Raw genomic sequence first — 53,979 nt, forward strand, 5'->3', positions numbered from 1 at the left:
ACCAGTTACATCGAGCGTTTGAACAACACGTTGAGGCAGCGGGTGGCGCGACTGGTGAGAAAGACCCTGTCGTTCTCCAAGAAGCTCGAGAACCACATCGGGGCCATCTGGCTATTCATCCATGACTACAATCGCTGCATCAGAGAGAAGCTGGCCAAGCAAGGTCATCCGGTCTTTTCCTCTGGCCTGCACTAAAATGCACTACCTGAATTAGCTTGTTGCCAAAGGGCGAAAAGCTACGCTGTAATACTAGGGCTCGCCGGGGGGAGGAGGAATTAGTCATAGTACTGACGCTAAGAATTGATAACAGAACAGGCCCAAAATCAAAAGCTGGCTTTTATGCAATATGCCCTAACCCAACGGGTCGCAATCGCCGGTTACCTGATCCTCAGATAAATTTTTACAGCTCTCTGTTCCTGCCATTGGATGCTCAGACTCGAAATATTGTGCATTAATTGCAGCCCCAACACTGGGTACCAGCACCGGTCTATGACACTCCACAGAGCCTCGACCGGGGCTCTAGGAAGTAAGACCCCTGAGGCTTAAATCCTGAGGGTAACTGAGGGTATGGGTGTGTAATTGGTATCGCCTGTAGGCCTGAATGCTTACCCTGTCTAGTTTCGATAATACCCTTATCCTATCTATCTGCATCATGAGGCTAACAAATGCTGAACGGTAAGGGTATGGCTCACTCCCCTTGTAGGGTGCTGTTAGGTGTAGCCGTAACGTGCTGCCCCATAAGACTTTGATGCGTTACCCTGACGCTAACGCAGCCTATAAATAAATAGGGCATTCTACTGACTGGGGGCAGGCGGATGGGGAAATAGGCGATAGAATTGGGGCGGTGTAGGTAGGGCAAACCGAAGACAAAACCCCTACCGCTTAGGGTAAAGTTGGGCCATTGTCCCGATTGATTTGTTGAGTTTATGGAGTTGGTTACAGATCAGCATGGTTGACGAAATGCATCAAACTGAAGACTATCAGGCACCTTCTCCACAAGATGAGCAAGAGTTACGGGTAGAAGACGCAGATGTAGACATTGACTTTGATGGAGTCATCAATGATGTCGCGGCTGTCGCGACTGAGGAGGCTGGAGCAGAGGGTGCTGCTTCTGAGACATCAGCTGAACCAGGTGGCGAAAGTAGTGCCGCGATCGCCGACTTAGAGCGGCAGATAGCCGGGCTTAAGGCTCAACTTGAAGAACGGTCCAGCCAGTCCATGCGGATTGCGGCTGACTTTGAGAATTATCGCAAGCGCACCAGTAAAGAGAAGGAAGAGTTAGAGGGCCAGATTAAGGGCAATACGATTACTGAGCTCTTACCCGTTGTGGATAATTTCGAGCGAGCTCGCTCGCAGATTAAGCCCCAAACTGAAGCTGAGATGACTATTCACAAAAGTTATCAGAGCGTTTATAAGCAGCTGGTAGAAACCCTGAAGCGGCTGGGTGTATCGGCGATGCGGGCTGAAGGCCAGGAGTTTGACCCTAATCTCCATGAGGCGGTGATGCGCGAGCCGACCGCTGCTCACCCCGACGGCACCGTGATTGAGGAATTTGTGCGGGGGTACCAACTGGGAGAGCGGGTGTTGCGCCACGCCATGGTTAAGGTGGCGGCTCCTCCAGAAGATGGGGCTGAGGCCGCTGGCGCTGACCAGACGACGACGGCTGAATAAGGGAAAGGGCCATGGCGGCATAAGAGTAGGTGTCAAAGCATGGACATTGGTTAAGTTCAACCTAGTGCGTAACTTTACTGGGGTAAGCGGGCATCCTAACCCCATTGGCACTGCTAAGGCAGCACTATCAGCCAGTGGCTTTGACATCTACTACATGACTTTTTAGTTGAGCACCGTGGACTATGGGTAAAGTAATCGGCATCGACTTAGGGACCACCAATAGCTGTGTGGCCGTGCTTGAGGGTGGACAGCCCGTCGTGATTAGCAGCACCGAGGGCGGCCGCACTGTGCCCAGTATTGTTGGCTTTGGTAAAAATGGCGATCGCTTGGTTGGCCAACTGGCTAAACGGCAAGCTGTGACCAATGCTGAAAATACGGTGTATAGCATCAAGCGATTCATTGGTCGTCGTTGGGATGACACCGAGATCGAACGTAGCCGGGTCCCCTATATGTGCACTAGCGGCCGAGACAACACGGTAGATGTCCAGATCCGCGACAAGGTTTATACTCCCCAAGAAATCTCCGCCATGATCCTGCAGAAACTAAAGCAGGATGCGGAAGCTTACCTGGGCACCGACGTCACCCAAGCGGTGATCACCGTGCCGGCTTACTTTACAGATGCCCAACGGCAGGCAACCAAAGATGCGGGTACCATTGCTGGGCTAGATGTGTTGCGGATCATTAACGAGCCTACGGCAGCAGCTCTCTCCTATGGTCTAGACAAACAAGACCAAGACCAAATGGTGTTGGTGTTTGACCTGGGAGGTGGCACCTTTGACGTGTCTATTCTGCAGCTGGGAGATGGCGTTTTTGAGGTAAAAGCCACCGCTGGCAACAACCACTTGGGGGGAGACGATTTTGACAACGTCATCGTGGAGTGGATGACAGCTGAATTTCGCAACCAAGAGGGCATCGATCTTTCTGCCGATCGCATGGCCCTGCAACGGGTCCGCGAGGCCGCTGAAAAGGCCAAAATCGAGCTGTCTAATATGGCGTCAACATCTATTAACTTGCCTTTTATTACAGCCGATGAATCCGGTCCTAAACATTTAGAGATGACCCTTTCCCGCTCTCAGTTTGAGCAGCTGGCCGCCGACCTAGTAAAAGCCACCCTAGAACCGGTCAAACAAGCCTTGAAAGATGCTGGTGTGGGGCCTGATCAAATTGATCGAATTCTCCTAGTCGGTGGTTCTACCCGGATTCCAGCTGTGCAACAGGCGATTAGCACTTACTTTAATGGCAAGGCTCCCGATCGCTCTGTGAATCCAGACGAAGCAGTTGCCTTGGGGGCCTCCATTCAGGCTGGGGTTTTGGGGGGCGAAGTCAAAGATTTGCTGTTGCTAGACGTGACGCCTTTGTCCTTGGGGATTGAGACCCTAGGGGAAGTCTTTACTAAGGTGATAGAGCGCAATACGACGATTCCCACCAGCAAATCCCAGGTCTTTTCCACTGCCACCGACGGCCAAACCTCCGTGGAGATCCATGTACTCCAGGGGGAACGGGCCATGGCGAAGGATAATAAAAGCCTTGGTAAGTTTGAATTGACGGGTATTCCCCCTGCCCCCCGAGGGATTCCCCAAATTGAAGTGTCGTTCGAGATCGATGCCGACGGCATTCTCAAGGTTTCAGCGTTGGATAAAGGTACTGGACGGGCTCAGAGTATTTGTATTACCAGCACAGGTGGGCTCAGCGCCAGTGAAGTGGAGCGGATGCGCCAAGAAGCTGAGGTCTTTGCCGATGAAGATAACCGTCGCCGAGCCCTGGCTGAACTGGTGAATCGAGCTGATAACCTGTTCTATAGCTATGAGGCTACCCTGAGGGATCATGGGGCGTCCTTGGACGAAGCCGCTAAGGCTAGTTTGGAAGAGAAAGCCAGCCAATTGCGGGCCGCAACCCATGACCCTGATATCCAGCCCCAAGACTTTCAAGCCTGCATTGATGCCTTACAGTCGGCGTTGTTTGCCGTTGGCTCTGACCTGTATCGAGAGGCGGAAGCAGACGATGACCTGGATATGCAAATTCCGGCTTCAGCCTATGAAGACGATACAACCGCTGGCTATGAGGATGATGACTTAGGGCTTGATGCCACTGTTACAGCGGACTACGAGGCGATCGATTAATTTTGTAAGGCTGGATGTTTGGGATGGACGGGTATCCCACCTGGTCAGGGGGGGATGTTGTCTTTAATATGGTTGAGAGTTTGACTGTTGCTGGAGTTGTCTAGGTAGCCCCCTATGGCCCGTGATTACTATGACCTTCTTGGTATTTCGCGCAATGCTGACCAGGATGAGATTAAGCGTGCATACCGCCGCCTAGCCCGTAAATATCATCCTGATGTCAATAAGGAACCGGGTGCCGAGGATACATTTAAAGAAATTAACCGGGCCTATGAAGTGCTTTCAGAGCCGGAAATCCGAGCTCGTTACGATCGATTCGGGGAAGCGGGGGTTGGTGGTGCGGCTGCGGCTGGCTATCAAGACTTTGGAGATATGGGAGGCTTTGCTGATATCTTCGAAAGCTTCTTCAGTGGATTTTCTGGCGGTATGGGTCAAGGGGGACGGCGACGGGGTCCTACCCGTGGAGATGACCTCCGGCTTGACCTAAAGCTGGACTTTAAAGATGCGATTTTTGGTGGTGAAAAGGAAATCAAAATCAGCCACTTAGAAACCTGTGGTACTTGTAGTGGCAGTGGGGCTAAGCCTGGTACCCGCCCCACCACTTGCGGTACCTGTGGAGGGACGGGGCAGGTACGGCGAGCCACCCGTACGCCCTTTGGCAGTTTCACCCAGGTATCGGCTTGTCCCACCTGTGGCGGCACGGGCGAGGTGATTGAGGACCGCTGCGATGTCTGTGGCGGTAGTGGCCAAACCCAGGAAACCAAGAAGCTTAAGATTACGGTGCCGGCTGGGGTTGACAATGGCACTCGGTTGCGGGTGTCTGGGGAAGGGGATGCTGGCCAGCGGGGTGGGCCAGCGGGCGATTTGTACGTGTATTTATTTGTCAGCGAAGATGCCACCTTTAAGCGAGATGGCATCAACATCTTGTCGGAGCTCAAGATTAGCTATTTACAAGCGATTTTGGGTTGTAAGCTAACTATCAATACAGTCGATGGCCCGGTAGAGATGGATGTGCCTGCCGGTACCCAGCCTGGCACCGTGCTCACCCTAGACAATCGCGGTGTACCTAAGCTGGGTAACCCGGTCAGTCGGGGAGATCATTTAATCACAGTGCGGGTAGAGATTCCCACACGGATGAAGCCAGAGGAGCGGGAGCTGGTGGAAAAGCTAGCGGAAGTTCGAGGGGAGCAAGTGAACCGAGGGGGCATTGAAGGATTTTTAGGGGGGCTGTTTCGCGGATGAACCATGTAGACTCGACTGCAACCCTGAAACCGGATGCATCGTTGGATTTGCGGGGTACCCCCTGCCCGATTAATTTTGTGCGCACCAAGCTACAGCTAGAAAAAATGCCCGTAGGGGCTGTGTTAGAGGTGTGGCTGGACGGGGGCGAGCCGGTGGAGCAAGTACCTGACAGCTTGCGGATGGAAGGTCATGTGATTGAAAGCTTGCGAGATTGTGCTGGCTATTTTGCGCTGCAAGTGCGGCGGGCTAGCTAGTCTATGAAGACTTTTCTGCCCCACGGCTCACCAATGCCCCAACTTGGAGACGGGGTCTGGGGAGTAGTGGTGGCTGTGCAGGCGAATTTCTATCAGGTGCAGATTGAACCCCAGGTTAGCTCTGGTCAGCGATCGGGCTCGACTGAGGATGCCGGGGTAACTGGGCTGGAGGTATCTCGGCAATTGCTCTGCACCCGGCGATCGCGCCTTAAGAAAATTGGCCAACAGGTGATGGTGGGGGATCGGGTGCGGGTCGACGATCCGGATTGGGCGGGCGGACGCGGGGCGATCGCAGCGGTTTACCCCCGCCAGACGATGCTGGATCGACCACCGATGGCCAATGCGGACCAACTGTTGCTGATGTTTGCATTAGCGGAGCCAGAGCTGGATCCTCAGCAATTGAGTCGATTTTTGGTCAAAGCTGAGGCCACAGGGCTAGCAGTGAGATTGTGCCTGAATAAGCAAGATTTGGTCTCTCTAGCGGAGCGGCAGCGGTGGCAAGCGCGATTGGCCCAGTGGGGCTACGAAGTCATGGTGATGAGTGTGCAGGCAGGGGATGTCCTAGAGGTGTTAAAGCCTCAACTGCAAGGGCGAATTACGGTGGTCTCTGGTCCGTCGGGGGTAGGAAAATCTAGCCTGATTAATCAGCTGATTCCCGAAGCTACTCTGCGGACGGGGGCGGTATCAGGTAAGCTTGGGCGAGGTCGCCACACCACCCGCCATGTGGAACTGTTTGAGCTGCCAGGGGGAGGCTTTTTGGCGGACACCCCAGGCTTTAACCAGCCTGATTTAGCGTTGACCCCGGCGGAACTGGGGGCCTGTTTCCCTGAAATTCGTCAGCGATTGGCCCAAGCCCCCTGTCAATTTAATGACTGTCTGCATCGGGATGAACCCGGCTGTGCTGTGGGGGCTGATTGGGATCGCCACGATATCTATTTGACCCTGTTGGATGAGGTCTTGGCCGCGGAGCCAGAGGCTTACCATCGTCAAGAGAGGGATGCGACCTTGAAGGTGAAGATGGGGGATATGGGGCAGGTCCACCATGAACCTCGGCTGCCAGCTAAGACCTATCGGCGCGTGTCCCGCCGTCGTCAAAACCAGACCCTCGATGAGTTGTGCTATGACCTTTCCCAGTCGGTGGCGGGGTTGGATGACTGGGACGATTTAGCGGTCGATGACGATTTGGGGTAAGGGGGCGGCCCAGGAAGCGGTATGAATGGTGTACGCTCTACTGGGGAACTGTGAGGAACGCCATGGCCATGGAGATAGCCCTATGGGGGTTGGTGGGGAGCTTGGCGGCGGTGGCGATCGCAGAACTGGTTTTGCGGTTTATCTATGGGGTAGGGAACCCGCCGCTCTATGTGGCCGATACCCGGTCTGGGTATCGCCTGGCTCCAAATCAGGCGCTACGGCGTCGGGGAAACTACATGGCGGTTAACCAATATTCCATGCGGGGACCGGCTATTGCCCCCCAGCCAGACAGCCACACCCTGAGAGTACTGATGTTAGGGGATTCTGTTGTCAATGGTGGCTGGTGGACCGATCAGTCGCAGCTGCTATCAGTGAGGGTGCAAGCGGCTTTGTCAGAGCAGCTATCGACCCAGGGACAGGAGGTTGAGGTGTTGAATGCCTCCGCTAACTCTTGGGGGCCGCGCCATGAACTGGGTTATGTGCGGAAGTTTGGCACCTTTGGGGCCCAGATTGTGCTGATGGTGCTGAATACCGATGATCTATTTGCGATCGCGCCTAATGCCTATGATCTAGGGCGTCATCCGGCCTATCCTACCCGGCGCCCGCCCTTGGCCCTGGGGGAGCTAGTGGCTAAGATCAAGCCCTACCGTCCCAGCCCCAGGCTGCAAGCCCTCTATGACCAACCCGGCGATCGGGTGGGGGTTAACCTGGAGGCGATTCGCCAGCTGCAACAAACGGTTAAGGCGGTCCAAGGCCGGTTAGTATTAGCCATGACCCCCCTAAAACGAGAATTAGGCCAGGCGGGTCCGCAAGACTATGAAAAAGCTGCCCGACAGCGCTTAAAGAACCTGACCCAAGCCCAAGCCATCCCCTATTTAGATTTTTTGCCTCAGTTGCAGTCCCTAGAGGCGGATTCCTTGTATCGAGACCATATTCACCTCAGTCCCGCTGGTTATCACTGGGTGGGGCAGCAGTTGGCCCAGTTTATTGCCACTGCGGGCAGCCCTTCTACCCCAGAGCCCTCGATCAGAACAGAGCCAGCGGCAATGGAGGATGTGCTCGGAGATCTCTGGTGATGTTGAACTGGTGATGTTGAGCTGGTGACATGGATGTTCAGACCCCGAGGGTCTAAAGTGGGCCAGGGGGCTAGCGCATCGGTAAAGTCCGTCAAGATCCCAGGGGGCTTGGACTCATTGACCATGAGTTTCGGGGCATCCCAGGGCAGACCCCTGGGATCTGTACCGGCGTTCTAGGGTCTCGGCTACAGTGGGGAGAGTGGTTAACTGACGACACCAGAATGGCGAGGGCAACCCAGAAATCTAGAGGGTTAGGGGTCAGTGCTGGGCCCCAGGCCCCAGCACTCCAGAGACAGTCGGCCCAGCCAGCCACCGGGGTGCATTGGGGGAGGGTGCTGGTAGTCGCCATCTTGGTGGGTCTTGCCATGGTGCTGGTGGGTCAGCCGCCGTTGGCCCTAGGGGCTACCGTAGCCGTGGCGGCGATGGGCGGGGCCTTTAAATATCCCCGTCAGGGGATTGTGGCACTACTGATTTATCTACCGTTTAGCGGCACGGTTACCTATGCCCTGGGAGGTAGCCAACTGTTGCAACTGGCTAAAGATCTGATCTATCTTCCAGCGATAGTAGGGGTCTGGTGCTTTTGTCGGCGGACTCGGCAACCCCTAATTCTACCGCCCCTGCTCAAGCTGCCGTTGCTGGGGCTGGTGGCCCTTTGCCTATTGATATTGGTGGTGGTGAATGGCGGTCAACAACTGGTCTCTGTTGAGGGAGAGTCGCCGCTGTTAGTGGGGGTGGTGGGGCTCAAGGTGCTATTGGGCTATGTGCTGATTATTCCTTGGATATATTATGGGCTGCGCGATCGCGATCAGCTGTACCGTCTATTCCGGTTGCAGGTGGGGTTGATTTTAGTGTGCTGCGGCCTAGGGCTCATTCAGTTTTGGTTGCTCAGGACTGGGGTTTGCCAGGGGACGGTGGGGGAAGGAGAGGCCTTGTTTAGGGCATCCCTGGAGGCCCGTTGTTTTGTAGGGGGGGCCCTACTGTATGCCCCTGAGCAGGGGCAAATTCGACTACCAGGTACCTTTAATGCCCCCTGGCAGTGGGGCTGGTTTTTGATTTCTGGCAGTTTTTTTGCCTTTGCCACGGCGTTTTGCGATCGCAGTCCCCTGTGGCGCTGGATAGGGCTATTGACCCTGGGCACAGTGGGCATCATGGCGGTGGTGTCGGGTCAGCGCATCGCTATGGCCCTGGTGCCGTTGACCGTGATTGGGCTACTGCTGGTGACCGGGCAAGTGGTTAACCTGAAGCGGGTGATTCCGGTAGGGATAGGATTGGCTTTGGTAATCGGTACCTTTGTGGCCCAAAACCCGGCGATGGTCAGCGATCGCTGGGAGAGTTTCCAGGACCGCTGGGTGGCTGCTCCCCCTCAGACCTTTATGGCGCAACAGTGGCAATGGGCTTGGGCCGAGCAACGGGGCTTGCTGGGCCGTGGGGTCGGGCGGGCCACCAATGCAGCCCGCCTGTTTGGGGAGACTGAACTGGTGGAAACCTATCATCCCAAACTGCTGTATGAGCTAGGCCCCCTAGGGTTACTGGCGGTGGTAGTCCTTTATCTCACCCTGGCGATCGCGGTATGGCAGGCCTATGGTTCTCTGAATGATCCGAGTTTGTCTGGCTATGGGGCGGTGATGGCCATGTTTGTGCTGTTTATTAGCCTGTTTCCCTATTACTATCCCCTAGATGTGGATCCGGTTAACATCTATTACTGGTTGGCAGCTGGCATTGTGCTGAAGCTGCCGGTGATTGAACGGCGGGAACAGGGCGCTTGAGGCGACTGGAGAGTTGCTCGACCAGGCAAAAGAGAAATTACCAGCGGTACGGCGGTTAACGTCATGGTTATGCAGCCTGATTTGTTTCAAGCTATGGCCACGCATCGAAGGACACCCGACCATAACGACATCGCTGGAAATTTGCCGGTCACCTTGAAAGCAGCCCTACGGGGCAAACCCTATCGCACGTTTATAGTAGACCAACGGTTATGGATTCCGGCTCGTAATACCTACACCTTCCAGATATTATGGTGGTGCCTCAGCCGCTTCAGTTGCAAATGGGGCGCACCGATACGGTGACCAATCCTGGCTTTATCGCTGAAGTGCTGTCGAACTCGACCAAGAGCTACGATCGGGGGGACAAGTTTCTGACTTACCGCACAATTCCAACATTTCAGGAATATTTGTTGATAGACCAGTACAGGGTTCATGTAGAACATCATGTTAAAACGTCGCCGCATCAGTGGCTGCTCTCTGAGTATGCTTCACCAGATGTGAAACTCACGTTCAACACGTTTGAATGCAACGTAACCATTGCAGACCTCTACGAAAATATTGAGTTTGACTAGCTGTTGAAATAGTCAGCATATTACGTTTAGCTTTAGGCCACATTGAAGGGTTGCGCGGGGAATGAAAACGGCTGATTGAGGGTGCCGCTGTATAAGCGATCGGGCCGCTTGCCGCATAATTGAGTTTTCAGGAGGCCAATAAAGCCGTTACAGTTTCATCAGACATAAACTGACGAAAATCCAAAATTTCGACTGATGGGGTAAAGAACCCAGGGATCTCGACCTACTGTCCCGATGCTCTAGGGGCAAAACAGCTCGCCCTCAGCCAGCCCGGTATCGGCCCCTGAACCCTCCGCTAATAGCGAGGGCCAGGGCCACACCCGTACCAGGGTGGAGCCACTGACACTGCCGACTTGAGTACCATCAGCATTAAACCTGACCCGTTGCACCGGAGCCAGATGGGAAATGCAGCCCACTTCTTGGCCCACCATGTCCCAGATGCGTAGGGTCTGGTCGTCGCTACCGGTGAGGATGTGTTGCCCATCAGGGCTAAAGGTGAGGCTGCCAATGGGTCGGTTGTGCCGAATTTGGGGAGGTTGCCGCATTGGGGATTCCAGAATTTCGGCCAGATTCCACAAGCGCACAGTGCCATCTTCACTGGCTGTACCCAGCCAGCGGCCATCGGGGCTAAAGGCGGTATCGGTTAGCCCAGCGGTGTGCCCGGTCAGAGCCGCTACTTTGGTATAGTCATCGCCGTCGATGGCCCAGATATGCAAGACACTATCGCGGGTGGCCACGGTCAGCAGGGTTTCGTCGGGGCTAAAGCCCACATCGGCCACATCGGCCACAGTCCCCCAGGCTAAGGCTGTGCCCCGACTGGGAATATGCCATACTCGCAGGTCAAAGGTTTCGGTGATCGCTGCCACAAACTGCCGGGAGGGGCTAAAGGTAATTTGCCGTGGGTTTTCTTGCCCCAGCAGGCGAGCTAAGTCTGGGGGCAGGCTGGCTAAACCAAAGGCCAGACTGGTTTCGGTGGTGCCCATGCGAGCTTGTTGTTGACTCAGCAATTGGCTTTGGGTCAGGGTTTGGCCTTCGACCGCTAGCTGGTGGGCAAAAGCCAGTTTGCTCTGTTGCTCGGCCAGATTACTCTGCTGGATCGCCCGCTGCCGCTGTTGCCAGGCGATCGCAGCAGCCGCCAAGGCTAGGGCTGCTAGGATGGAAACACTGATGCCGAAACGCCGCAGCCGACGCCGTTGCTGCTGCTGTCGCCGGGTTTCTGCCTGACGACTGTGGTACACAAAGGACCGCTGCAGGGGGGTGGGGCTGGGGGATTTTTCACTTGCCTCGGCTAGCCAGGTTTCGGTGGTTTCTAGGTCTTGGCCCCGCAGCAGATAATCTTCGGTCTGATCGTGGGTTTGCCACTCCCGCGATCGCACCAATAGCCGAGTATGAAACTTGACGTAGTCTAGGTCAGTGTCTAACCCTTCCACGAGGGCCTTGAAGGCGGTATCAAAGTCATCGGTGTGACGAAAATAAAGCCAGTTGTGCCGCCGCAAAACCGCAGGCACCTGTTCCTGGGCAAATCCATCCCGGTGCACAATCGGCATCAGCCGCTTATGGTGGATCGCGGCGTAGTCCACCTCTTGCAAGCACACTTTTGAAACCAGCGAATCTGGGCTAATCACAAAAATAAACATGTGTGCGGCTTCGATGCCCGTCTGAATCTCTTGCCACCAATCGGCGGTGAGCGGGATATTGTCCCAATCCACCCAGGCGTCGTACTGGCTGGCCATCAACGCCTGATGTAGCACTTTCACAAAGTCTTGATCGGTGCGGGAGTAGGAGATGAAGACATCTGACATGGGACAGGTGTCCTAGGAAGGGGGGTTTTAAGGATAGATCGGGATGGGGAGGGTGGGGAGTGGGGGAGTGATGGAGTGGGGAGGTGTAGACGCGGAGCGGCTTCCTGCAGGGTAGGGTGGATGGGGAAGTGGAGGATATCGGATATCAGAACCCCCTTCTGGGAATGGTAGGGGTGGGTTATTCGGGTTGGCGATTTGTGGCTTTTCCGTACAACGTTCACCTTGCACCTCTCCTCTTCGTTCTTCCCTCTTCGTTCTTCCCTCTTACCCTTTACGCAGGGTGCCTTGAAATATGCGCTGATTGATGGGAGCGGTGGTGGTGGGTTCTAGCCGTAGGGGGCCTGAGTCGGCGGGGTTGGGGGTGAGGGGTTCGTAGGCAATGGTGACGGGAAAGTCGCGCTGCTCGAAGATGGCTAGGAGTTCTTGGCGGGGGCGATCGCTGGGGTCAATAAAGGCGGGGTCGTAATCAAAGAAGGCCTGGGTTTGGCCCTCTACTTGTATGTTTCTGACCCGCATTTGTTCGTCATAGGTCAGGGTGTAGTTGATCCAGTCGGGTTGTTGTTCCCCTAGCTGGATGTGGTCTTTGATCACGATGCGGTTGGTGACGCTAAGGGTGTAACGGCTATCGGCGGGGTTGTCGTCGGCAAAGTAGAGGCGTTTGCGATCGCCTTTGGCGGATAGGGCAACTCGCTGACCGGCGGGTAGGGTTAACCCGCTCAGGTCAAATCCTGAGCTTTTCGACACCTGCCGCTCTGTGCGCGAAAATCCAGTTTCTGGGGTAGACGAATCAAACTGATAGACCCGAGTGTCATCGCTCAGGTGAATGGACATCTGGGGAATGGCGGTGGTCCGATTCGCCACAAAGGTCAGCTCTGGGCCGGTGGTGGTGGGCACGACGTAGAGGCTGAGGGACTGATCAGCGGGCAGCCTGAGTCCAGCGAAACTGGCCGTATAACCGGGGCCTGTCAGGTGTAGGGTGGTGGGCTGCGGTTGAACGGTGGGAATGCCAGTCAGGGTGACTTGCAGGGGTTGGTTGAGGCTCTCGGCGGGCAGGTGGTAGCTGGCGGGCACATCTCGGTTGAGCCCGCCTTTAAAGGGCACCAGGTCAACCGGTGCTTTGACCGCCGGGTCTAGGCTGAGGTCATAGGGCATAACCGAGAGTTGCCCTTCACCGATTAAGGTGATGTCGATGGTTGGGGCTGGGGCTGTCTCGGGTTCAGGGTCGAGACCACAAAAGGGGCAGCTAAAGGCACCTTGCACAGTTGGGGCCGTATCCGTCTCTGCCGGTAGCTGCCGCCAGGAGAGTTGGGTTAAATCTAAGTTTTTGCTCTGGGTGTCCCCCTGGAAGGTGGGGCCATTGGCCGTGGGCTGGTAGGTCCAGGTGTCGGTGGTGGTGTCAAACTCGATGTGTAGGTCGGTGGGGCTAGTGGGTCGCCCCAGGGGATAGTTGCTGTCGTACACATAAACCCAGTATTTACCGTTCTCCCGCTCCTCTACCTGATAGGGGGTGAGAGCATGGCCTTCGGTCAACGCTCCCTGGATGGTACGATAAACCCCCATGGTGAAGGGATCGAGGGAGCCGGTGAGAAAGACGTTGAGGATGGATAGCAAAATCTGAGTGGGGGTGAAGGTATCGCGGATCACCTGGGTGGGTTGAAACACCTCGGTCACCCCCTGCATCAGAAACAGGTTGGCAATGAAAGCTTGCAGGTCAAATAGGGTACGGGCCAGGCCAAACACCGTACGCCCCAGCAAAAAATTAATCAGTTGCTGCCACCAGGGGAGTCGCGGTTGCGATCGCGGTTGCCATAGATCTAACACTGCGGCGGCCATGCCCTCAGATATGCCCTGATCCAGTCGGCCCAATTGGGTGTTCAGCCAGTCGTGGGCGGCGGCAGTCAGCAAACAGTTGCGCCCGTCCTGGGCAATACAGACTTGGGTGCCAAACAATCGCTGCATTTGGCCCGTCAGCACCTCTTCCCAGTCCTGGGCATGGCGATCCAGGTCGATGGCATCGATCAGCTCTTGGTTGGAAAACTGGAAGGTGTTAACCGTAGGGTAAAACTCAGCTAGGGACACGGTGCCCCCTGGGTGCTGGTGCAACTGAGCCAGCAGATCTATGGTCGGGATGACCACCTCGGCGCCAGGCCTGTTGCTTGAGGGGGTAGCTGCCCCCAGGGCTGCATAGGGCGACAGTTGGCCCAACACAAAGACCGCCAATAGTCCTAGGGCCAGCCAGCGTACTCGACGAAGAATTCGGTTCTGCCGCATCATCAGCTTTGCCACCGTTGTGTTTGGTGTTTGGTCCCGAGTGAGACGCTTATTGTCCTGGGTTTGCTCCCAGATATCACAGCGGTCTGGGACAGTTGGTACAGTGGGCTGTAAATCTGCATAGTTCGAGCGATCGCATCCTCAAGACCCGTGACTTTTGCCAATGATATTGCATTGTTACCGAGGTTGTTGATTGCCCTGGCGAGTGTCAGTCGACAATCCTTCAACTTATCTATCACTAAATCTTGATAACTAAACCGCCCCTGGTACTCTGTGCAGCAGGGGTTATTTAATGGGCAATAGGAACCAATGTTGTTGCTCAGGAAGTTGGAGGTCGCCGTCATGCCCACCCCCGATCCGTTGAACCGCCTAGTGGTCGTGCAGGGTGACATTACCCGTGAAACCGTTGATGCCATTGTCAATGCGGCCAATGAGTCACTCCTGGGGGGTGGCGGGGTAGATGGTGCCATTCATCGCGCCGCCGGGCCGGAACTTTTGGCGGAATGTCGCCAACTGGGGGGATGTCCTACCGGACAGGCAAAAATTACCCGGGGTTATGACCTACCCGCCCCATGGGTGATTCATACCGTGGGGCCGGTGTGGCAAGGGGGGCAACACCATGAGGATGAGTTGCTAAGCTGCTGTTATCGCAATAGTTTGACCCTTGCTGTGGAGCATGGCATTCGCACCCTGGCCTTTCCAGCCATTAGCGCAGGAGTTTACGGGTTCCCGCTGGAGCGAGCCGCTGAGATTGCGATCGCCACTGTAGCCGCCACCCTAGACCAGACCGCTGAAGACGATACCGCCCAGATTACCCAAGTGCGATTTGTCTGCTTTAGCGATCGGGCTTCCCAAATCTACCAGACGGCACTGGCGGAGGTACTGGACCCATAGGCAATGCCTGGGGCCAAGTTAGCGTGCCGGTACAGATCCCAGGGGTCTGCCCCAGCGCAGGGTCAAGTTTGAGATTTAGGATTGACAGATGTAGAGATTTTGCAGGGTCAAGGTACCGAAATCCCCTCCCAGGAGGGGAACACCCTGCCCTTTCCTGCGGAACGCTTTTCCTCGGAACGCTTCGCGAACGCGAACGGGCAGCCCTCCGTAGGAGGGAAAGAAATCAGAAATCCTTACTCTTCTTCTGCCAAAGCTGCGGTTGTTTCGTCCTCTGGCTCGATGTCCATAGCCACATCTCCTAAGCCACCAATCTCCAACTTGGCTTTCACCTGGGCTTCTACTTTCTGGGCAAACTCAGCATCCTCTAGCAACCGCTGAATCGTATTTTCGCGGCCCTGGCCGATGTTGTCTCCTTCATAGCTGTACCAAGCTCCCCTGCGGGTAATCACCCCATGTTGCTCGGCCAAGTCTACCAGACAGCCCATGGTGGAAATCCCCTGGCCGAACAAAATGTCGAATTCCCCAATCCGAAAAGGTGGAGCCACTTTATTCTTGGCCACTTTAACCTTGGCGCGAATGCCATATTCTTCGGTGCCCTTTTTGAGGGTCTGAATGCGCCGAATATCCAGACGCACAGAGGCATAAAACTTGAGGGCATTCCCCCCCGTGGTCACCTCTGGATTGCCATAGGAAATCCCGATCTTTTGCCGCAACTGGTTCAAGAAGATAACGGTGCACTGGGACTTGCCGATGCTGCCCGTAATTTTGCGTAAAGCCTGGCTCATCAGGCGAGCCTGTAACCCCACATGGGCATCCCCCATTTCCCCTTCAATTTCGGCCCGGGGCACCAGGGCGGCTACTGAATCCACGACCACTAAATCTACAGCGGAAGATCGCACCAGTTGGTCAACCACCTCTAGCCCCATTTCCCCGGTGTCCGGCTGAGACACCAATAGTTCTTCAATATTGACCCCCAGGGCTGAGGCATAGATTGGATCGAGGGCATGTTCAGCATCAACAAAGGCAGCCACGCCGCCCAGCCGCTGCACTTCCGCCAAGGCATGGAGGGCAACGGTAGTTTTACCAGAGCTTTCAGGACCATAGATTTCAATCACACGACCTTTGGGCAAACCACCCCCCAAGGCCAGATCCAAGGTCAACGCGCCAGTGGGGATAGTTTCCACCTTCATTCGGGCGGCATCCCCCAGGCGCATAATCGAGCCTTTGCCAAAGTTGCGCTCAATTTGATTGAGCACCATGGACAGGGCTTTTTCCTTTTCGCTTTGCTCTTTATTGCCTTTTCGTGCTGCCATAGTTGCCTCAGTGCTACGGGGCATCGGTTCTCACCCTCTGGGAAATATTGCCAGGCTTTCAGTATAGTACGCCTGCACTAAATTGCAAGCCCCATTTTGAGCCCTGCTACAGCCATTACGTCATTTGGCGGAGTGATGGCGAGTGGTTGGTTAGTCTTGGTCTTTAGTTTTGGCGTTAGACCTGGGCCAGCGAGCCCCCATTTCAGTGGTGGCGGACCACACCAGGTAGAGCACCAGTAGGGCAACACCGCCTAAAAATGGAATCAGATCATCGGGCATGGCTGCAAACCTCAGGAAAGCGTAGCGTCCACCAAGGGGCGATGGTGCTCGATGATTTGACGGCAGGTGGCAACTGGAGAGCGGTCTGCCATCGCTAACACCAGGGCGTCAAAGGCTTCGCGATGCTTCTCAATCAACGTTTTGGCTTGTAGGGTAGCCCAGCGGCGCTTAATCACGCCTTCTGCCGCAGGACGATTGAGGGTATTCCACAGCATGATCAGCGCTCGGGTGTCATCGTCACCCCCGATGGCGTTGCCGTAGACGAGCTGCTCGGCAGCGGTGCCAGCCATCCACACCTGACAATAGCGATCGATCCACTGGGGGGTGATTTGGCTGGGTTCCCCCTGGGAATCGAGGTGGTTGAGCCCAAAAATTACCCCTCCCTGCCCTGGCAGCCCCTGTTTCCAGGCTTCCCAGGTGGTGAGCGTGTAGGCCTCGACCGGGATGTCTAACAGGACAGCGGTTAAGAAGTGCCCAGCTTCGTGGTGCAGGACCCGCTGACGATGGTCTGGGGACATCCAGGCCAAAGCATCCATTAAAATGTTGCCGATTCGCCCTTGCAGGCCCAACTGATCCAGGGTGATCATACCGAGGCCCCCAGCGGCGACAGTGGCGACCACCAGTGGTGATAGGTTGACCAATGGCCCCAGCAGGCTGGCCATGGTCATGACGAAAATGATCACAGCAATGGTGTTGAGGGTGGTGTCGCGCATGCAATCAGTCAAGGTGAACAGTTACTTGGGTTGAGCCGTAGCCGATACTTGGCGCTGTGGTACTTAGCGCTGCATTATGCTCAATCATGGAGGCGCTTTAGCAGCATGTCCCTGCCTAGTCGCCCTATAAACAACGTTGTCTTATGGTAGCAGTATGCCAGCTGAGGGGCATGAACCCCAGGGTTTGGCCGGGGGGCAGGCTCAACTGTGGCCCCAGGGCCATGTCCCAGGGGGTGGGTAAAACCCTAATGGAATCATGACGAATCGCAGAGGATTTGGCTGAATATACTTCACTCGCTTGGTTTTATGCCAATCTAGGTAGCTGCATGGAGCACTTTCAGCGGTCGAATTGGGTCGGTACAATGGTGAAAAGACGGTTAGCGCAGTTGAATCATTGGCGTCGCGCTTGGGCGGTCGCCCACCACTGGATTAATAGTTCTGTCATGCTCGATTTCATCAAATACCGGGTGGGTCAATCTGCTTGGGCCAAGCTAATGGGCCGCACCTTTCTGAAATGGCAGCAGGATGACTGCCTAGAAATGGGGGCTGCCCTAGCTTACTATGCGATGTTTTCGTTGTTTCCGCTGATGTTGGTATCGTTGAGTATTGTTGGTCTGCTAATTGGGCCTAACACGGTGGCTTTCAATGCCATTTTGACCTTTGCCCACGAGGCACTGCCCCCCGATGCCTTCTCGATTGTAGAAACAACCTTGGTTCAGTTCCATACCCGCAGTTACCAGGCCAGCATTATTGGCTTTAGTATTTTGCTGTTTGCCTCCACTGGGTTCTTTGGAGCATTGAGTCGTTCCTTTGACAAAATTTGGCATGTACAACCCCGCCATCAGCATCTAAATCCTCTGGGGGCGCTGGCTCTGACGTTTCTGTGGCGACGCTTTTTAGCGTTTTTACTGGTGATTAGTTGCAGTGGTTTAGTGTTTGTCTCGCTGGTGTCTAACATTGCCATAGATACCTTTTTGCGATTGCTAGAGGAGTTCAACCGCTTTTTCACGGTGGTCACGATTGACCAAGTCCAGCTACTGCCTTGGCTGCGGTTGGGGGTATCGTTTGTGACCTTAACCTTAGTGGTCATGGTGCTCTACAAGGTTTTACCAGGAACCAAGGTGGCGTGGCGAGATCTCTGGCTGGGGGCGCTTTTTACGGCTTTGTTGTGGGTGATGTTGCAGCAGCTGATTAGTAATAGTGTGATTAGCTTAGGGAGTCGCTTCCGATCCTATGGGGTTGTAAGCGGCTTCATGGTGTTGATGTTATGGATTTACCTGACCAGTCAAATTTTCTTTTTGGGGGGCGAGCTCACCTACGTCTATGCCCATTTGTTTGGTAGCCGCCGAGGATCGAAGCGGTTAACCTCGAAGCATTCATGAAGACTGGCGGCAGAGTTGACCGGGGTATTCGCCATTTCATACAGTATAAAATCGACGCAAACTGTTAGGAGTAACGAAGTCCCCATGAAACAACGCGGTGTCACCATTTGGTTTACAGGGTTGAGCGGATCTGGAAAGTCAACCATTGCTCGGGCGGTGGAGGCTGAACTGCGCCAGCGGAGTTGCCAAATCGAGGTGCTGGATGGGGATATTGTGCGCACTAACCTGACCAAGGGGTTGGGGTTTAGCAAGGAAGACCGAGACGAAAATATTCGCCGCATTGGCTTTGTCTCTCACCTGTTGAGCCGCAATGGGGTGTTGGTACTGGTATCGGCAATTTCCCCTTACCGGGATATTCGGGATGAGGTGCGCGATCGCATCGGTGATTTTGTCGAAGTCTATGTGGATGCCCCGTTGGGTGTGTGCGAAGATCGGGATGTGAAGGGGCTGTATAAACGGGCCAGGGCTGGGGAAATCAAGCAGTTCACTGGTATCGATGACCCCTATGAAGCGCCCCTGAACCCGGAGGTGCACTGTCATACGGACCAGGAAACCATTGAAGAAAGTGCCGCCAAGGTGCTGGGCAAGCTAGAGGCTATGGGCTACCTGGAGGCTCCGGCAGCGGTGAACTAGGACCACCTGGCAGAAATACGGCCACCTTTACAGAGGGTGCCAGTACAGAGGGTGTCAGGTTCTAGGTGCCAGGTATCGGGAATAGTGGGCCGACTGATGCCACAGAGGATGAGGGCTCGATGGCGTCAGCCTGGCCTCTGGTAATTCGGCGGGTAGAGTTCTACCGGGATGGGGGTGAGGTACCGTAAACATAACGGTTGCCTCACCCTTGCCCTATGGATGCTCCTGGCTTATCTTCTGCTGTCATTGCTGCCTTGATTGTGGGGCTACTGCTGGCGTTTGCTTGTCAACTACTGCTGGCCGGGTTGGGGGTTGCTTTGGGGTTGACCCTGTGGGGGCGGTCCTTAACGTCTGGGGCTGAAACCTCTGGGGCTGAAGTTAGGGCCGTAGACAATCACGCCCCTGAAGCCAGTACATCGGATAGCACCGTTGAGCATCCTGTCAGCGACTCGGCAGCGGCGGCAGAGGAGTCCTCGGCAGCTGGTCTGTCCCCAGGGAGGGTGGGCTTGGTGGTGGGTCTGGGGTTGCTGCTCACCATCAACGGTGTGGTGTTTGTTGCCTGCTACCTGGCAGTACGATTTTGCGATCCAGATGAAGTCTATGCCGGGGCCATTTTGGGCCTGATGATTTGGGCCGCCTACGCCCTGGTGATGACCTGGCTGAGTGCTCGCACCGCAAATTCGGTGGTGGGGCTGGTGGTGAGTTCAGCGGTGGCGGGGCTGCGGCAGGTGTTTGAGGGGGCGCGATCGCTGTGGCAAGCTACCCTAGGCCGCCCAGAACAACCCTTGGATGCCGCTGAGACCAGCGATTTGGTGCGTCAGGAAATGGCGGCGGCCTTGGATAATCTCGATATCCCGGCCCTGATTGAAGATTATGTGGACACCCAGTTGCCCACCACCCAGCCCCCGCCGGTAGACACCCTGCCCAGCTTATTTCAGCAGTTGCTCCAGGAAACAGGCCCTCTGCTGCTACCCCAGGACCAGGGAGCAGAGCAGGAGATTCGTAGCACTGTAGCCCAGTGGGTGGCTCAGCAGGAGGGGATTCCTGAACCGGCTGCACCTGACTTGGTGGACCAGCTAACGACGATTTGGCAACACCAGATGAAGCGGTCAAACCCTAATTTGCGTCGCTTAGAACTGCGGCTGAGCACGGCTAACCTGGAAGACCTGAGCCCTGAGCAGCTGCGCCAGTGGTTCACTGAAGTTGAGCAGGGGACCGAGCAGGAGACCGAGCCGGGGGCCGACACCGACACCGACACCGACACCGACACTGACACTGACACTGACACTGACACTGACACCGATCCCGGCCTGATGGCCCAGGGGCTGGTAACGGTGAGTCGTCAGCTAAAACGCACTCTGCGGCAGCGGCTGGATTTAAGTGATCTGGATGTGCAGACCGTTTGGAGTCAGATTAGCCCACTGCTGTCAGAATGGTTGGCTGGGGATCATGATCCTCCCCTGGCGTTGACCAACTCGACCGTGCAAGACGATGTGGAGGACTATCTGAGTACGGTGCCCCCCTGGCGGTTTGCCCCAGAGATTTTAGAGCCAGAGTTTCGCCAGGTGTTGGTGGACCCGGATGCCGATGCAGACTTGGTCAAGGGCCAGGTGGCGGTCTTAAATCGAGATCAGTGGGTTGACAGCCTGGAACAACGGGAAGACTTGTCCCACCAACAGGTTCAAAGCATCGCCACGACCCTAGAGGCAGTGCAGCAGTCGGTGCTGGCCAACCTGGACAGCGATGGAGAACCCCTTGCCAAGGCTGATGTGGCCGCCCTGCACCAGGGGTTAGAAAACTATTTGCGCTACACCAACCTGGGCCAAATTACCCCAGACACCCTGGAGCAAAAACTGGCAGCCCTGACTGCCGATCTCACTCCCGCTCAGTTGCAACAGACCCATCTACCGATGGCTACCCTGACTGACATTCTGCACCGACGACGGGGGCTGGACCCCGATCAGGCCGACCAGTGGCTACGACATTTGGAACAATGCTGGCAGCAGCGTTCTAGGGAGGAGGAAACCCTGACCACCGCAGATATCGCCACAGCGACGGATCTTGTCCGCCAGGCGATCGCGACGGGCACTTCCAGCGATGACCTGCTGCCTACCCTGGACGCGGAACTGGGATCACCCCAACGGGCACGTCAGGCTCTGATGCAGATTGACTGGCCCACGGTGCGATCGCCCCTACTCCAGCAACCCGACAGCTCCCCTGAGGGGGTGGATGACAGCTTGCAGCAACTGCAATCCACCCTAGCCACCACCCTCAACCCGCCCCGGCGTTGGGTTGTGCGCCAGGCGGATGTGGCCCAAGATCTTGGGTCTAACCTGATGGACTATCTGGTCCACAGCCCGGTTGAGCAGCTGTCCCCCCAGGCCATAGGCCGTAATCTGACCTGGCTGCTGCGCCATTCTAGCCTCAGCCAAAACCCCCTGGAAGGGTTTCAGGCAGCCCTGATGGAGGAGGTGAACCGTCTAGACTGGGACGCCCTGCAGCAGGCCCTGATGCAACGTAAGGACCTGGCCGCTGACCAGATTAGTACCATCCTAGACCAGCTTAAGTCGATTCTTGGTCAGGGCCGCGATCGCACCCAAGCCCTGCTAGCACTGGTTTTAGACCAGGCCCAAGGGGCCTGGCACCAGGCTAGCCAGATTGACCTAGACCGCAATCAGCTGAAGGCCGATCTACAGGCGCTGTGGCAAAATCCCCCGGCCGCCCTAGCCGGCTTGACTAACCCCCTCACCTTGATCGATCGATCGGGTCGCCTAGCCGACACCCTGGCTGATCTGAGTCAGGATCTGTTGGACCAGGTGCTAGCCGCCCAGGGGCAGGTGTCGGATACGATACAAATGCAGACCCAGGGATTTAAGACCTGGGCGCGATCGCGCCTAGACGCCGTAGAAGACGATATTCAAAGCCGCCAGCAAGCCGTCAAACGTATGGCCCTGAATCGGATCAATGATGCCCGAGGAGTGGTCGCCGCTGCCGCCTGGTGGCTCGTCGCGATCGCCCTTACCTCTGCCACCACCGCCGCCACCGCTGGCATCCTGGCCGTGACGGGAGTCCCAGGGGCGATCGATTGGTTGAATTGGTAGGGGTGGGCAAAGGGGACAGGGGATAGGGGAGAGGTGTTAGGGGACAGGTGATAGGTGTTAGGTAAAACTGCAAACCGTGAACCCGAAACCCAAAACCCGAAACCCAAAATTCCCCGTCTTCCCATTCCCTCTCAGGGCGGACACACAGGTCCGCCCCTACGCCAGCTTCCCCACCCCATCCAATTTCCCTTCAATCCAAAATCCAAAATTCTCGCAAACCCACCCCTAGCCCCTCCCAAGAGGGGAACCGGACATCCCTACCCTCCGGGAAGCCGCTTAAGTGCGCTGCACACGCTTCGCGTTCCATGTCGCTTGCGAAACGCGTCTACCACCCATCCACCCATCACCCCATCACCCATCACCCACACATTCCCCATCTCCCCACCCATCTACCCATCCACCCTCCACCCTAAACCGATTCCAGGGTAAAAAAGTCAGCAAAAATCTTCTCACTCACCTGATTCAGGCGAACTTGCAGGCGATCCAGAAACTCGTGCAGCCCCTGCTGGGTAATTTCATCGATGGTTAGAAAGTCCAGTTCAGAGCGCAGGCGACCGAGGGCGCGATCGCTTTCGGTGCGCCAGGTACCGGCTGGGGTGCCAGAAATTTGATGCAAGGATTGTTCGGCTTCCAGCAAACAAAACTGAATGGATCGGGGGAATTCTCGGTTCAGAGTTAAAAACTCGGTCACCCCTTTGGGGGTAATGCGGTATTGGCGCTTGCGATACATTTCGTAGGCACTGGCTGACTTCAGTAGGGCAATCCACTGTAGATCGTCCAGGGGGGATCCCACATCGGTAACCGACGGCAGCAGAATGTAATACTTCACGTCCAAAATTCGAGCAGTTTTGTCGGCCCGCTCTAGCAAGCGTCCCAGGCGACCAAAGTGCCAGCCTTCGTTATGGGACATGGTGGCATCCATCACCCCGGCAAACAGGTGGCTGGCCATTTTGACTTCAGGGAAGAAATTGTGCAACTCAGACAATAGCCCCACGTCTGCAGCTTCGTTCACCGTTAGATAAAAGGTGTTAACCTGTTCCCACATTTCCGAGGAGATCACCTCCCGCACTGAGCGAGCATTTTCTCGGGCTGACCGCAGGCAAGAAATGATCGAGTTAGGATACTCGCGATCGAAAGTGAGAAACCGCAAAATATTCTCGGCGGTGGCCTCTCCATAGCGCTGTTTGAACATATCTTGATCCCCCGTGGTGATTACCAGGGGTTTCCACTGTTGCTCCATGCCGGGGGGGGCATCAAGCAGCAAATTCAGGTTGACATCGACAAAGCGGGCAACATTTTCGGCCCGCTCGACGTAGCGGTTGAGCCAGTAAATGGAGTCAGCGACGCGACTTAGCATAGGGGTGGATGGGGAGATGGGTGGATGGGTGGATGGGGGGATGGGGAGATGGGGAAGGTGGGGGGATGGGTTCACGGAGCACGATTTGCCTGACACCTGATACCCTCAGCAAAGGTAGCCATATTCCTGCCAGGCGTTACTAAGATTGCACCATGGCATCAGGATTGATGGATTTCACGACCCAGGTGTCTTTGCTGCCGCCCCCCTGGGAGGAATTCACCACTAACGACCCCCGTTTCAGGGCAACCCGGGTGAGGCCACCGGGATTAACGTAAATATCCTGGCCGTAAAGAATGTAGGGCCTGAGATCCACGTGGCAACCTTCAAACCCATCGCCAATTAGGGTGGGTACCCGGGAGAGGCAGAGGGTGGGCTGGGCAATGTAGCCTCGGGGGTTGGTGCGGATGCGATCGCAGAAGTCCTGGCGTTCCTCATTGCTGGCATGGGGGCCGACCAGCATGCCGTAGCCCCCCGAGGCATTAGTGGCCTTCACCACCAGCTGATCGATGTTGTCTAGCACATGGGCCTGTTGGCTGGGGTCTTCACACAAATAGGTGGGCACATTGGGGATAATTTGGTCTTCATCCAGGTAGTAGCGCACCATCGCAGGCACGTAGGCATAAACCAGCTTGTCATCAGCGACGCCAGTACCCAGGGCATTGGCGATCGCCACCCGCCCCTCTCGGTACACCTCCATCAGTCCTGGCACCCCCAGCAGCGAGTCAGGCCGAAACGCCTGGGGGTCAATAAAGTCGTCGTCAATGCGGCGATAGACCACATCCACCCGCTCTAGGCCTTTGGTGGTGCGCATTTTCAGGTAGCCATCAGACACTACCAGGTCGCGCCCTTCCACCAGTTCGGCCCCAATTTGTTGGGCTAAAAAGGAGTGTTCGAAGTAGGCTGAGTTATACATTCCCGGGGTCAGCACCGCCACTCGGGGATCAATCAGCGGTTCAGGCACGAGGCTCAGCAGTGTTTCTAGCAGCTGGCTGGCATAGTCATCTACGGCGGCAATCTCCATGGCCGAAAACAGGTGGGGAAAGGTATTTTTCATCACCCGCCGGTTTTCTAGCACGTAGGACACCCCAGAAGGACAGCGCATGTTGTCTTCTAGCACATACCACTTACCGTCTTTGTCGCGTACCAGGTCAGTACCGGTAATGTGGCACCAAATGCCGTTGGGTGGGTTGAGGCCCATGCAAGGTTTCAAGAACCCTGGGGCCGATTCCACGACATGGCGGGGAATCACCCCATCTTTGAGAATTTTTTGATCGTTATAAACGTCATGGATAAAGCAGTTAAGGGCTTGAATTCGCTGCTTCAACCCCTTTTCCAGCCACTCCCACTCATGCCCTGGCACCACCCGGGGAATCACATCAAAGGGAAAAATTCGTTCGGTGCCTTCGTTATCGCTATAGACGTTAAACGTCACCCCTAGCTTAAACAACGTATTTTGTACCGCCCGCTGCCGCTGCTGTAGCTCTACCAGCGACATGGCGTTGACCCGCTTGATCAGCAACTCGGCTTCGGGCCTGGGCTGTCCAGGGCCAAGAAACAACTCGTCAAAGAAGTCGCCGGGGTCATAGGCATCGAATAGCACAGTAAGGGTTCTCCCAAAGAAAAGATAACGACCTGAAGCAAGATAACGACCTGAGCTAACGCCCCGCATCATAGGGCAACCGTATTAATCAATACTTGGGCGAGTAGGGGTAAAGCTGTAGTTTACGATACGAATTGCCTGGGTCCCAAGCGGCTTAAAGCAGAGAAAAAATGCTTATTTTCGTTACTGTTGTCATCGTTTTTTATCTTTTTGCAAGGGATTGTAGCGTCTGGAGCGATGATAAAACCAGACGTCATCCTCAACGGAGAGGAAATGACTATGGAACTTTTTGACTATGTGATTTTAGGAGCCGGACTGGGAGGACTGTCTGCGGCCGCCTGCCTGACTCGCCAGGGCCATCGGGTCGCGGTGTTAGAACAACACTACCTGCCGGGGGGCTGTTGCCACACCTTTGACTATGGGGACTACCGGTTTTGCGCCGATGTTCACTACATTTCTCAATGTGGCCCAGGGCAGACCATTGACCAATTTCTCAACTACATTGGTCGCGAGGTCTCTTTCAACTCCCTTGACCCGAACTGCATCGATCGGGTGATTACCCCCGAGGTAGACTTTGCCATCCCCTTGGGGTGGGATCGGTTTCGCGATCGCCTCTTGGCCACCTTCCCCGACGAAGCCGGACCGATTAACCGCTACTGCGACGCCATCCAACACCTGCATAACGACATGCGTCAGCTAAGCCAGGAGGTGCACTGGTACGACCAGAAGTGGACGGACTGGCTAAAGCTGCCTAAATACCTGAATCTGTTTCAAAAGCGCACCTGGACCCTGCAAGATCTCTACGATCAGGTAGGGCTTTCACCCAAGCTGCAAGCGCTTTTGGCCGGGCAAAGCGGCGACTATGCCCTACCCCCCAACGACATTGCCCTAATTACCCATACCGCCCTGGTGTGGGACTATGCTGAAGGGGCCTACTATCCTAAGCACCACTTTAAGGGGTTTGTGGACACCATTGTCGATGCGATCGTGGCCGGGGGCGGCACCGTTCGCTATATGACCCCGGTGGAACACATTGAGGTGCGGGACGGCACGGTACAGTGGGTGACCGCTGGCGGCACCGACTATGTGGCCCGGGAAACCTACATTAGCGATCTTGACCCCAAGCTGACGGTGGACCTGATGCATGGGGCCGCCCTCAGTGCTGGAGAGCGGCAGCGCCTGACTGGCTATGACTATTCTGCCAGTGCCTTTAACCTGTACCTGGGCCTCGACAGTCGCTTTAACCCCGCCGACTATGGCATCGGCAACTGGAATATCTGGTACTACCCTACCGGGGATTTGAATGCCGAATATGCCAAGCAATTGGCGGGGGATTTGGAGCACCCATGGATTTTTCTGTCCTGCCCCACCCTGAAGTCTACTGCTCCGGGGATGGCCCCCGAGGGGCACCACGTGCTGGAAATTGCCACGGTTTGCCCCTATGAACCCTTCAAGCAACTGCGGGAAACAGACCCCAAAGCCTATAAGGCGAAAAAGCGCGAGGTCTACCAGTCGATTATGACCAGTGTGCAAGACTTGATTCCAGATGTGAATCACTATGCTCGCATGAAGGTCTATGGCACCCCCACTACCAGCGAACATTACCTGGGCCAACCCCAGGGGAATATCTATGGGGCGAAGTTGGTGCCTCAGCAGGTGGGGCTGAATCGTTTGGGCTACCAAACCGAATTGCCTAACTTGTTTTTGGTGGGGGCTAGTGCAGGGTATCCCAGCGTGCCGGGGGTGATCAACAACGGCATGGATGTGGTGGAGTTGATCACGGAGCGATCGGTACGGCGATCGCCTGCCCTAGCTACGGCCACCTAACTGGCTGCTTGCCTCGCAGCAATGTTTCCGCTAACACCAGGTTTGTGGTGAGGAATCGAGATCTCCGGGTTCTAGCCCGGGTCTCAGCTCAGCTAGCTGGGTGTATGCAGAACCCGGAGATCTGGTGGTGCTTCAGACGACTCCATTAGCGGGGTTTTGGTGAAGATCACCATCCACACCTCGACTGCGCTCGGTGGAACCCCCTCGACTGCGCTCGGTGGAACCCCCTCGACTGCGCTCGGTGGAACCCCCTCGACTGCGCTCGGTGGAACCCCCTCGGTGGGGTTGGCAGTGGGGGGAGGCTTTTGATGGTGCGATCTAGGGCCGGGAGGCTGCCGTAGAGTAGATGGCGCACCCGCTCAGGTCGAGGCGGTTGTGGACTGTTGGCAGACAGCGGCAAGTTGGACGCTGCGCCAGCGCCCAGTTCCAGGTATTGCAACATCGGTTCTGTGTTCCTCTGTGTTTGCAGTGGACAAGCCCTGCCTACAAGCCCCCAACCAAAAGGGGGTAGGGGTGTTAGGGGTGGGTCCAGGCCAAAAGCTGCTTGCTTGTGGTCAGCAATGTGCTTTGTCGTGGGCGAAATTGCTCTACAGGCGAACTCACCCACCCCGCCCTTCGGGCACCCCTCCTCGGAGGGGACGGGACCTCAGAATCCCCTCTTGGGAGGCCTGTGCTGAGCCTGTCGAAGTAGGCAGGGGTGGGTCTGCAAGGCCCTCGGTAATGGGTGGGTTGCTCTACAGGCGAGATTTACCCACCCCGCCCTGCGGGCACCCCTCCGAGGAGGGGACGACGCATCAGAATCCCCGCTTGGGAGGCCTGTGCTGAGCCTGTCGAAGTAGGCAGGGGTGGGTCTGCAAAGATTAGCGGGGCCGGTTGAATCTTCGGCGAACCTACCAAAGCAACCGACCCCTGGTTATTTTCGGAGGCTGTCGCCAGCCTCACTGAAACAGGTCTGGACTCCCCAACACACGCTCGATGAAATCCCTTTCACCGATTCTGGCCCTAGGGGAGTGCTACGCGGGAACCCACACCACCCGAAACCCAACATTGTCGTCGATGACGTCGCGCGAGAGGCGGTTCCGATTCGCCGAACGGCAGTTATCATGATTGTTGATCCACGAACCGCCGCGCAGCTAGGCTGCCTGCCTCAACGCCAGGTCTCAACGGGTGAGAAGTCTGGCGCACTGCCACTCTACAGCACCCCCGGCAGCAGGGCCAAAATTGCCAAAAAAATTTTACGCGCTTCGCGCGGAGGGAAAAGATTAAGAAGTGTAAAGAGCAAGAGGGAAAAAGGGTAAAGGGCAACCCTACGCGGGAACCCACACCACCCGAAACCCAACATGGCCGTCGATGAAGACGCGCGAGAAGCGGTACCGACCCGCCGAACGGCAGATATCAGGAATGCTGAACCACGAACCGCCGCGCAGCAGCCTTGGTCCACTCTCGTCAGAGGATAACCGTGCGCTGCCATCGGTGGGGGCACCCTGATAATTATCGTGCCAGTGGTCTTGGCACCACTCCCACACGTTGCCATGCATGTCGTGTAGACCAAAGGCATTGGGAGGAAAGCTGCCCACATCCGTAGTTTCTTCTCGAAAAACACCTTTTGGACCTTTTCCGTAGTTCCCTGGATAAGTAATTCCCGCAATTTCCCGATCGGTACCTCTGTAATTCGCCAAATCTGTTGTGATGGTTGGCCCAAAGTGAAAGGGCGTTGTGGTGCCGGCTCGACAGGCGTATTCCCACTCGGCTTCGCTGGGCAGGCGATAGGTGCGCCCGGTCTGCTGCGACAGCTTGTCACAAAAAGCCACGGCATCATCCCAAGATACCTGCTCAACCGGGCGATTCGCCCCCTGAAAGTACGATGGATTGTTGCCTACAACCGCCTCATACTGCGCCTGGGTGACTTGAAGCCGCCCCATAAAAAAACTGGGCACCGTGACCGTACGCTGTGGCCCTTCGTTGTCGAATCGCCCCTCTTCTTCCGGTGGTGATCCCATAACAAACTCTCCAGCGGGGATGGCAACCATATCCAGGCCAATGCCATTACCCAAGTCTTCGAGAAAGGCACTCACCTGGACCTGATTGCGTTCGGTGATGTTACCTGTGTCATTAACCTTGACAGGTTGAATGACTACGGTACTCAAGTCATCCGGGCTGCTTCCTGAAACTGGAGGAAGTTCAGGAGCCGGAGGATCGTTATCGGGTCGTTCTGTAATCAGCGCATGAGTCGCCATCGCCAAAATCAAGCCTCCTCCCCCCAGGCCTGCAACTTGCAAGACTCGCCGTCGGCCCAGGCCAGTTTGCTCTGGCTGTCTGCTGGCAGCAGTGGCCTCACGCTGGCGTTGGCGTTCTTCAGCCAACTGCCTCTGGCGTTCTCGTTCTCGGTGTTCCGCTTCGGCCTGCTGCTGTCTCTGTTGCTCAGCGGCTTCTCGGGCTTGACGTTCTTGCTCTTGGCGCTCCGCTTCAGCCTGCTGCCGCAGGAGTTCAGCTTCGTAGTCCTGCCTTAACCGTTCCGCTGCTTCCTGTTGCCGCTGCTCTGCCGCTTTTCGCTGCCGTTCCTGGCTTTCAGCAGCTGCTTGTTGTTGCCTACGTTGTTCGGCGGCTTGCTGCCGTTGGCGCTCGGCCTCTGCCTGGGCTCGTTCGGTGGCTTGTTGCCGCTCCGCATTCAGGGCATTCACCACCCGGCGAATGCCTTCTTCCACATCAAAAAAAGCTTCAGCCCGTCTATCCCAACTTTCTATGGGTTTACCATCCTTGGGCAACACCTGCAGGTGTTTGAAATTGCTATATTTCCAGCTACAGGCTTCCAAAATAATCGGCACCACCCGGGCAGTGCCTTCGTGGTGCCGCTCTACGGCCCGCTGCATTTCGGTTTCGTAGCAATAGTCTGAGGCCAAAAAGTGGCGGGTAATCAGCAAAAGAACAATGTCGGCCTTTTCCAGGTTGGCCTTGATCTCCGTGGCCCACTCCGCCCCGGCTTCGATCTGGCGATCTTGCCAGGTGTTAATTTTGCCCTCCCGTTGCAGCAGCTTCAGATGGTAATTGACCAGCTCATCCTTGAGCCCTTCGTCGCGGTGGGAGTAGGAAATAAATACGTCTAGCGCCTCGCCTGCCATGCCCGGTGCTGCCCTTGTGGTTGCCCCATTGTAACGGGTGCAGCGCCATCCTCGCTGTTAGGAAGTGCTATGGCTTCAGATCACAGGGTTCTGGCTATAGCTGCTTTCAAACCAGAGGATCTGGAACTAGAACCCTGGGATCTCACTTGCTGGGATCTGGCTTATACCAAACCCGGTTCACAAAACCCCGAAACAAGTTAGGGCTTGCTCCCTTTGGGAGCCACTTCGTGAACGACAGGCTCAGCCTGAGCGGTACAGGGTTTGATTCGGGGGTATACAACTAGGATTTGTTATGAATTGCTCCATAGGCGAACTCACCCACCCCGCCCTTCGGGCACCCCTCCGAGGAGGGGACGGTACGTCAAATCCCCTCTTGGGAGGCCTGTGCTGAGCTTGTCGAAGTAGGCAGGGGTGGGTCTGCAAGGTTCTTGGTAATGGGTGAATTGCTCCATAGGCGAGATTACCCACCCCGCCCTTCGGGCACCCCTCCGAGGAGGGGACGGTACGCCAAATCCCCTCTTGGGAGGCCTGTGCTGTATAGCCTGCGGCATGGCTTCGCTAGCGCGCAGCGACCCCAGGGGGGTAACTTGTCGAAGTAGGCAGGGGTGGGTCTCTTTGCCCTGGCGACCCCTTACCCCAACTGGATAGACTGCAACAGCCAGAACCCGGCGAACGACTCGCTGTTGGCGCTGGATTGCACCCCAATGAAATGCACCTGGTTAGCTTTAGCCTTGGCGGCTTCAAACGCTTGGGCCTCAGCCAGCAGGGCGGGGGTGGTCAGGCCCGCCAAGATCCAGCTGTCGGCGGCACCGGTTTCGAGGATCAGCTGGGGAGTTTTGCCAGCGTCCACCCGCCAGTAGGCCATCTCCAGCCCCGACATCCAGGCGGCCAGGGCGGTGGCTCGGGACGAGAAAATCAACAGCCCTGGAATTGGCGTATTGGGCTCTACTCCAGCCATATCCAGGGGAAAGGCTTCGCCAAAGTCGATATCCCACTCGGGTAGGTCGGCAAAGGCGGCGGCTTCCAGGGTGACAAAGGCCCACCGTTGGCCAATCAGGGCATCGGGTAGAGGCTGGGGAGAGGGGGGCGGGGCGGCGACGGAGGGGGAGGGGGCGTTGGTGTAGCCCGGTTGTTGGGGGTAGTAGTTATCCTGGCGATCGCGCAGCCACTGCTGCAAGGCCAGGGTACGACGGCTGGGCTTGGCCGGGATCTCAGCGTCGTCGCAGGCCCGCTGGATCATATTTTGCATTTGGTAGCGGAAGTAGCGAATGCGACTGGGGGGAGCAGGGGCTTGATCGATGGCTTCGGCGATCGCGGCTTTGAGATTAATCGAATTTACATCTGTATTGGACAAAAACTTGCTATAGCGAAACAGCTGATCGGGGTCCGTCTGGGTATCCGTCAGCCCCTCGCAGATCAGCACTTCCCACAGCTTTTTGTCATTCTCGTCCAGCACGGGCCGGGAGTAAAAGTCCAGTTCCCAAACGCTGCCCATAGGTTATGCCTCGCTTTCGGCCAGAATGCGGCTGATGTCGCCCAGACGATTTTCGGCATCGGCAAACACCGCCTCGGCCTCCTTCAGCATTTCACCGGGGTACTTCTCTAGCACCTTGGTGGAAAGGGAAATCCGGTTGCGTTCGGGGTCGAGGCCCACCACCACTGCTTTAATCGGCTGCCCCACCTTCAGCACCGTGGGCAGCGACTCCACATAGTTTTTGCTGATCTGCTTAATGTGCAGCAGGCCAGTGATGCCTTCAAAGTCCACAAAGGCGCCAAAGGGTTTGAGGCTAGCCACGGTCCCTTCGATCAGCTGGCCCAGTTCCAGGCGGCCCATCACCTGGCTGCGGGCGGCCATCCGGGCCGACATCACCAGTTTGTTATTGCCAGGGTTGACCTCCAAAAAGCCCACGGTCAGCCGCTGGCCCACGGCCTCTTCTAAATTTTCGTAGCTGCGGCCCAGATGCGATCGCGGCACAAACCCCCGCAATCCTTCCACATCCACAGTCACCCCGCCTTTATTAAAGCCAGTGACCTTCACCTCCAGCACTGTCCCCTCGGCGGCCATGGTTTGCAATTTCTCCCACAGTTGCTTCAGCAACAGCCGTCGAATCGACAGCAACACCTGTCCGTCAGCATCCTGGTCGCGGATCACCTGAAACGTGTATTCCACCCCCGGTTCCAGCACCCCTTCTAGAGAGCCAATCGCTTTCACCGCCGCTTCCCGGATCGGCAGAAAGGCCGCCGATTTGCCGCCAATGTCGATCGTGGCCCCATCGTGGTCGCAGGAAATCACGGTGCCGCGCACGGTACTGCCCACCTGAAAGTCATAGTCGTGGGCTTCAAGGGCTTTGGCAAAATCTTCGGCGGAAAAAGTCAAGCGAGGTTCTCCCGGACAAACATAGTTGACTTTCTACTATACAACGTCTCTTAGGGGGTTCCACATCAGCCGCAGGGCATCCCCAGACCCTTTACAATAATTGCCCAGAGCAATGTCCTAACCCTGACACATCCATGGCAGACGATCAATTTAGCCTGTTTGATGCCGCCGCAGGGGCGATCGCCGCCCCCAGCAGCACCGACTTTGATGCTATTCCCACCAGCAAATCCATCCCCATCCCGCCGGGCACCTACGACTCCCTAGACACCCTGGCCACCCATTGCCGCAGCTGTCAACGGTGCGAGTTGGCCCCCAGCCGCACCAACGTGGTGGTCAGCCGGGGTAGCACCACCGCCCCAATTTTCATCATTGGCGAAGGCCCCGGCCAACAGGAAGACGAGCAGGGCAAACCCTTTGTGGGCAAATCGGGCCAGCTACTGGAGAAGATTTTGGCCTCAGTCCGCCTGGATACCGAGAAAGACGTTTACATCGCCAACATTGTCAAATGTCGCCCCCCCGGCAACCGAGTGCCCACCGCCGATGAAATGGCCGCCTGTAAGGGCTATTTGCTGGAACAAATTCGTCTAGTGGACCCCAAAATCATCTTGCTGACTGGGGCCACAGCGGTGAAGGGGATCACGGGCGAAAAGACCGGCATCACCAAAATCCGCGGTCAGTGGCGGGAATGGGAAGGCCGCCTGTGTATGCCCATCTTCCACCCTGCCTACTTGCTGCGTAACCCCTCCCGCGACAAAGGCAGCCCCAAGTGGCTGATGTGGCAAGACATTCAGACAGTGCGCACGAAGCTGGATGAATTGTTGGCAGCGGACTAACGAGCACTGCCTGGCAGAAATATGACCACTGTTGCTGAGAGTATCAGGTGTCGGGTATCAGGTGTCAGGTATCGGCATCCCCTCCTGGGAGGGCTACTGTGTACACATAAGTCCTGAAAGCCTTGGCTGCAGGACTTTTCCCTCATCCCCCAACCCCTTCTCCCAGAACGGGAGAAGGGGAGCCGGAAAGCCTTGTCTGGCCTCCCCCTCGCCCATTTTTGGGAGAGGGGGACCGTTGGCGAAGCCTGCCCAGAGGGCTTGGGGGAGAGGGCCAAGATGTGTATACACGGTAGCCTGGGAGGGGTAGGGGTGGGTGACAGTGCGCGGCGCAGGGTTTACGGTAAACGGGATGGGGGGCAAGGTGTGGAAAACTCCAGATCCCGAGCTGGACTGGGTATAGAATTCAAGAACCAGGAATCAGAACACAAGACTATCCTGAGTTCTGACTCCTGGATTCTGACTCCTGGCCTAATCAAACTTTCCCGGCTTACATGTCACGCTGCCAATCCCCAAACTACTCGTAGATCCACCCCTGGGTAGCGGGGGTCCAGCTGGTGAGCTCGGCATCGCTGAACCACAGGGCGATTTCAGCCTGGGCAGTTTCGGGGGCGTCGGAACCGTGGATAATGTTGCGGCCTACGGTCACACCCAGGTCGCCGCGAATGGTGCCGGGTTCAGCTTCCAGGGGTTTGGTGGCCCCAATCATCTTGCGAGCCGAGGCAATCACCCCTTCCCCTTCCCACACCATGGCCACCACTGGGCCAGAGGTGATGAAGTCCACCAGGCCAGCAAAAAAGGGCCGTTCTTTATGGACCGCATAGTGCTTTTCGGCCAGGTCCCGAGACACTGACATCAGCTTCATGCCCACCAGGGTAAAGCCTTTGGTTTCAAACCGGCCAATAATTTCGCTAACCAACCCCCGCTGCACCCCGTCGGGTTTAATCATCAAAAACGTCCGTTCCATAGATACCAATTCCTAACGCGAGTACAAGACCTCTACTATGCTGAGAAACCGAGGTCACTTTGTAAAGCATTTTGGCCAAGATTTTGCCAAAGCTTGCCCCAACCCCACCTGACCGCGCCCTCTGGAATTCGGTAGACTAGAGGTTGTTCTAGTGTTTGGACTCTCTTCCAGGACCTCCTATGATCTCGGTTTTGCCTCAAGCGGTTTCCTCAGCGCCTACCATAGCTCCTGAAAAAACACGCCAGACGACTCGCAAGCCGTACCCCAAGTACAAAATTATTGTTCTAAATGACGACTTCAATACCTTTCAGCATGTGGCGGAGTGTTTGGTGAAGTATATTCCCGGCATGGTGAGCGATCGCGCCTGGGACTTGACCAATCAAATTCACCACGAAGGGCAAGCCGTGGTGTGGGTCGGCCCCCTGGAACAGGCGGAACTGTACCACAGCCAACTGAACCGGGCCGGGTTGACCATGGCACCTTTGGAACAAGCCTAGTCGGCTATCAAACCAGACGTGACAGGTCAACAGGGTCTACGGTTCACGGTCTACGGTTCACGGTCTACGGCTCGCCTTAAGCCGCTTACCATGAACCGTGAACCCTAAGTCACATTTCCTGCCATTATTTTTTTGACTGGACACTTGCGTTTATTGATCGAATTTTTGACAGCCCTAACTACCCCTACCTATGGCACAAGCTTCGGATGGTCGTCTCGTTTGGAACCACTCCACTCATTTACCCGGGCTGATTCCTATCCTTGAAAAACTCCTCGATCAGCAACCCAGCATTGGTACTGTTACCCCTGGGGTGATTGCCCAGGTGCGAGCCCATGCCCCAGCCCTACGGATCAAGGTTTCGGTGCCGATTCGGGGCGGGTTTAAGCTGATTGCCCGCAAGGGTAAAACCGTGCAGGAAGTGTTTGTGCTGACAGACTTGGAGAAGTCGGATCTGGAGGCGGCTATTGCCCAGGCGATTGAGGCGGCGTGAGGGGGAAGGCAGAAGGTAGAAGGCAGAAGGCAGAAGGGGAATCTTCTGTTGGGTGTTGGGTGTTGGGTGTTGGGTGTGGGGTGTCGGGTGTGGGGTGTGGGGGATGGTTGGTTGATGTATGTCGCGGAGTAGTCGCCTGATTCAGGAGGGGCAGGCTAGTTTTAGGGTGGATGGGGCGTTTTATCGGGCGAAGAGCGCGATCGCTCGAGATCTGGCCATTCTGGCGGCTGCGGTTTATCGTCAGCGGCGGGGTCAACTGCGGGTGCTAGACGCCATGACCGGCTGTGGGGTACGCCCCCTGCGCTATGTGCTGGAAGCGGGGGCCGATTGGGTCTGGGCCAATGAGGGCAACCCCGACCAAGCTGAGCTGCTGGCCCAGAATCTGGCGGTGCTACCCCCCGACACCTATCGCATCACCCACCAGGATGCCCACCAGGTGTTCTTTAGCTGTTACCAGGATCGGGACTTCTACGACCTGGTGGATATCGACAACTTTGGCGGCCCAGCCCCCTTCGCCAGCACGGGCCTCTGGGCCACCCGCCTTGGCGGCCTGCTGTACTTAACCAATACCGATGGCCGCTCCACCAGTGGCCATGACCTGGGCCGAAGTTTACAGGTGTATGGGGCTGGGGTGCGATCGCATCCTGCGGTTCACGAACAAGGGCTGCGGCTATTGTTGGGCCATGGGGCGCAGATCGCCGCCGCCCGCCGCCTGGGCCTTGAACCCGTCTTCTCGCTATTTACCGGCCAGGTCCACCGGGTGATGGTGCGCCTGGTGCGCAAGCCCACCCTAACCCCCAAAAACTATGGCTTTCTGGCCTACTGCCACAGCTGCGGCCATTTCCAAACCGTAGGTTGGGGCAAACTCAGCCGGGTCACTTGCCCTTGCCAAACCCAGTCCCAGGCCGCTCCCACTGTGGTCTTGAGTGGCCCCCTGTGGCTGGGACCACTGCACGACCCAGAGACCCTCAAGGCCATGGCCTCCCTGGCTGATACCTGGGACTGGCCGTCCCAGGCCAACTTACTCAGGGTGATGCAACAGGAAGCCACCCTTCCCCCCTACTACTATCCCTTAGGAGACATTGGCCGCCGAGGCCAGATGGATATTCCCAACCGCGATCGCCTGATGGCCGCCCTCCAGGCCCACGGCCACCAGGCAGCCCCCACCCACTGCGACCGGCAGGCGATTAAAACCGACGCCCCCTGGGCGGACTGCTTAGCGGTTGCTAAAGCCCTAGGGAAGGGGAGGGGATGAGGAAGGGGAGAAGGCAGAAGGCAGCTTCCCACTAACCCCGCTGGGGTGAGCAGAAGGTGGAAGAAACAAAACTGTTTCCAGTTTGGCGACAATCAGGGTGTTTTGACATCGATTAGCCTTTGTTTCTTAGGAGAAGGCGGAGCAATTCAAAGTTCAAAGTTCAAAATCCAAAATCCAAAATCCAAAATTTAGAACCGCAAACCCGAAACCCAAAACCCCCTTCCCACCCATCCACCCCCATCTCCCCCATCTCCCCCATCTCCCCCACCCATCCCCCCATCCACCCATCCCCCCATCCCCCCATCCACCCATCCCCCCATCCACCCATCCACCCCTACCAAACCCGCCGCGCCAACCCCAAAGCCTGAGGCCGCACCAACTTGCCCTGGGGAGTTCTCGGCAGGGCCGCGATCGCGATCCAGCGTTTGGGCTGCTTGAAGGGGGCCAGTTGTCCTTGTAATAAGCGGGGTAGGGTAGCCAGGGGCAAGGTGGGGGAAATCACCACCAGGGCACACAGTTGCTGTCCCCAGCGATCGCAGGGCAACCCCACCACACAGGCATCTTGCACCTGGCCGGTGGCCAGCAGGGCGGCCTCGATTTCTTCGGGGAACACATTTTCGCCGCCGGTGATCAGCTTGTTGCTGCGGCGGCCCACCAGGTGCAGATAGCCTGATGCATCTAAATGGCCTAAATCGTCGGTGCAGAGTTCGCCCTGGGGGCTGTGGGGCTGTGAGGCTGTGGTGTCGGTGGGGGTCAGGCTGGTGATCGGGCAGGGCTCCCCCTTCCCAGGCTTGAGTACCACATATCCCGCTGCCAGGGAGGTGGCGGCAATGGTGACGGTCCCCACTGTTTCTGGGGGCAGGGGCTGCCCCTGGGCATCGAGAATGCGCAGACTGGCGTGGGGCAAAGCTCGACCGCTGCCCCCCTGGCCCGCCAAAAACTCCTGGGGTAGCAGGGTGGCCACCTGGGAGGCGGTCTCGGTCATGCCGTAGGTGGGGGCCAGGGGAATGTACCGGGTTCTGGCCCGCTGCAACAACCGAGGCCAGGGGGGAGCGCCCCCCAGCAAAACCGCTCGAAAGCTGCGGAGCCAGGACTCTACCTCTGGGCCCTGATCCAGCAGCCACTGCAATTGGGTGGGGACCAGGGATAGAAATCCAGGCTGGGGCAGTGGTAGTCGCTTCCCCTGCTTCAGATTGCCATAGGGCTGCACCGCCAGGCATCCCCCAGAGGCCAGCACCCGTAGCCCCTGCATTAGCCCACTGACGTGGTACAGCGGCAACACGCAGTAGGCATTCACTACAGTGACGTCAAAGTGCTGGCGAAAGCCCTGCACCGCTGCCATCAAACTCTGCCGGGTGTGGATCACACATTTCAGTTGGCCCGAGGTTCCCCCGGTGGGAATGAGGATTTTGTCAGCCGGGGTCGCCAGGGGCCAGGCACAGGGGTAGCTGCTGATTCCTGCTTGAATTGGGTTAGCCCAATCGGGCTGAAAGTGTTGATTGACGGGGTGCCATTCGCGATCGCCCCAGCCAGGATTCGCCAGCACGATGCCACAGCCTGCCCCCCAGGCGGCCAAAAATGCCAGCCAAAATCGCTGGGGATCGACCTCGGCAATCAGCACCGCTGGGCTCTGCCGTCGGCTTAAGGCCTGCTCCAACAACTCCCGTTGCGGCCAGAACGCCTGAGGGGCTACACCGATTAGCCAGTCATCGTGCCAGCGGCTCGTGCCGCTGGGGAAAAAGGGAAGATCCACAAATGCCATGGCCCAATGCTATAGCAAAAGGGATGGGGCACAAGGCCGTGGTTCCCCTGGCTGAGACGAACCCAAGTTGCTACCCTGAAAGGCAGCTGCCCTGACCCTACAGTATGACGCCATGACTACCCCAGCCAAGACCCTGTTCGAGCAGTACCTGGCCCCGATCTTCTCTCGCCTGATTGATCGAGAAGCCATTCTGCGCCTGCGAGATAGCATCGACTGGGAACAGGCGATCGCCAGTTTCACCAATCCCCAGGTGGTTTACCCCGAGTACTACAAAACCAGTAACTTCCATGGGGTTAAACAGGGTTACCTGAATGTGGATGCCGCCCTCACCTACGACCCCATCACTCAATATGTGCTGCCCCCCCACGAAACCTGGGTGCGGGAAAGCCTGATCAAGGCTATCCACGGGGCACCCCGGCGGATTTTAGACCTGGGCTGTGGCACCGGCAGCACCACCCTGATGCTGAAGCGGCGGTTTCCCGAAGTGGAGGTGGTGGGCCTAGACCTCTCTCCCCAAATGTTGGTGATGGCAGATCGCAAAGCCCGAGACGCTCACCTGGATATTACCTTTCGCCACGGCAATGCCATGGTGACGGGCCTACCCGACGGCGCCTTTGATGTGGTCTGTGCCACCTTGCTGTTTCATGAAACGCCCCCTGCCGTCGCCAAAACCATTCTGCGGGAAAGCTTTCGGCTGTTAACCCCAGGGGGGCAGGTATTGATTTTAGATGGCAATCAACGCACCCTGCGGGCCACCGACTGGCTCAGCAACATTTTTGAAGAACCCTTTATTCGTGACTATAGCCAGGGCAATGTCGATGCCTGGCTGGGCTTTGCTGGGTTCGAGGCCGTCCGCACCGAGGATGTATTTTGGCTCAACCAACTGAGCTCTGCCCGGAAACCGCTACCCGTCCGCGATCGCGCCCCCACCACTACCGCTACAGACCTCACTGGGGGGATGGCCTACCCGCAGCCCGCCTAGGGCGGAAAGGCAGAAGGTAGAAGGCAGAAGGCAGAAGGCAGAAGGCAGAAGGCAGAAGGGAGAAGGGCGTAGCCTGTGCATAGCAGGTAGAAAGGGAATCCTGCTCTAAGCAAAGGTTTGAGCTTGCGGCGGTGGGTGAGTCATGGCTGCCTCAGAGCACTCGTGTTGAGTCAAAAAAATAATGACGGGAGATGTGACTTAGGGTTCACGGCTCATGGTGAGCGGTTGAAGGCAAGCCGTGAACCGTAGACCGTGTACCGTTTACCGTAGACCTCGTTGCCCCGTCACGTCTGGCTTGCCTGAACACTAGTACACCAAGGCAGAAAACAACCTACTGCTCAGGACGCTTAAAATCCTTGCGCAGCAGCAATTTTTCACCTTGAACTTTGCATTTTGAATTCCGCGCAGCGGTACTAGTTAGGAGTTATTGTGCTCGTTGCTACTAGAGACAGCCCAGGCCGCCGAGACTCAATGGTTTCGATGGGGCGGTTTTGTAACCAGGCGAAAAACGCCGCTGCCCCCCCCAGCACCAGGGTGGTTAAAACGACTAGCTGCAACATAATGCTGTAACGCATAGCGTCATTGTCCTTAACGAGTTGACATCACCTTACAAGCCCCGTCGCCTTAGTTGTCGATTTAGCCCGTACAACATGCCCCAGAGGGGCAGTACCGTCAAGGCCAATCCCAACCAAAAGCCATGGGCCACAGCCGTTCCCTGGTCCAGGGCCCACCCCCCCAACGGGGGAGCCACCAGATAGCCAAAGGCCCAAGCCAAAGAGTTAACCGACAAATAAACCCCCCGCTGGTCATCGGCAGCCATCGCCACCACCAAAGCCGAGGCAATGGGCGTATAGGCCACCATCGCCAGTGCCATCACCCCCAAAGCCAATCCGGCCCACAGGTAACTGCCGGTTTGGGTACCGGCCAGCCACACCAGGCAAAACCCCATCCCCCACAACAGGGCCGACCCGGCCAGCCCCTGGGTCGGGGGATACTGCTTTAGCCAGCGGGCCATGGGTAGTTGGGCCACGACCGCCAGCACCACATGGCCGGTGAATAACAGGCTTAAGGTGCCTTCCGAAAAGCCGGGGGTGGCCACCTGGTTGAGGTACACCGGCAGGGTACTCTGCACCTGAGCCAGATAGCTGGTGAGCAGAATATTCACCAGGGTAAAGACCAGCAGTGGCCTATCTTTCAGAGCCTGTCCCCACCCCTGCCAGAAGGCTTTGGGCGGGTTGCCCGGCGGTCGGGTCTCGGCGATGGCCCCATAGATGATGCCGAAAAACAGCAAAAATGTAATGCCATCCACCACAAACAAGGCCCGATAGGCCCCAGTCAGGGAAATCAGTGCCCCACCCAGTACCACCCCCAGGCCCAGGCCCACATTATCCGCCAGGCGCACCAGGGCGTAAGCTTCGTTGCGCTGTTGCGCTGTAGTGAGATCAGCTGCGACTGTCTCAGTGGCGGGCCAATAGAGCCCCACCCCAAACCCCATCAACAGGTTACCCAGCAAAAACAACGGAAACCCCTGGGTCAACACCAGTACTCCATCGGCGGCCGCTGAGACCAGGGCTGAAACCAGCAACGTGGGTCTGCGGCCCCAGGTGGGAGAATCGACCCAAGACCCGGCCAAAATCCGCCCGAACAGGCCAGTGACAGAGCCGAGGCCAATGCCGATGCCTACCTGGGTGGCCGATAGCCCCACCTGGCTGACAAAGAATATGGGCGCATAAAACAAGGTAAAGCCAATGCCCACCTGGGAGAGCAACCGCCCCCCCGCCAAAATCCAAATGCGGGTATCCAGGTCAGGCAGCCACTGGCGCAGACGAGTTAGCACAACGTTCATGACGGCGGTGGTAAGGGGCGCCGGGGACGCCGCAGCGCATCAATCAGGGCCACAGTGCCCCCCAGGGCGCCCCACAAAATCCAAAGGCCCAGGTCATAGCCTTTGCGCTGGGCTACCAGAGCGGCTCCCAGGCCAATGGCACAATGGGCTAGCATAAGCAGGGTGGTGGGCGCGATCGCGCTATTGGTTGTCAAGATTGGCTCAAACAGCATCAGGTCTAAGGTATGGTAACCCTTGAAAAAGGCTTAACCTGTGCCTTTATCCGCGACTGGACACATTAGGCCCAGAGGCTGACTCAAGTTGGATAATCAGCACCATAATAGCCATTAATTCCACACTTTCCCTATGCGTAACCCCCTCTGGAGGCTGAAATCACTGCCCTGGATTACCCTGTTGCAGGCGGCGGGGTTGGCGGTGGCGATCGCTACGGTGGGCGATATTTTGTTGGTGCAGGTCTTGAACTGGTTACTCAGCGGGGTCACGGGCGGCCTGATGCCGATTGTGCAATTGGTGTTGTTAGTGTTGCCAGTGGCTGTGGGGTATGCGATCGGGGCGCTGACTCTGGCGGTGATGGAGCGGCTATTCCGCCAGGTCTACCTGGACACGGCTGTCCTGTGGGCCTTGATCCCCTGTGTGGCCCTGGTGCTGTTTTTAAAGGGTACCCTGCCCCTACCGGGCTTTTTTGTGGCCATGGGCTACCCCCAATTGGTAGGGGTGCTGTTGGGCGTCTTTGTCACCGGCAAACGCCACTGGCGCCGCTGGTAGGTTGCTCTGGTGGATATAAACCAAATCCAAGTCCAGACCTGGAGTTATGCCCGGGGGAACACTCCAGATCCCAAGCTGGACTTGGTATAAAACGGGATCAGAAGAGAGTCAGCCGGGTCTTTGAGTTGCCCCTACCAACCTGGCTGACTCTGGGTGATTTTTGGAAGCCGTCACCAGCTTCACAGGAGCAGGGCTGGACTCTTCTTTATACGCCTTAGCTATTCTCAAGTACTTTTGAATGTCGCACTGAAGCACGTAACGACTGGAGCGAGCAAAGTCCGTAAACCGCTCTAAGGCTTTGTGGCTGCCTTTACCCACCCGGTTAGCGTAAGAATCGTTGATAAAGCTACGCTCTATCAGCGGAGCAATCACATTGCATAGGGCATGATGTACCACTCGATCGCGGTAGGGAGCTGCCGAGATCATCCGGCGAGACTGTTCAGAATTTTGTGTAAGCGGTCTACAATCCCGATACCTGAGGAGACCGCATTATGCCAAGACGAAAGCAAGAACCCAATCGCGTCGATGACCTGCTCGACGACCTGTTGAGTGATTGACCAGAGTCCCGAAGACATTCTCGGCGAGTCTGGCTTGCTGAAACAGCTCACGCAGCGCCTAGTGGAGCGTGCCCTGGCAGGAGAACTCAATCACCACCTTAAGACCGAAGCCCTCGCCTCTGCCGATGAGACGGAGGACAAACCACGAAACAGCCGAAATGGGTATTCCGCTAAAACCGTGCAGTCTAAACACGGGTCGCTAGACTTGTCGATTCCGCGAGATCGTCAGAGCACCTTTGAACCGGTGTTGGTGCCTAAACATCAACGCCGGCTCAGGGGTCTGGATGAGAAGATTGTGACACTCTATGCCCGGGGTCTCAGCACCCGTGATATCGCCCTGCAACTGGAAGAGTTGTATGGGGCACAGGTATCGGCGTCGCTCATCAGCGAGGTCACCGATACCGTCAGTGAAGACGTCAAAGCCTGGCAGAATCGACCCCTCGACGAGCTGTATCCGATTGTTTATCTCGACGCCCTCTACGTCAACATCAAGGTCGCAGGGCGGGTCAGTAAACGCGCGGTCTACGTCGTGTTGGGGATCAACCGCGAGGGTAGCAAAGATGTCCTTGGGCTCTGGATTGGAGAAGCCGAAGCGGAAGGGGCCAAATTTTGGCTCAAGGTGATTAAGATCAAAGCCGTCTTCCCTGACGAAGAGTCCGTCTTCAAGTTGATGTATCTGGCCTTGGACAATATTTCAAAACGATGGACTCGACCCATCAGAAATTGGAAGGCCGCTACCTCACATTTTGCTATCCTGTTCCCAGAACGCTTCAAGCTTTGAACCAAAACCCGCTTACACAAAAATTAGATCACTCTCACATTTTCCTGGCCCACGGCTTTAATTTGGGGTCAGTCGTCGAATTTGATTGAATGTCCAAGCGCCAATTCCGTGATCTGGCAAGGACAACGCCGATTTTCGCCCTGGTCAGCCAGGCTCTGCAAACGGTAGTTACCCCTCCGCGTCATCCATCGGTCTAAAAAACGACCCCAACCCCTCCACTGCCAAGACAACCACCTCCTCGATCGCCTCAGGGTTCAGCTCATCCCCGATCGCAGCAGCACCGGCTTCAGTCTCAAACTCGCAGATTCTTCCTCCCACGCCATAGCCCGCCTCCGCTTCCAGCACGCTGATGTGGGTGATCGGAACCAGCTGATCGACCTCGCCCGGCTCAGCAATATTCAGCGCCAGGTGGCAGCCTTCGCGAAAGGTCGTTTTCCCCAGCAAGTCTTGCACTCGTTTCGGCGCACCCAAACGCCATACCTCTGGTTCGCTGTCCTCGGCTGGATGCGCCCCCAGCAAATGCCCTTGCCCCAGAGCCTCCACAATTCTGTGGACGATAACCGGGGTCTGTAAGTGGGGCGTAACCCAATAGGTCTCCAGCTCTCGCCTGAGATCCGGCCAGGGCTTGAGCTGTCGTTGGCTCAGCCCCATGTCAAAGTAGGCTGGGGCAATGCCGATGGTTTCTTGAATGTCCTGATTTTTGAACTGCAACTCCAGCACCGCCGCATCCGGCAATTCAGGATGGGAAGAAGGCAAACTGATCAGCCAGTCGTGATCTTGAAACAGGCGATCGTCCATCAGGTAACTTTCAATCAGGTCTTCCCATTGCTCGATGTCCGTTTCTTGGGGTGACTTCGGGATCCAGGGCAGAAAGTCTAGATAGGTTTTCTGGTCAATCGCCTCTTGCGCCCGAGCGCTGCACGATTGAATTAGGGCTTCAGACAGTTCACCCGGCTCACCGGCCTCTTCATAGAGAATGCTCTCAACCATGTCTACCAACGACAAGCCATGGAGAGCGTAGAAAAATAGGAGCACCTGTCGACGCCAGAAGTCGCCCCATTTTGAGAGGCCAGGCTCCATAGACTCAAGCTCCTGGGTCGTTTCAATCTCCATAACAATGAGGCCTTTCATGCACTCAAATGGAATCGCCCCTGCTTCAGCAAGCATGGCATTTTGCCCCCCAAGGGGAGATAACGGATCCATAATTGCTATGGCCGATTCACAGACCGCCGCTAGCTTTGCGTCGCTGGGTAGGGCATCAAACTGCTCCGTGACATCAATACACTCAAACGGATCGTCAACATTGAGGTCGCGCAGCTCGTCGAATTTCTCAAAGAATGCTGCCACAAAGTTGGCGTACATCCACCGTTCGATTTCATTAGCATAGGGTTGCCCGTGTTTGACTGGCCACATGTCGCATTTCCTATTCTCTGTCAACTTGCGGAATGTCGGTTGGGTTAATAGGGTAACCACACGGCCTGAACGCCTGCATGGGGAAGCCTTTGCGGCTCAACCTTGGTCGGAATACTCGTGAGTTGTTCTTCTGGGGTGGAGAACAGAGGCAGAAGCAAAATACCATCTAGTTGTGGTGTTCCATCCGAAGCATTTACTGGTGTTAAGTCTAATAAAGCAACTAGCCCATCCAGGGCGATATCAAAGTGAATTCTTGAATCTGAGGGCAAATTAAGAAGCCGACTCACCTCCTGCGTTTCTAAATTAATGGCTGCTAGAAACGGCTCTTCCAAGTACAAGTCAGTATCGGGAACTTCGACTAACTCTGTGGCCAAAATATAGAGAATCTGCCCGGTGGGGGCAAACTGTGCGTCGAGGAAGTAGCTAGAGATATTCAGCAGTGGAATATCTTCCCCTCTGGCTAAACTCACTAGGGCAAGGGTTTCTGTAAACCGCCGCTCAGGATCATTTTGATTAAAATTCACCATGGCTGCTGTTAGTCCATCCTTGCTGATATCGAGCACTCGCCCATAGTCAGGTAAAAAATCGATGACCTCGGAGCGGCCTACAAACGGTTCAAACTGAAGAATGGCAGTGCCCTCCCCCTGCAAAAGCAGCAGAGTTTGACTGTCGGGGCCGATCGTAAAGTCACCCCCTGGCTCTGTAGGTATGGGCCTGGCTCTGCCCCTATGCAATACCCAAGGGCCAAAATCGCTTGGATCTTGTTGGTTTACCCGCTGCACTACAATGGTTTGTCCGTCTGGAGACAGGTCAAACTTTAAGTTCTGATAGTCTTTGTCGTCTAGCAGTAGCTCTAATTCTCCCGGAGTAGCTGGGGCTGATAGCCAAAGCCACAGTCTTCGCCACAGGGACAAACTACTGCTAGGGGGCTGAATGCCGGTAGTGACGGTGTAGAGTTTGAAGTCAAGCAAACTAGCTTGGGCAGAGGTGTCAGCGGCCATAAACAGAACCTTATCTCCAAGTGGATAGGGTTCGAAGTCAATTATCGCTAAGTTGTCGGGGGTGAGGATGGTGCGCTCTTGGCGGCCTAGCTCGGCCAACACCAGGCGATTGGCTTCGTCGCCTGCCGCGCCAATGTACAAAAACCGGCGGTGCTGAACCTGAGTAGTGCTGCGATCAAGCCCAGCAGGATACTTGCCAGGAGCGAAGGCCTGGCTTATCCAAATCATTCCGACTATCCCTACAGCTATCAATGCTGCCAGTTGCAGCCAGCGGCGACGGGCTGCTTTTGGGCGATTATTGAATGGCCGCATCTCTTCTGGCACTTCTAGAGACACTCCGGCCACCTTAACTGAATGCCGCCCGCCACCTGGTAATTGCCTAAATTGATCCATGGCCGATTCCGACTCTCCTTGGGTCAGCTGCGCCATGCCCCGAGCATAATGTCGTAGGGTTTGGCCTGCCCCATCAGCCAGAGGCAGTTGCTCTAGCAGAGTTGCCATACGCCCCCATTCGACTCCATCTTTTCCGGGTACACCCACTAGACTGCGGGCTAAATCGTGCATCAACCTAGGAGATTGAATCTGGGCCAGGGCTGTCCAGCGCTGAGCTTGAGCCAGGTCTCGCAAGTCTAGGTCTGCACTTTGAAGCTGGGAGGCCTGATGGTAGGTCAATAAAAAAGTGGCCAGTTCATTGAGTCGTTTAGCGCCAAAACGAGGATCTGCTTTCAGCTGTTCAAGCAGGGAAGCACGAATATCGGCATCGATTTCATAGAGGTTGAACCCTACCTCCTGACAAAAGGGAGCTAAGAGAATGTCTGCTACTGCCACCCAGGGAATATTGAGAGAGTGGCCATAGCTATCAGAACGAAAATGAGCCCAGAGCCGGTAGAGCAAATCGGGGGTTAGGGCTATGGGGAATGCAGCGTGGTAGGCCAAATCGAGGTGGGCCTGGCCAAATTTATGGAGAAAGTGGGTTAGTTGCTGATCAGTCTGTCTTGCTGTCATGGGTAGCCCCCTCCCTGGCCTTTTAACACGGCAATAGCTTGATCTAAACCAGCCCGATTAAACTCAAACATCGGCACCCGATTTGCAATCGCCTCGGCGGTGGTGCCCGACCAGCGATCTTGGGGCATTGGGTTGAGCCAGGCCAGATAGCGCACTCGGTAAGACATCTGCTGTAAAAACCGTTCTGTAAGTGCTAACCGGCCTGGGTTCCAGCGTCCGTAGGCCGCTCCTGCATCGCTGACGATAAACAATCCAGCATAGTCTGAGTTAATCGATTGAATCACCTGGTCAACGGCATCAGCCGACTGACAGTAAGGGTCATGAAACAGTACTTGAGCTGGACTGTTGTGAAAGTAATAGATCCTGGCCTGGGTTGATTGGCCTCCCTGTAGGGCTGTCTCCACCAGCCGCTGAGACAACCCATGAAACGGTGCCATAGAACCATCTTGGTCAATCAGCAGTAATACCTCAGCCCGATTCACCCGGCGGGGACGAAACACCGGGGTTAGCAACATGCCCTGCCGACCGATATCGTCTATGGTTGCTTCTATATCTAGCTCGATGGGCGGGCCTGATCGCACCATACGTCTTAGGTAGCGCCAGCTTTGCTTCATCTGCCGTTGCGTGACGGGTAGGTAGTCTCCAGTAGGCAAGGGCTGATTTAGTCGGGCAATTTGAACCTCATCACGTATTTGCTGAGTCAGGGCCAAAGTAAGTCCAGAAGGTGCCTTTGAGCGTTGGCGCTGATTCTGAGATGACTTAAACTGCGACCACCCCCAGATCGCCCCTGACAACAGCCAAAGGACAATCCATATCGCCAAACCATGCTGCTGCCACCACGGAATCGGTTCTGGCTGCACCACCATAAGAGCAGGAATATTCGATAAATTAGGCAAGGATCCGACTGGCAACTGAGTCTCTAAGTTATTATCGGGGCTATCCGTTTGGTTGTCTGTAACTAGCTGATTAGCTGCTTTGTAGAGCACATCAGACTGAGTATTTATTTGCAGTGGCATTCGCCCCAAACCAGTTCTAATGTCCTGGCGTAATGTCATCAAGGCAGCGGCAATAGCTAGAGTGCTGATTCCTAATGTTGCCAGTGAAGCGGCTTTAAAGTTGAACCATTTGCGGCGCGATGAAGCTTGTGGAGCTACTGCGGCAATCTGCTCAGGCAACTGCTGAATCAGACGATTAAACTGCACTTCGAAAACTTGCGCATCTTCTGGCGACTTGACCCATACCGTGCGGCAAAGCCGCTCTAAAGCAGCACGATTTTTAGTGCCATATCCCGCCTGCCAGGCCTTCAGCACCAGCTGATATTCGCCGATGCCCAGAGGCAGCCCGCACTCGCGCAGTTGGGTAAACAAGTCCAGTAAGGGCAGTTCTTCTGGGGGCATGGCATCAAGCGGTTTGAGCTTTATAGCGCTGGTAGGCATCCTGGCTTTTGAGCAGTATCCCAGGATAGGGTAAAGGGCCGTCAAGCTGCTGCAAAATCGCCGACTCTGGCTGTCGCAGTAGCACCTTCATCCAGTCCACCAGCTCGCTAGTGCTAACCTGTTTTCCCATAAAAGCCCGCTCAGTTTGTTGTTTTTCCCGCAGGTCTAGAAAGCGACTGACGGAGGTGTTGACTACCTGGGGTGTTGCTGCGGAGTATTTTGGGGTTGGGAACAGAGCCTGAATAATCTCCACCAGCCGTTGCCGACTGGGAAACGCCACATAGTGGAACAGGCAGCGCCGCAGGAAGGCATCGGGTAGGTCTTTTTCATCATTGCTGGTGATGAACACAATCGGGGCTGTCTGGGCCTGGATCTGCGCTCCCACCTCATCAATGGTGAATCGGCGTTCGTCGAGCTCTAGCAGCAGGTCGTTGGGGAAGTCAATGTCGGCTTTGTCAATTTCGTCGATTAGCACCACGGTGCGCTGTGGGTTACGAAAGGCGCGCCCCAAGGGGCCAAATTTGATGTACTCAGTTGGCTTGTGGATGCGGGATCGATCGGCTTCGGCAAGCATGGCGTTGGCGGCCAGTTGGGCATCTCGCAAACGCCCTACGGCATCGTAGGTATACAGCCCATCCCTGGCGCAGCTGGTGGATTTGACGTACCAAGTCTCGAAGGGGAGGGCTAGTTCGTAGGCGACGGCATGGGCCAGGCGGGTTTTACCGCAGCCGGGTTCCCCTTTGAGTAATAAAGGACGCTCTAGAAAAATGGCCAGGTTTACTGCCTCTACCAGTTCGTCGCTGGGCAAATAGGGGGTAAGTAACTGCCCGGTAACTGCATCGCGCTCCCCCGGACGTGGCTGCACGTTACCGCTGTACTCGGGTATATCAGTCAATATTTCAGCCACTTATCCAGTTCCTCAAACCAATCAAATCCACACTGCTTACAAATTTCCTGCAAGACCAATTCTGGAATGCCCTGGTCACTCTCCGCCAGAATCTTATCCACGGTCTGATCAATGCCCTGGGTTAGCACCGGGGGCAGGTCACGGTACTGGGCCACTATCCAGTTCATCAACTCCTGATTGGTAAATTCCTGAAGTTGAGGAGGTTTTATTGGTTTACGGGGATCCCAGTTGGCGTCTAGCTTTTCAACCCAGGGCAGTTGCCACTGGGCAGCCTTACCAGCGTAGTCGATCAGAAACATCAGCAGTTTGCGATCGCTCTCTCCCAGGCTGGCCATTTGTATGCGCTGAATCAGGGGTAGCCAAAACTGCTCAATCAGATTTCGCAGGGCAGCCTCTGGCATGGTGTTGACATCGTGCAACACAAAAATCACATCCTGATTCAGCCACCAGCGATAGACACCATCGGCCACGGTTGTGGCGGTGATTTCTTGGCTCTTTAGATTTAAGCGTTTACCCATTTCTCGCCAGCAGGCTTCCACATCTCGGCGGCGACCGGTGCGACTCAAATCAATGGTTACAACTTTGCTGACCGTTTGCAAGGGCACATATTCCACCACCAGGCGATTCAACAGCCAACGCTGGCCATATTCTGGCAGGCCATGGATCAAAAAAGCGGCTACCGATTCTGTTGCGATCGCCCGTAAAAACAACTCTGCCTGCTGCTGATATCCCAGCTTCAGCAGAGCCTTGTAGAGATTGCCCTTAAATACCTGCCGGGCTTCAGTGAGCTCATGAAGGGTGCGCTTGATACCTTGGGCCACATCCAGTAGGGCTTCGTCTCGGTCGAGCCATGTGGTAATGGGTTTGGCGTTTTTGGGTAAGGCCTGCAATTTGCTAAAAGGGGCATCTTGCCAATCCACCGGGCGCACAATCACTGGAATCACCCGGGCATCCCCGGCCTCATGGCGCTCCATGGCCCGCTGCATTTCTACGTCATAGCAGTAGTCGGAAGCTACAAAGTCAGCACTGACCAACAGCAAAATGATGTCGGCTTGGTTGAGCCGTTGGTCAATGTCGGCGGCCCATTCGGTTCCGGCTTCGATTTGGCGATCGTACCAAGTATCGATGACACCTCGGCGCTGCAAAATACTGAGATGCTTGGCCAGGTCATCCCGTAAGTCTTCGTCTTGGTGGGAATAGGAGAAGAAGACTTCAACACCCATAGTTTCCCTTTGCCAGGTTGCTCCATGTCCGAAGTATAGCTGAAACGGCCTCAGTGATAGTCGCTGGAGCTAAGTCGCCGCTGTTGGGCCACCCAGTATCCTGACCGGCTGCGGAGGGTTGCCGTGACAGGGTAAGATCTGTGCTTGGTTGAGCAACTGAGAGGATAGACCCCTGAAAACCCGTGTCATCATTGTCCGCCATGGGCAAAGCACCTATAACCAACTAAAACGCATCCAGGGCCACTGCGACGAGTCAGACCTGACCCCAGAGGGGGAGGCCCAGGCGCTACAGGTGGCCCAGGCCCTCTATGGCATTCCCTTTGATGGGGTCTGGGCAAGTCCGCTGAAGCGGGCGCGCAAGACCGCAGAACTGATTACCCAGACCCTGCAAAAGACGCTTCCCAGTCTGACGGCCCCCAGCTTTACCGACGACCTCAAAGAAATTAGACTGCCCCTGTGGGAAGGCATGGCCTTTACCGACGCCGAAGCCAACTTTCCCGAGGAGTTTCACCGCTGGCGCACGGACCCGGCCAACTTCTCAATGGCCATTCCCCAGGGGGGCAGCACCATTGATGTTTACCCGGTGCGGGATCTCTACCAGCAGGCCGCCCGGTTCTGGCAAACACTCCTGGCTCAGGATCAGGGCAAAACCCTGCTGGTCATTGCCCACAGCGCCATCAATCGAGCCCTAATCAGCACCGCCAGCGGCCTGGGGCCAGAACATTTCAACCAGCTGCAACAGGCCAACTGCAACATCAGCGTGCTCAACTTTGCCAGCGGCTGGGGTAGCCCAGTGCAGATCGAGGCCATGAACCTGACCAGCCATCTGGGGGCGCCGCTACCCAACATGCGACGGGGGCATCGGGGACCGCGCCTATTGTTAGTGCGCCACGGAGAGACAGAATGGAATCGCCAGGGTCGCTTTCAGGGGCAAATTGATGTACCTCTGAATGAGAATGGCCGGGCCCAGGGGGAAAAAGCCGCTGACTTTTTGAAGACAGTGACCATCGATGCCGCTTACACCAGCTCCATGGCTCGCCCCCAGGAAACCGCTGAACTGATCCTCGAGCACCACCCTGGGGTTGCCCTCACCGCTGTGGACGAGCTGCGAGAGATTAGCCACGGGGAGTGGGAAGGGCTTTACGAAGCGGACATCGAAGGGGGCTATCCGGGGATGCTGCACCAGTGGCAAACCGCCCCGGAAACGGTGCAAATGCCCGCCGGAGAAAACTTACAGCAGGTGTGGCAGCGTTCGGTGCTGGCCTGGAAGCAGATTGTGGCCGCCCACAGCGGCGGTGAGCAGGTGCAAACGGTGCTGGTGGTGGCCCACGATGCCGTCAATAAGGCCCTGCTGTGCCATGTGGCGGGGCTGGGGCCAGAGGCCTTTTGGCGGTTTAAGCAGGGAAATGGGGCGGTCAGTGTGGTTGACTATCCCAATGGCATTGATAGCGCCCCGGTGTTGACTACCGCCAACATTACCACCCACCTGTCTGGCAGTGTGCTAGATAAGACGGCGGCGGGGGCGCTGTGACCACGGGTTCTCGAGGGCAGCATCAACTGATTCAGCAGGTGCGGGTGGTGGATGCACTCACCGGCACTGACCAGATCATGGATGTGCAGGTACGAGGCGGGATTATCCAGGCGATCGCCCCCACCCTAGAAACTATCGATGGCACCGAAGTGATTGATGGTCAGGGGAAGATCCTGCTGCCGGGCCTGGTGGATTTGTACAGCCAGTCAGGGGAACCGGGACACGAACCCCTGGAAACCCTGGAGTCGCTGCTGCAAGGGGGGCAGGCGGGGGGCTTTACCCGACTGGGACTTTTGCCCACCACCAGTCCAGCCATCGATCACCTGGCTCTAGTAGACCAGTTGTTGCAGCGACGGCAGGCGATCGCCCAATCCCGGCCATCTAACTCGCTACCGCACCTGTACCCCTGGGCGGCCCTGACCCGGGGCACCCAGGGGCAGCAGATGACCGAACTGGCGGAACTGGCCACTGGGGCGATCGCTGGCTTTGCGGACGGCCGCCCCCTGCAAAACCCACTGCTAGTGCAGCGGCTGCTAGAGTATGGGGCACCGCTGGCCAAGCCCATCGCCCTGTGGCCCTGCGATCGGGCTCTGCAAGCCACTGGCGTCATCCGGGAAGGTGCTTTTTCTCGGGTCTATGGCTTACCGGGGGACCCAGCCAGTTCTGAAACGGCGGCCCTGGCCGCCTTGCTGGAAACGGTGGCCCAGGTGGGTACCCCGGTACATATTATGCGGGTGTCCACGGCCCGCGGGGTAGAGCTGATCCAAGCGGCCAAAGACCGAGGTCTGCCAGTGACCGCATCCACCCCCTGGATGCATCTGCTGTTTAACAGCCAAGATTTACACAGCTACGACCCCAATCTGCGGTTGAATCCCCCCCTGGGCAACCCACCGGATCAGGCCGCCCTGCTGGCCGGGGTGCAAGCAGGAATACTAGATGCGATCGCCATTGACCATACCCCCCATAGCTACGAAGACAAAACCGTAGGCTTTCCCTCAGCCCCGCCAGGGGTGATTGGCCTGGAGCTGGCCTGGTCCATTCTCTGGGAGCGCCTGGTTGTCCAGAGGGACTGGTCACCCCTGACCCTGGTACAGGCCTTGAGTACAGGCCCCGCCACCATTTGGGGACAATCGCCCCCCAGCTTGCAGGCCCATCAGCCCACCGAGATGGCCCTGTTTGATCCCAACGCCCGGTGGGCTGTGACCCCCAAAACCCTGAAATCCCTATCAGCCAATACCCCCTGGTTGGGCCAGTCCCTGGCTGGGCGCGTGGTGCAAACCTGGGTTCCAGCTTCGTAGGAGCATAACCATAGGAGCATGATGATGACGGCCGCCAGTGCTGAAAATCAGTGGGTCAGTGACCCTGACAGCCCTCAGCCCCAGCTCTTGGCCAAGGCGGAGGCAATGCTGCAACACACCCCCTACTGTACTCTGGCCACCTGTTCCGCCGATGGGGTGCCCTGGGCCTCGCCTGTGTTCTTTGTCTACGACCCCGACTGGACCCTGTACTGGTCATCGGCGATCGCCTCGGTCCATTCACAGCATATCTACCACAACCAGGGCCGCATGGCGGTGACCGTCTATGGCACCCATAGCCCAGTGTTCAAGGGCCAGGGGCTGTACTTCAGGGGCACCGCCTCGGAATTGCAGCCCGAACGGGTAGCCGCCATTATGGAGCGACTATTTGACCGGGCCGGGGGCGATCGCCCCCACCGCGCCGCCGCCGATTATCTGGGCGACTCCCCCCGGCGATTTTACCAATTTCGGCCCCAGGCGGCATGGATCACCGGCGATCGCATGGCCGTCGGCAATCAACTGGTCGACACTCGGGTTAGCCTTTCAATCCGGCATGTTTAGGGAGTTAGCACGGGCTGACTCAAAACTCCGTTTCTTGAATGACTATTTTCTAGATTTGGGCAACTGCAAAGTAGAAACCAGGTTTCATGCCAAAGCTAACTTTTACTTACTGTCACTCCAAGCGATGTTAACCAACTCCCCACTGATCGGTTCTAAGGGTCCTTATCGGGGGCTGTCTACGCCGTAGTACGCCTGACCTAGTCCAAATCGGCCTTGCTAGTAAGTACGCAAAGCCAGTCTCAGGGGAGCACTCCACAAGGCGGGACGTTAAGGGGTTAATTGTCGTGTATCAATAGATACTTGTAAAGAAAAGCTCTGCGG

At 56.5% G+C, this 53,979-nt stretch carries 41 protein-coding genes and 4 pseudogenes; 24 read left to right on the forward strand and 21 right to left on the reverse strand.

Features of this window, described 5'->3' with window-relative positions:
- The 9 genes and pseudogenes from E1H13_RS16005 to E1H13_RS28025 form a co-directional block, all read left to right on the forward strand.
- Positions 1-195 (forward strand): IS1 family transposase (locus tag E1H13_RS16005; RefSeq protein ID WP_240966398.1); only part of this gene is annotated, 195 nt, incomplete at its 5' end.
- Positions 196-960: 765 nt separating this feature from the next.
- Positions 961-1,644: pseudogene (gene grpE / locus E1H13_RS16010) on the forward strand (nucleotide exchange factor GrpE); the annotation flags it as partial.
- A gap of 209 nt (positions 1,645-1,853) precedes the next feature.
- Positions 1,854-3,791 carry a molecular chaperone DnaK gene (dnaK, locus tag E1H13_RS16015; RefSeq protein WP_169614472.1) on the forward strand — a complete coding sequence of 646 codons (1,938 nt, stop codon included), beginning with the start codon at positions 1,854-1,856 and terminating at the stop codon, positions 3,789-3,791.
- 114 nt (positions 3,792-3,905) lie between these two features.
- Positions 3,906-5,030, forward strand: a complete 1,125-nt coding sequence (gene dnaJ, locus E1H13_RS16020) for a molecular chaperone DnaJ (protein ID WP_169614474.1) — start codon at positions 3,906-3,908, stop codon at positions 5,028-5,030.
- A complete protein-coding gene (locus E1H13_RS16025; protein ID WP_169614476.1) occupies positions 5,027-5,284 on the forward strand; it encodes a sulfurtransferase TusA family protein in 258 nt (85 codons plus the stop codon). The genes dnaJ and E1H13_RS16025 overlap by 4 nt, the downstream gene beginning before the upstream one ends.
- Positions 5,285-5,317: 33 nt before the next feature.
- A complete protein-coding gene (rsgA, locus tag E1H13_RS16030; RefSeq protein WP_169614478.1) occupies positions 5,318-6,475 on the forward strand; it encodes a small ribosomal subunit biogenesis GTPase RsgA in 1,158 nt (385 codons plus the stop codon).
- Positions 6,476-6,537: 62 nt separating this feature from the next.
- Entirely contained in the window at positions 6,538-7,551 is a 1,014-nt protein-coding gene (locus E1H13_RS16035; protein WP_240966668.1) for an SGNH/GDSL hydrolase family protein, read from the forward strand.
- A gap of 221 nt (positions 7,552-7,772) precedes the next feature.
- Positions 7,773-9,317 (forward strand): hormogonium polysaccharide biosynthesis protein HpsL, encoded by a 1,545-nt coding sequence (hpsL, locus tag E1H13_RS16040; protein WP_206070580.1) that lies wholly within the window; start codon positions 7,773-7,775, stop codon positions 9,315-9,317.
- Positions 9,318-9,380: 63 nt separating this feature from the next.
- A pseudogene (locus E1H13_RS28025) lies at positions 9,381-9,886 on the forward strand (Uma2 family endonuclease).
- Positions 9,887-10,125: 239 nt separating this feature from the next.
- On the opposite strand, the gene E1H13_RS16050 reads toward E1H13_RS28025, so the two are convergent.
- Together E1H13_RS16050 and E1H13_RS16055 are read right to left on the reverse strand one after the other, a co-directional pair.
- Entirely contained in the window at positions 10,126-11,688 is a 1,563-nt protein-coding gene (locus E1H13_RS16050) for a TIR domain-containing protein (RefSeq protein WP_169614480.1), read from the reverse strand.
- Positions 11,689-11,952: 264 nt separating this feature from the next.
- A complete protein-coding gene (locus E1H13_RS16055) occupies positions 11,953-13,974 on the reverse strand; it encodes a hypothetical protein (protein WP_169614482.1) in 2,022 nt (673 codons plus the stop codon).
- Between the two features lie 327 nt (positions 13,975-14,301).
- Between E1H13_RS16055 and E1H13_RS16060 the strand changes: the two genes are divergently transcribed.
- Positions 14,302-14,853, forward strand: coding sequence for an O-acetyl-ADP-ribose deacetylase (locus E1H13_RS16060; protein ID WP_169614484.1), 552 nt, complete (start codon positions 14,302-14,304; stop codon positions 14,851-14,853).
- 233 nt (positions 14,854-15,086) lie between these two features.
- On the opposite strand, the gene recA is transcribed toward E1H13_RS16060, so the two are convergent.
- The 3 genes from recA to E1H13_RS16070 form a co-directional block, all read right to left on the reverse strand.
- The gene (gene recA, locus E1H13_RS16065) at positions 15,087-16,166 is read right to left on the reverse strand and encodes a recombinase RecA (protein ID WP_169614486.1); all 1,080 of its coding nucleotides are present in this window, start codon (positions 16,164-16,166) and stop codon (positions 15,087-15,089) included.
- A 150-nt stretch (positions 16,167-16,316) separates the two neighbouring features.
- Positions 16,317-16,445 carry a hypothetical protein gene (locus tag E1H13_RS27700; RefSeq protein ID WP_256378530.1) on the reverse strand — a complete coding sequence of 43 codons (129 nt, stop codon included), beginning with the start codon at positions 16,443-16,445 and terminating at the stop codon, positions 16,317-16,319.
- An 11-nt stretch (positions 16,446-16,456) separates the two neighbouring features.
- Positions 16,457-17,170 (reverse strand): ATP-dependent Zn protease, encoded by a 714-nt coding sequence (locus E1H13_RS16070; protein WP_240966670.1) that lies wholly within the window; start codon positions 17,168-17,170, stop codon positions 16,457-16,459.
- A 431-nt stretch (positions 17,171-17,601) separates the two neighbouring features.
- Between E1H13_RS16070 and E1H13_RS16075 the strand changes: the two genes are divergently transcribed.
- The 3 genes from E1H13_RS16075 (at position 17,602) to E1H13_RS16085 (ending at position 22,274) form a co-directional block, all read left to right on the forward strand.
- On the forward strand, positions 17,602-18,540 hold the full coding sequence (locus tag E1H13_RS16075; protein ID WP_169614488.1) for a YihY/virulence factor BrkB family protein: 939 nt from the start codon (positions 17,602-17,604) through the stop codon (positions 18,538-18,540).
- 45 nt (positions 18,541-18,585) lie between these two features.
- Positions 18,586-19,173: an adenylyl-sulfate kinase gene (gene cysC / locus E1H13_RS16080; protein WP_347404173.1), complete on the forward strand. Its 588-nt coding sequence runs from the start codon at positions 18,586-18,588 to the stop codon at positions 19,171-19,173.
- Positions 19,174-19,388: 215 nt separating this feature from the next.
- Entirely contained in the window at positions 19,389-22,274 is a 2,886-nt protein-coding gene (locus tag E1H13_RS16085) for a hypothetical protein (RefSeq protein ID WP_169614492.1), read from the forward strand.
- Between the two features lie 409 nt (positions 22,275-22,683).
- Here the strand turns inward: E1H13_RS16085 and E1H13_RS16090 are convergent, their stop codons facing one another.
- Together E1H13_RS16090 and E1H13_RS16095 are read right to left on the reverse strand one after the other, a co-directional pair.
- Positions 22,684-23,631 carry an alpha-E domain-containing protein gene (locus E1H13_RS16090; RefSeq protein WP_169614494.1) on the reverse strand — a complete coding sequence of 316 codons (948 nt, stop codon included), beginning with the start codon at positions 23,629-23,631 and terminating at the stop codon, positions 22,684-22,686.
- 139 nt (positions 23,632-23,770) lie between these two features.
- Positions 23,771-25,231, reverse strand: coding sequence for a circularly permuted type 2 ATP-grasp protein (locus tag E1H13_RS16095; protein ID WP_169614495.1), 1,461 nt, complete (start codon positions 25,229-25,231; stop codon positions 23,771-23,773).
- Between the two features lie 279 nt (positions 25,232-25,510).
- Here E1H13_RS16095 and E1H13_RS16100 point away from each other — a divergent pair, with 279 nt between their 5' ends.
- Complete coding sequence (locus E1H13_RS16100; RefSeq protein WP_169614497.1) at positions 25,511-27,058, forward strand: NAD(P)/FAD-dependent oxidoreductase; 1,548 nt, start codon at positions 25,511-25,513, stop codon at positions 27,056-27,058.
- A 1,307-nt stretch (positions 27,059-28,365) separates the two neighbouring features.
- Here E1H13_RS16100 and E1H13_RS26935 read toward each other — a convergent pair.
- The 3 genes from E1H13_RS26935 to E1H13_RS16120 all read right to left on the reverse strand — a co-directional run bounded on the left by E1H13_RS26935 (position 28,366) and on the right by E1H13_RS16120 (position 32,554).
- Positions 28,366-30,177: an SUMF1/EgtB/PvdO family nonheme iron enzyme gene (locus tag E1H13_RS26935; protein WP_206070589.1), complete on the reverse strand. Its 1,812-nt coding sequence runs from the start codon at positions 30,175-30,177 to the stop codon at positions 28,366-28,368.
- Between the two features lie 631 nt (positions 30,178-30,808).
- Complete coding sequence (locus E1H13_RS16115; RefSeq protein WP_169614499.1) at positions 30,809-31,672, reverse strand: Tab2/Atab2 family RNA-binding protein; 864 nt, start codon at positions 31,670-31,672, stop codon at positions 30,809-30,811.
- Positions 31,673-31,675: 3 nt separating this feature from the next.
- The gene (locus E1H13_RS16120; RefSeq protein WP_169614501.1) at positions 31,676-32,554 is read right to left on the reverse strand and encodes a S1 RNA-binding domain-containing protein; all 879 of its coding nucleotides are present in this window, start codon (positions 32,552-32,554) and stop codon (positions 31,676-31,678) included.
- Positions 32,555-32,688: 134 nt separating this feature from the next.
- Here E1H13_RS16120 and E1H13_RS16125 point away from each other — a divergent pair, with 134 nt between their 5' ends.
- On the forward strand, positions 32,689-33,387 hold the full coding sequence (locus E1H13_RS16125) for a uracil-DNA glycosylase (RefSeq protein WP_169614502.1): 699 nt from the start codon (positions 32,689-32,691) through the stop codon (positions 33,385-33,387).
- 514 nt (positions 33,388-33,901) lie between these two features.
- On the opposite strand, the gene ndk is transcribed toward E1H13_RS16125, so the two are convergent.
- A complete protein-coding gene (gene ndk / locus E1H13_RS16130; RefSeq protein WP_169614504.1) occupies positions 33,902-34,351 on the reverse strand; it encodes a nucleoside-diphosphate kinase in 450 nt (149 codons plus the stop codon).
- A 179-nt stretch (positions 34,352-34,530) separates the two neighbouring features.
- Between ndk and clpS the strand changes: the two genes are divergently transcribed.
- The 3 genes from clpS to E1H13_RS16145 all read left to right on the forward strand — a co-directional run bounded on the left by clpS (position 34,531) and on the right by E1H13_RS16145 (position 36,593).
- Positions 34,531-34,848 carry an ATP-dependent Clp protease adapter ClpS gene (clpS, locus tag E1H13_RS16135; RefSeq protein ID WP_169614505.1) on the forward strand — a complete coding sequence of 106 codons (318 nt, stop codon included), beginning with the start codon at positions 34,531-34,533 and terminating at the stop codon, positions 34,846-34,848.
- Positions 34,849-35,038: 190 nt separating this feature from the next.
- The gene (locus tag E1H13_RS16140) at positions 35,039-35,338 is read left to right on the forward strand and encodes a DUF2103 domain-containing protein (protein ID WP_169614507.1); all 300 of its coding nucleotides are present in this window, start codon (positions 35,039-35,041) and stop codon (positions 35,336-35,338) included.
- A gap of 118 nt (positions 35,339-35,456) precedes the next feature.
- Positions 35,457-36,593, forward strand: coding sequence for a tRNA (guanine-N1)-methyltransferase (locus tag E1H13_RS16145; RefSeq protein ID WP_169614509.1), 1,137 nt, complete (start codon positions 35,457-35,459; stop codon positions 36,591-36,593).
- 334 nt (positions 36,594-36,927) lie between these two features.
- Here the strand turns inward: E1H13_RS16145 and E1H13_RS16150 are convergent, their stop codons facing one another.
- Positions 36,928-38,355 carry an AMP-binding protein gene (locus E1H13_RS16150; protein WP_169614511.1) on the reverse strand — a complete coding sequence of 476 codons (1,428 nt, stop codon included), beginning with the start codon at positions 38,353-38,355 and terminating at the stop codon, positions 36,928-36,930.
- Between the two features lie 112 nt (positions 38,356-38,467).
- Here E1H13_RS16150 and E1H13_RS16155 point away from each other — a divergent pair, with 112 nt between their 5' ends.
- Positions 38,468-39,337 carry a methyltransferase domain-containing protein gene (locus E1H13_RS16155; protein ID WP_169614513.1) on the forward strand — a complete coding sequence of 290 codons (870 nt, stop codon included), beginning with the start codon at positions 38,468-38,470 and terminating at the stop codon, positions 39,335-39,337.
- A gap of 413 nt (positions 39,338-39,750) precedes the next feature.
- Here the strand turns inward: E1H13_RS16155 and E1H13_RS16160 are convergent, their stop codons facing one another.
- Genes E1H13_RS16160 through E1H13_RS16170 form a run of 3 tightly spaced genes read right to left on the reverse strand, consistent with a single transcriptional unit; the run spans position 39,751 to position 41,377 of the window.
- Complete coding sequence (locus E1H13_RS16160; RefSeq protein ID WP_169614515.1) at positions 39,751-39,912, reverse strand: hypothetical protein; 162 nt, start codon at positions 39,910-39,912, stop codon at positions 39,751-39,753.
- 32 nt (positions 39,913-39,944) lie between these two features.
- Positions 39,945-41,183 carry an MFS transporter gene (locus tag E1H13_RS16165; protein ID WP_169614517.1) on the reverse strand — a complete coding sequence of 413 codons (1,239 nt, stop codon included), beginning with the start codon at positions 41,181-41,183 and terminating at the stop codon, positions 39,945-39,947.
- The gene (locus E1H13_RS16170) at positions 41,180-41,377 is read right to left on the reverse strand and encodes a hypothetical protein (protein WP_206070591.1); all 198 of its coding nucleotides are present in this window, start codon (positions 41,375-41,377) and stop codon (positions 41,180-41,182) included. Before E1H13_RS16170 ends, E1H13_RS16165 begins: the two co-directional genes overlap by 4 nt.
- A 151-nt stretch (positions 41,378-41,528) precedes the next feature.
- On the opposite strand from E1H13_RS16170, the gene E1H13_RS16175 reads away from it, so the two are divergent.
- Positions 41,529-41,948 (forward strand): peptide chain release factor 1, encoded by a 420-nt coding sequence (locus E1H13_RS16175; RefSeq protein WP_169614521.1) that lies wholly within the window; start codon positions 41,529-41,531, stop codon positions 41,946-41,948.
- A 228-nt stretch (positions 41,949-42,176) separates the two neighbouring features.
- Here the strand turns inward: E1H13_RS16175 and E1H13_RS28030 are convergent.
- Positions 42,177-42,377: pseudogene (locus tag E1H13_RS28030) on the reverse strand (RNA-dependent DNA polymerase); the annotation flags it as partial.
- A gap of 62 nt (positions 42,378-42,439) precedes the next feature.
- Here E1H13_RS28030 and E1H13_RS16185 point away from each other — a divergent pair.
- Positions 42,440-43,286 (forward strand): annotated as a pseudogene (locus E1H13_RS16185) (IS256 family transposase).
- 168 nt (positions 43,287-43,454) lie between these two features.
- Here the strand turns inward: E1H13_RS16185 and E1H13_RS16190 are convergent.
- The 5 genes from E1H13_RS16190 to E1H13_RS16210 are packed head-to-tail and all read right to left on the reverse strand — an operon-like array spanning position 43,455 to position 50,271.
- Positions 43,455-44,699 (reverse strand): hypothetical protein, encoded by a 1,245-nt coding sequence (locus E1H13_RS16190; protein ID WP_169614525.1) that lies wholly within the window; start codon positions 44,697-44,699, stop codon positions 43,455-43,457.
- A gap of 44 nt (positions 44,700-44,743) precedes the next feature.
- Positions 44,744-46,705, reverse strand: a complete 1,962-nt coding sequence (locus tag E1H13_RS16195; RefSeq protein WP_169614526.1) for a hypothetical protein — start codon at positions 46,703-46,705, stop codon at positions 44,744-44,746.
- Entirely contained in the window at positions 46,702-48,102 is a 1,401-nt protein-coding gene (locus tag E1H13_RS16200) for a VWA domain-containing protein (protein ID WP_169614528.1), read from the reverse strand. Before E1H13_RS16200 ends, E1H13_RS16195 begins: the two co-directional genes overlap by 4 nt.
- A gap of 4 nt (positions 48,103-48,106) precedes the next feature.
- Positions 48,107-49,048, reverse strand: a complete 942-nt coding sequence (locus E1H13_RS16205) for a MoxR family ATPase (protein ID WP_169614529.1) — start codon at positions 49,046-49,048, stop codon at positions 48,107-48,109.
- Positions 49,033-50,271 (reverse strand): TIR domain-containing protein, encoded by a 1,239-nt coding sequence (locus E1H13_RS16210; RefSeq protein ID WP_169614531.1) that lies wholly within the window; start codon positions 50,269-50,271, stop codon positions 49,033-49,035. Before E1H13_RS16210 ends, E1H13_RS16205 begins: the two co-directional genes overlap by 16 nt.
- Positions 50,272-50,443: 172 nt before the next feature.
- Between E1H13_RS16210 and E1H13_RS16215 the strand changes: the two genes are divergently transcribed.
- The 3 genes from E1H13_RS16215 to E1H13_RS16225 are packed head-to-tail and all read left to right on the forward strand — an operon-like array spanning position 50,444 to position 53,658.
- Positions 50,444-51,802 carry a histidine phosphatase family protein gene (locus E1H13_RS16215; RefSeq protein ID WP_169614542.1) on the forward strand — a complete coding sequence of 453 codons (1,359 nt, stop codon included), beginning with the start codon at positions 50,444-50,446 and terminating at the stop codon, positions 51,800-51,802.
- A complete protein-coding gene (locus E1H13_RS16220) occupies positions 51,799-53,100 on the forward strand; it encodes a dihydroorotase (protein ID WP_169614533.1) in 1,302 nt (433 codons plus the stop codon). Before E1H13_RS16215 ends, E1H13_RS16220 begins: the two co-directional genes overlap by 4 nt.
- A gap of 24 nt (positions 53,101-53,124) precedes the next feature.
- Positions 53,125-53,658: a pyridoxamine 5'-phosphate oxidase family protein gene (locus E1H13_RS16225; protein WP_169614535.1), complete on the forward strand. Its 534-nt coding sequence runs from the start codon at positions 53,125-53,127 to the stop codon at positions 53,656-53,658.
- Positions 53,659-53,979: the final 321 nt, after the last annotated feature.

The sequence above is a fragment of the Nodosilinea sp. P-1105 genome, assembly GCF_012911975.1.
Taxonomy (GTDB): domain Bacteria; phylum Cyanobacteriota; class Cyanobacteriia; order Phormidesmidales; family Phormidesmidaceae; genus Nodosilinea.

What these genes read in the sequence shown, in the direction of transcription:
- E1H13_RS26935 (WP_206070589.1), bottom strand. Translation starts at nt 30,177, where the DNA reads ATGGCAGGCGAGGCGCTAGACGTATTTATTTCCTACTCCCACCGCGAC.
- E1H13_RS16175 (WP_169614521.1), top strand. Translation starts at nt 41,529, where the DNA reads ATGCGTAACCCCCTCTGGAGGCTGAAATCACTGCCCTGGATTACCCTG.
- E1H13_RS16115 (WP_169614499.1), bottom strand. Translation starts at nt 31,672, where the DNA reads ATGGGCAGCGTTTGGGAACTGGACTTTTACTCCCGGCCCGTGCTGGAC.
- clpS (WP_169614505.1), top strand. Translation starts at nt 34,531, where the DNA reads ATGATCTCGGTTTTGCCTCAAGCGGTTTCCTCAGCGCCTACCATAGCT.
- rsgA (WP_169614478.1), top strand. Translation starts at nt 5,318, where the DNA reads ATGCCCCAACTTGGAGACGGGGTCTGGGGAGTAGTGGTGGCTGTGCAG.
- E1H13_RS16075 (WP_169614488.1), top strand. Translation starts at nt 17,602, where the DNA reads ATGCTCGATTTCATCAAATACCGGGTGGGTCAATCTGCTTGGGCCAAG.
- hpsL (WP_206070580.1), top strand. Translation starts at nt 7,773, where the DNA reads ATGGCGAGGGCAACCCAGAAATCTAGAGGGTTAGGGGTCAGTGCTGGG.
- E1H13_RS16140 (WP_169614507.1), top strand. Translation starts at nt 35,039, where the DNA reads ATGGCACAAGCTTCGGATGGTCGTCTCGTTTGGAACCACTCCACTCAT.
- dnaK (WP_169614472.1), top strand. Translation starts at nt 1,854, where the DNA reads ATGGGTAAAGTAATCGGCATCGACTTAGGGACCACCAATAGCTGTGTG.
- E1H13_RS16195 (WP_169614526.1), bottom strand. Translation starts at nt 46,705, where the DNA reads ATGACAGCAAGACAGACTGATCAGCAACTAACCCACTTTCTCCATAAA.
- ndk (WP_169614504.1), bottom strand. Translation starts at nt 34,351, where the DNA reads ATGGAACGGACGTTTTTGATGATTAAACCCGACGGGGTGCAGCGGGGG.
- recA (WP_169614486.1), bottom strand. Translation starts at nt 16,166, where the DNA reads ATGGCAGCACGAAAAGGCAATAAAGAGCAAAGCGAAAAGGAAAAAGCC.
- E1H13_RS16125 (WP_169614502.1), top strand. Translation starts at nt 32,689, where the DNA reads ATGGCAGACGATCAATTTAGCCTGTTTGATGCCGCCGCAGGGGCGATC.
- dnaJ (WP_169614474.1), top strand. Translation starts at nt 3,906, where the DNA reads ATGGCCCGTGATTACTATGACCTTCTTGGTATTTCGCGCAATGCTGAC.
- E1H13_RS16150 (WP_169614511.1), bottom strand. Translation starts at nt 38,355, where the DNA reads ATGGCATTTGTGGATCTTCCCTTTTTCCCCAGCGGCACGAGCCGCTGG.
- E1H13_RS16035 (WP_240966668.1), top strand. Translation starts at nt 6,538, where the DNA reads ATGGCCATGGAGATAGCCCTATGGGGGTTGGTGGGGAGCTTGGCGGCG.
- E1H13_RS16165 (WP_169614517.1), bottom strand. Translation starts at nt 41,183, where the DNA reads ATGAACGTTGTGCTAACTCGTCTGCGCCAGTGGCTGCCTGACCTGGAT.
- E1H13_RS16050 (WP_169614480.1), bottom strand. Translation starts at nt 11,688, where the DNA reads ATGTCAGATGTCTTCATCTCCTACTCCCGCACCGATCAAGACTTTGTG.
- E1H13_RS27700 (WP_256378530.1), bottom strand. Translation starts at nt 16,445, where the DNA reads ATGCCCGATGATCTGATTCCATTTTTAGGCGGTGTTGCCCTACTGGTG.
- E1H13_RS16190 (WP_169614525.1), bottom strand. Translation starts at nt 44,699, where the DNA reads ATGTGGCCAGTCAAACACGGGCAACCCTATGCTAATGAAATCGAACGG.
- E1H13_RS16090 (WP_169614494.1), bottom strand. Translation starts at nt 23,631, where the DNA reads ATGCTAAGTCGCGTCGCTGACTCCATTTACTGGCTCAACCGCTACGTC.
- E1H13_RS16225 (WP_169614535.1), top strand. Translation starts at nt 53,125, where the DNA reads ATGACGGCCGCCAGTGCTGAAAATCAGTGGGTCAGTGACCCTGACAGC.
- E1H13_RS16025 (WP_169614476.1), top strand. Translation starts at nt 5,027, where the DNA reads ATGAACCATGTAGACTCGACTGCAACCCTGAAACCGGATGCATCGTTG.
- E1H13_RS16155 (WP_169614513.1), top strand. Translation starts at nt 38,468, where the DNA reads ATGACTACCCCAGCCAAGACCCTGTTCGAGCAGTACCTGGCCCCGATC.
- E1H13_RS16100 (WP_169614497.1), top strand. Translation starts at nt 25,511, where the DNA reads ATGGAACTTTTTGACTATGTGATTTTAGGAGCCGGACTGGGAGGACTG.
- E1H13_RS16160 (WP_169614515.1), bottom strand. Translation starts at nt 39,912, where the DNA reads ATGCGTTACAGCATTATGTTGCAGCTAGTCGTTTTAACCACCCTGGTG.
- E1H13_RS16060 (WP_169614484.1), top strand. Translation starts at nt 14,302, where the DNA reads ATGCCCACCCCCGATCCGTTGAACCGCCTAGTGGTCGTGCAGGGTGAC.
- E1H13_RS16085 (WP_169614492.1), top strand. Translation starts at nt 19,389, where the DNA reads ATGGATGCTCCTGGCTTATCTTCTGCTGTCATTGCTGCCTTGATTGTG.
- E1H13_RS16200 (WP_169614528.1), bottom strand. Translation starts at nt 48,102, where the DNA reads ATGCCCCCAGAAGAACTGCCCTTACTGGACTTGTTTACCCAACTGCGC.
- E1H13_RS16210 (WP_169614531.1), bottom strand. Translation starts at nt 50,271, where the DNA reads ATGGGTGTTGAAGTCTTCTTCTCCTATTCCCACCAAGACGAAGACTTA.
- E1H13_RS16145 (WP_169614509.1), top strand. Translation starts at nt 35,457, where the DNA reads ATGTCGCGGAGTAGTCGCCTGATTCAGGAGGGGCAGGCTAGTTTTAGG.